The organism is Martelella sp. K41-7 (genome assembly GCF_055808365.1).
The window spans coordinates 287,034-343,437 of the sequence record NZ_JBVVRV010000002.1; the positions used below are offsets into that span (position 1 = coordinate 287,034).

General features: G+C 58.8%; 52 protein-coding genes and 3 pseudogenes (1 of these 55 running past the window's edge). 27 read left to right on the top strand and 28 right to left on the bottom strand.

Annotated elements, in window-relative coordinates; translation table 11 throughout:
• The 8 genes and pseudogenes from trpB to AC0L7L_RS21835 form a co-directional block, all read right to left on the bottom strand.
• A protein-coding gene (gene trpB / locus AC0L7L_RS21800; RefSeq protein WP_272214637.1) for a tryptophan synthase subunit beta crosses the window boundary here: on the bottom strand, positions 1-71 show its 5' end (the start). 1,117 nt of this gene lie to the left of the window's left edge; 71 of the gene's 1,188 nt are visible here — the first part of the coding sequence; the start codon lies at positions 69-71; the stop codon falls past the left edge of the window.
• 2 nt (positions 72-73) lie between these two features.
• Positions 74-1,000, bottom strand: a complete 927-nt coding sequence (locus AC0L7L_RS21805) for an ABC transporter permease (protein ID WP_272214636.1) — start codon at positions 998-1,000, stop codon at positions 74-76.
• On the bottom strand, positions 997-2,511 hold the full coding sequence (locus AC0L7L_RS21810) for a sugar ABC transporter ATP-binding protein (RefSeq protein ID WP_473514230.1): 1,515 nt from the start codon (positions 2,509-2,511) through the stop codon (positions 997-999). The genes AC0L7L_RS21805 and AC0L7L_RS21810 overlap by 4 nt, the downstream gene beginning before the upstream one ends.
• Before the next feature lie 75 nt (positions 2,512-2,586).
• The gene (locus AC0L7L_RS21815) at positions 2,587-3,504 is read right to left on the bottom strand and encodes a sugar ABC transporter substrate-binding protein (RefSeq protein WP_473514231.1); all 918 of its coding nucleotides are present in this window, start codon (positions 3,502-3,504) and stop codon (positions 2,587-2,589) included.
• 46 nt (positions 3,505-3,550) lie between these two features.
• Positions 3,551-5,026 carry a xylulokinase gene (locus AC0L7L_RS21820; RefSeq protein WP_473514232.1) on the bottom strand — a complete coding sequence of 492 codons (1,476 nt, stop codon included), beginning with the start codon at positions 5,024-5,026 and terminating at the stop codon, positions 3,551-3,553.
• Complete coding sequence (locus tag AC0L7L_RS21825; protein WP_272214630.1) at positions 5,019-5,792, bottom strand: tryptophan synthase subunit alpha; 774 nt, start codon at positions 5,790-5,792, stop codon at positions 5,019-5,021. The genes AC0L7L_RS21820 and AC0L7L_RS21825 overlap by 8 nt, the downstream gene beginning before the upstream one ends.
• A 157-nt stretch (positions 5,793-5,949) precedes the next feature.
• On the bottom strand, positions 5,950-6,906 hold the full coding sequence (locus AC0L7L_RS21830; RefSeq protein ID WP_272214629.1) for an AraC family transcriptional regulator: 957 nt from the start codon (positions 6,904-6,906) through the stop codon (positions 5,950-5,952).
• Positions 6,907-7,228: 322 nt separating this feature from the next.
• Positions 7,229-7,390 (bottom strand): annotated as a pseudogene (locus AC0L7L_RS21835) (DDE-type integrase/transposase/recombinase); the annotation flags it as partial.
• Between the two features lie 102 nt (positions 7,391-7,492).
• Here AC0L7L_RS21835 and AC0L7L_RS21840 point away from each other — a divergent pair.
• Complete coding sequence (locus AC0L7L_RS21840) at positions 7,493-7,735, top strand: type II toxin-antitoxin system Phd/YefM family antitoxin (RefSeq protein WP_473514271.1); 243 nt, start codon at positions 7,493-7,495, stop codon at positions 7,733-7,735.
• Complete coding sequence (locus AC0L7L_RS21845; protein WP_272214627.1) at positions 7,735-8,172, top strand: type II toxin-antitoxin system VapC family toxin; 438 nt, start codon at positions 7,735-7,737, stop codon at positions 8,170-8,172. The genes AC0L7L_RS21840 and AC0L7L_RS21845 overlap by 1 nt, the downstream gene beginning before the upstream one ends.
• Positions 8,173-8,201: 29 nt before the next feature.
• Here the strand turns inward: AC0L7L_RS21845 and AC0L7L_RS21850 are convergent, their stop codons facing one another.
• The 3 genes from AC0L7L_RS21850 to AC0L7L_RS21860 form a co-directional block, all read right to left on the bottom strand.
• Positions 8,202-8,381, bottom strand: coding sequence for a hypothetical protein (locus tag AC0L7L_RS21850; RefSeq protein ID WP_272214626.1), 180 nt, complete (start codon positions 8,379-8,381; stop codon positions 8,202-8,204).
• Positions 8,382-8,931: 550 nt separating this feature from the next.
• Positions 8,932-10,344, bottom strand: coding sequence for an FGGY-family carbohydrate kinase (locus AC0L7L_RS21855; RefSeq protein ID WP_473514233.1), 1,413 nt, complete (start codon positions 10,342-10,344; stop codon positions 8,932-8,934).
• Positions 10,341-11,168 (bottom strand): DeoR/GlpR family DNA-binding transcription regulator, encoded by an 828-nt coding sequence (locus tag AC0L7L_RS21860; protein WP_473514234.1) that lies wholly within the window; start codon positions 11,166-11,168, stop codon positions 10,341-10,343. The genes AC0L7L_RS21855 and AC0L7L_RS21860 overlap by 4 nt, the downstream gene beginning before the upstream one ends.
• 167 nt (positions 11,169-11,335) lie before the next feature.
• Between AC0L7L_RS21860 and AC0L7L_RS21865 the strand changes: the two genes are divergently transcribed.
• The 8 genes from AC0L7L_RS21865 (at position 11,336) to AC0L7L_RS21900 (ending at position 19,325) form a co-directional block, all read left to right on the top strand.
• Positions 11,336-12,862: a sugar ABC transporter ATP-binding protein gene (locus AC0L7L_RS21865; protein ID WP_473514235.1), complete on the top strand. Its 1,527-nt coding sequence runs from the start codon at positions 11,336-11,338 to the stop codon at positions 12,860-12,862.
• Positions 12,859-13,860: an ABC transporter permease gene (locus AC0L7L_RS21870; protein WP_272214619.1), complete on the top strand. Its 1,002-nt coding sequence runs from the start codon at positions 12,859-12,861 to the stop codon at positions 13,858-13,860. The genes AC0L7L_RS21865 and AC0L7L_RS21870 overlap by 4 nt, the downstream gene beginning before the upstream one ends.
• A gap of 10 nt (positions 13,861-13,870) precedes the next feature.
• Positions 13,871-14,815: an ABC transporter permease gene (locus tag AC0L7L_RS21875; RefSeq protein ID WP_473514236.1), complete on the top strand. Its 945-nt coding sequence runs from the start codon at positions 13,871-13,873 to the stop codon at positions 14,813-14,815.
• Positions 14,816-14,910: 95 nt separating this feature from the next.
• The gene (locus tag AC0L7L_RS21880; protein ID WP_473514272.1) at positions 14,911-15,987 is read left to right on the top strand and encodes an autoinducer 2 ABC transporter substrate-binding protein; all 1,077 of its coding nucleotides are present in this window, start codon (positions 14,911-14,913) and stop codon (positions 15,985-15,987) included.
• An 88-nt stretch (positions 15,988-16,075) separates the two neighbouring features.
• Entirely contained in the window at positions 16,076-16,969 is an 894-nt protein-coding gene (locus AC0L7L_RS21885; protein WP_473514237.1) for a class II aldolase/adducin family protein, read from the top strand.
• A gap of 88 nt (positions 16,970-17,057) precedes the next feature.
• The gene (locus tag AC0L7L_RS21890; RefSeq protein ID WP_473514238.1) at positions 17,058-17,207 is read left to right on the top strand and encodes a hypothetical protein; all 150 of its coding nucleotides are present in this window, start codon (positions 17,058-17,060) and stop codon (positions 17,205-17,207) included.
• 17 nt (positions 17,208-17,224) lie between these two features.
• On the top strand, positions 17,225-18,487 hold the full coding sequence (locus tag AC0L7L_RS21895) for an FGGY-family carbohydrate kinase (RefSeq protein ID WP_473514273.1): 1,263 nt from the start codon (positions 17,225-17,227) through the stop codon (positions 18,485-18,487).
• Complete coding sequence (locus AC0L7L_RS21900) at positions 18,480-19,325, top strand: TIGR01459 family HAD-type hydrolase (RefSeq protein ID WP_272214613.1); 846 nt, start codon at positions 18,480-18,482, stop codon at positions 19,323-19,325. Before AC0L7L_RS21895 ends, AC0L7L_RS21900 begins: the two co-directional genes overlap by 8 nt.
• A gap of 19 nt (positions 19,326-19,344) precedes the next feature.
• Here the strand turns inward: AC0L7L_RS21900 and AC0L7L_RS21905 are convergent, their stop codons facing one another.
• Together AC0L7L_RS21905 and AC0L7L_RS21910 are read right to left on the bottom strand one after the other, a co-directional pair.
• Positions 19,345-20,223 carry a D-psicose 3-epimerase gene (locus tag AC0L7L_RS21905; RefSeq protein ID WP_473514239.1) on the bottom strand — a complete coding sequence of 293 codons (879 nt, stop codon included), beginning with the start codon at positions 20,221-20,223 and terminating at the stop codon, positions 19,345-19,347.
• Between the two features lie 74 nt (positions 20,224-20,297).
• On the bottom strand, positions 20,298-21,329 hold the full coding sequence (locus tag AC0L7L_RS21910) for a hydroxyacid dehydrogenase (RefSeq protein WP_272214611.1): 1,032 nt from the start codon (positions 21,327-21,329) through the stop codon (positions 20,298-20,300).
• Between the two features lie 105 nt (positions 21,330-21,434).
• Here AC0L7L_RS21910 and AC0L7L_RS21915 point away from each other — a divergent pair, with 105 nt between their 5' ends.
• The 4 genes from AC0L7L_RS21915 (at position 21,435) to AC0L7L_RS21930 (ending at position 25,403) form a co-directional block, all read left to right on the top strand.
• Positions 21,435-22,472 carry a LacI family DNA-binding transcriptional regulator gene (locus AC0L7L_RS21915; RefSeq protein ID WP_473514240.1) on the top strand — a complete coding sequence of 346 codons (1,038 nt, stop codon included), beginning with the start codon at positions 21,435-21,437 and terminating at the stop codon, positions 22,470-22,472.
• Between the two features lie 52 nt (positions 22,473-22,524).
• A complete protein-coding gene (locus AC0L7L_RS21920) occupies positions 22,525-23,502 on the top strand; it encodes a sugar ABC transporter substrate-binding protein (RefSeq protein WP_272214609.1) in 978 nt (325 codons plus the stop codon).
• A gap of 117 nt (positions 23,503-23,619) precedes the next feature.
• On the top strand, positions 23,620-24,627 hold the full coding sequence (locus AC0L7L_RS21925; protein ID WP_272214608.1) for an ABC transporter permease: 1,008 nt from the start codon (positions 23,620-23,622) through the stop codon (positions 24,625-24,627).
• Positions 24,624-25,403 (top strand): ATP-binding cassette domain-containing protein, encoded by a 780-nt coding sequence (locus AC0L7L_RS21930; RefSeq protein ID WP_272214607.1) that lies wholly within the window; start codon positions 24,624-24,626, stop codon positions 25,401-25,403. The genes AC0L7L_RS21925 and AC0L7L_RS21930 overlap by 4 nt, the downstream gene beginning before the upstream one ends.
• 266 nt (positions 25,404-25,669) lie before the next feature.
• On the opposite strand, the gene AC0L7L_RS21935 is transcribed toward AC0L7L_RS21930, so the two are convergent.
• Positions 25,670-26,158 carry an RrF2 family transcriptional regulator gene (locus AC0L7L_RS21935; RefSeq protein WP_272214606.1) on the bottom strand — a complete coding sequence of 163 codons (489 nt, stop codon included), beginning with the start codon at positions 26,156-26,158 and terminating at the stop codon, positions 25,670-25,672.
• Positions 26,159-26,292: 134 nt separating this feature from the next.
• On the opposite strand from AC0L7L_RS21935, the gene AC0L7L_RS21940 reads away from it, so the two are divergent.
• Entirely contained in the window at positions 26,293-27,225 is a 933-nt protein-coding gene (locus AC0L7L_RS21940) for an NAD(P)/FAD-dependent oxidoreductase (protein ID WP_272214605.1), read from the top strand.
• A gap of 129 nt (positions 27,226-27,354) precedes the next feature.
• Here the strand turns inward: AC0L7L_RS21940 and AC0L7L_RS21945 are convergent.
• From AC0L7L_RS21945 to AC0L7L_RS21955, 3 genes and pseudogenes are all read right to left on the bottom strand, one after another.
• Positions 27,355-27,609: pseudogene (locus AC0L7L_RS21945) on the bottom strand (ATP-binding protein); the annotation flags it as partial.
• A gap of 357 nt (positions 27,610-27,966) precedes the next feature.
• Positions 27,967-30,315, bottom strand: coding sequence for a GH36-type glycosyl hydrolase domain-containing protein (locus AC0L7L_RS21950; RefSeq protein ID WP_473514241.1), 2,349 nt, complete (start codon positions 30,313-30,315; stop codon positions 27,967-27,969).
• Positions 30,316-30,353: 38 nt separating this feature from the next.
• Entirely contained in the window at positions 30,354-31,358 is a 1,005-nt protein-coding gene (locus AC0L7L_RS21955) for a LacI family DNA-binding transcriptional regulator (RefSeq protein WP_272214601.1), read from the bottom strand.
• A 232-nt stretch (positions 31,359-31,590) separates the two neighbouring features.
• On the opposite strand from AC0L7L_RS21955, the gene AC0L7L_RS21960 reads away from it, so the two are divergent.
• From AC0L7L_RS21960 to AC0L7L_RS21975, 4 genes are all read left to right on the top strand, one after another.
• Positions 31,591-32,835, top strand: a complete 1,245-nt coding sequence (locus AC0L7L_RS21960; RefSeq protein ID WP_272214600.1) for an ABC transporter substrate-binding protein — start codon at positions 31,591-31,593, stop codon at positions 32,833-32,835.
• A 135-nt stretch (positions 32,836-32,970) separates the two neighbouring features.
• Entirely contained in the window at positions 32,971-33,804 is an 834-nt protein-coding gene (locus AC0L7L_RS21965; protein ID WP_473514274.1) for a carbohydrate ABC transporter permease, read from the top strand.
• Positions 33,801-34,688 carry a carbohydrate ABC transporter permease gene (locus AC0L7L_RS21970; protein WP_473514242.1) on the top strand — a complete coding sequence of 296 codons (888 nt, stop codon included), beginning with the start codon at positions 33,801-33,803 and terminating at the stop codon, positions 34,686-34,688. Before AC0L7L_RS21965 ends, AC0L7L_RS21970 begins: the two co-directional genes overlap by 4 nt.
• Before the next feature lie 4 nt (positions 34,689-34,692).
• A complete protein-coding gene (locus AC0L7L_RS21975) occupies positions 34,693-35,772 on the top strand; it encodes an ABC transporter ATP-binding protein (protein WP_473514243.1) in 1,080 nt (359 codons plus the stop codon).
• Positions 35,773-35,897: 125 nt separating this feature from the next.
• Here the strand turns inward: AC0L7L_RS21975 and AC0L7L_RS21980 are convergent, their stop codons facing one another.
• Positions 35,898-36,905, bottom strand: a complete 1,008-nt coding sequence (locus AC0L7L_RS21980) for a LacI family DNA-binding transcriptional regulator (RefSeq protein WP_272214596.1) — start codon at positions 36,903-36,905, stop codon at positions 35,898-35,900.
• Positions 36,906-37,082: 177 nt separating this feature from the next.
• Between AC0L7L_RS21980 and AC0L7L_RS21985 the strand changes: the two genes are divergently transcribed.
• From AC0L7L_RS21985 to AC0L7L_RS22000, 4 genes are read left to right on the top strand one after another with little or no spacing between them, the layout of a single operon-like run.
• Entirely contained in the window at positions 37,083-38,027 is a 945-nt protein-coding gene (locus AC0L7L_RS21985) for a sugar ABC transporter substrate-binding protein (RefSeq protein ID WP_473514244.1), read from the top strand.
• Positions 38,028-38,077: 50 nt separating this feature from the next.
• Positions 38,078-39,604 carry a sugar ABC transporter ATP-binding protein gene (locus AC0L7L_RS21990; protein ID WP_473514245.1) on the top strand — a complete coding sequence of 509 codons (1,527 nt, stop codon included), beginning with the start codon at positions 38,078-38,080 and terminating at the stop codon, positions 39,602-39,604.
• Positions 39,605-39,621: 17 nt separating this feature from the next.
• Positions 39,622-40,617: an ABC transporter permease gene (locus tag AC0L7L_RS21995; RefSeq protein WP_473514246.1), complete on the top strand. Its 996-nt coding sequence runs from the start codon at positions 39,622-39,624 to the stop codon at positions 40,615-40,617.
• A gap of 19 nt (positions 40,618-40,636) precedes the next feature.
• Positions 40,637-41,467: an N-acyl homoserine lactonase family protein gene (locus AC0L7L_RS22000; protein ID WP_272214592.1), complete on the top strand. Its 831-nt coding sequence runs from the start codon at positions 40,637-40,639 to the stop codon at positions 41,465-41,467.
• A 107-nt stretch (positions 41,468-41,574) separates the two neighbouring features.
• On the opposite strand, the gene AC0L7L_RS22005 is transcribed toward AC0L7L_RS22000, so the two are convergent.
• The 6 genes from AC0L7L_RS22005 to AC0L7L_RS22030 form a co-directional block, all read right to left on the bottom strand.
• Complete coding sequence (locus AC0L7L_RS22005) at positions 41,575-42,582, bottom strand: LacI family DNA-binding transcriptional regulator (RefSeq protein WP_473514247.1); 1,008 nt, start codon at positions 42,580-42,582, stop codon at positions 41,575-41,577.
• An 8-nt stretch (positions 42,583-42,590) separates the two neighbouring features.
• Entirely contained in the window at positions 42,591-43,193 is a 603-nt protein-coding gene (locus tag AC0L7L_RS22010) for a protein-tyrosine phosphatase family protein (protein ID WP_473514248.1), read from the bottom strand.
• Entirely contained in the window at positions 43,194-44,219 is a 1,026-nt protein-coding gene (locus AC0L7L_RS22015; RefSeq protein ID WP_272214588.1) for an MBL fold metallo-hydrolase, read from the bottom strand.
• Complete coding sequence (locus tag AC0L7L_RS22020; RefSeq protein ID WP_473514275.1) at positions 44,207-45,862, bottom strand: ABC transporter permease; 1,656 nt, start codon at positions 45,860-45,862, stop codon at positions 44,207-44,209. Before AC0L7L_RS22020 ends, AC0L7L_RS22015 begins: the two co-directional genes overlap by 13 nt.
• Positions 45,863-45,953: 91 nt before the next feature.
• Complete coding sequence (locus tag AC0L7L_RS22025; RefSeq protein WP_272214585.1) at positions 45,954-46,928, bottom strand: ABC transporter substrate-binding protein; 975 nt, start codon at positions 46,926-46,928, stop codon at positions 45,954-45,956.
• 25 nt (positions 46,929-46,953) lie between these two features.
• Entirely contained in the window at positions 46,954-48,036 is a 1,083-nt protein-coding gene (locus AC0L7L_RS22030; RefSeq protein ID WP_272214584.1) for an ABC transporter ATP-binding protein, read from the bottom strand.
• 327 nt (positions 48,037-48,363) lie between these two features.
• Here AC0L7L_RS22030 and AC0L7L_RS22035 point away from each other — a divergent pair, with 327 nt between their 5' ends.
• From AC0L7L_RS22035 to AC0L7L_RS22045, 3 genes are all read left to right on the top strand, one after another.
• Positions 48,364-49,086, top strand: a complete 723-nt coding sequence (locus tag AC0L7L_RS22035) for a GntR family transcriptional regulator (protein ID WP_473514249.1) — start codon at positions 48,364-48,366, stop codon at positions 49,084-49,086.
• Positions 49,087-49,247: 161 nt separating this feature from the next.
• On the top strand, positions 49,248-50,180 hold the full coding sequence (locus AC0L7L_RS22040; protein ID WP_272214583.1) for a dihydrodipicolinate synthase family protein: 933 nt from the start codon (positions 49,248-49,250) through the stop codon (positions 50,178-50,180).
• 30 nt (positions 50,181-50,210) lie between these two features.
• The gene (locus AC0L7L_RS22045; protein WP_473514250.1) at positions 50,211-51,143 is read left to right on the top strand and encodes a 4-hydroxyproline epimerase; all 933 of its coding nucleotides are present in this window, start codon (positions 50,211-50,213) and stop codon (positions 51,141-51,143) included.
• A 216-nt stretch (positions 51,144-51,359) separates the two neighbouring features.
• Here AC0L7L_RS22045 and AC0L7L_RS22050 read toward each other — a convergent pair whose 3' ends face one another.
• The 4 genes from AC0L7L_RS22050 to AC0L7L_RS22065 form a co-directional block, all read right to left on the bottom strand.
• On the bottom strand, positions 51,360-52,400 hold the full coding sequence (locus tag AC0L7L_RS22050; RefSeq protein ID WP_473514251.1) for an Ldh family oxidoreductase: 1,041 nt from the start codon (positions 52,398-52,400) through the stop codon (positions 51,360-51,362).
• A 75-nt stretch (positions 52,401-52,475) separates the two neighbouring features.
• Positions 52,476-53,615 carry a M24 family metallopeptidase gene (locus AC0L7L_RS22055; RefSeq protein ID WP_473514252.1) on the bottom strand — a complete coding sequence of 380 codons (1,140 nt, stop codon included), beginning with the start codon at positions 53,613-53,615 and terminating at the stop codon, positions 52,476-52,478.
• 61 nt (positions 53,616-53,676) lie between these two features.
• Positions 53,677-54,930, bottom strand: a complete 1,254-nt coding sequence (locus tag AC0L7L_RS22060) for an NAD(P)/FAD-dependent oxidoreductase (protein WP_473514253.1) — start codon at positions 54,928-54,930, stop codon at positions 53,677-53,679.
• A gap of 76 nt (positions 54,931-55,006) precedes the next feature.
• The gene (locus AC0L7L_RS22065) at positions 55,007-55,714 is read right to left on the bottom strand and encodes a GntR family transcriptional regulator (RefSeq protein WP_473514254.1); all 708 of its coding nucleotides are present in this window, start codon (positions 55,712-55,714) and stop codon (positions 55,007-55,009) included.
• A 357-nt stretch (positions 55,715-56,071) separates the two neighbouring features.
• On the opposite strand from AC0L7L_RS22065, the pseudogene AC0L7L_RS22070 reads away from it, so the two are divergent.
• Positions 56,072-56,257, top strand: a pseudogene (locus AC0L7L_RS22070) (DDE-type integrase/transposase/recombinase); the annotation flags it as partial.
• Positions 56,258-56,404: the final 147 nt, after the last annotated feature.

Consider the following 56,404-nt stretch of genomic DNA (forward strand, 5'->3'; position numbering starts at 1 on the left):
GGGGCGACGAACTGACCGCCGAAGGAGCCATAGCGGCCCGCGCGAGATTGGGTTGCGTGAATGCGCGTCATCTTCAGGCCCTTCCTACACGGCGCACCAGAACGGCTGCAAGAATGATGGTGCCGGTTATGATATCCTGAAGGAATGTCGAAACCCCGAGGATGGTCAGCCCGTTGCCGATCACGGCGATGATGGCCGCACCGACCAGCGTCCCGGGCACATTGGCTTCACCCTCGCGAAACGCGGTCATGCCGAGAAACACCGCCGCATAGGCCGAAAGCAGATAGCCGCCACCGCCGGTCGGGCCCGCCGAGCCGATGCGCGCCGTCAAAAGAATGCCGACAAGAGCCGAAAACACCGCCGAAATGATGAAGGCGAACATGGTGTTGGAGACGATCTTGACGCCGGCAAGACGGGCGGCTTCACGGTTGCCGCCGATCGCATAAAGCCTGCGTCCGACCTCGAACTTGTCGAGGATCAGCCAGGCGACAATGGCGATGCCGACCAGCCACCAGGTCAGCGTCGGCAGGCCGAGCGTACGACCGCGCCCGATATCGCGGAAGCCGCCGGGAATGTCACCGAAGAGCGTCGCGCCCTCGCTGAGCCAGAAGGTGATGCCGCCGATGATTGTGCCGACGGCAAGCGTTGCGATGAAGGACAGCACCTCGAACCGTGCCACGACAAAGCCGGAGATCGCCCCGAAAACCGAGGCCGCTGCCAGCACGACAAGACAGGCGAGCGGGGCCGGAACACCAAGCTTGAACAGCACGACGACGAGGATCCCGCCGAAGGAAACGATCGAGGCTGTCGACAGATCGAATTCGCCGACAGCCATAACCACGGTCGCGCCGATCGCAACAATGGCGAGTAGGGTCATCTGCTGGGTGATGTTGATCAGGTTATTGGCCGAGCCGAAGGCGTCCGGTGACGCGATCGAGAAGGCAATGATGATAATGACAAGTGCGGCAAGCGTGCCGTAACGTCTGACGAGACCGGTCATGCTGCAGGGTCTTTCCGTGACTGATGTTGAAATGCGGCATCGATGATGGCCGGCGGGGTGAGCGCCTGGCCCGAAAGTTCTGCGGTCACCTCCCCGCCGGCGAGCACGAGAACGCGCGAGGACAGCTGAAGAAGCTCATCCATGTCGGATGTGGTCATCAGCACCGCCGCACCCTCATCGGCAAAGCGGCGCGCAACCGCATGGATTTCCGACTTGGCGCCGACATCCACGCCGCGCGTCGGCTCATCGAGAATGAGAAGGCGGATCGGGCGACCGAGCCAGCGTCCGAATAGAAGCTTCTGCTGATTGCCGCCCGAAAGCGTCAGCGGCCTGTCAAAGGGAGATCCCATTTTGACCGAAAGCGCCTTCCTCACCTCTTCCGCGCGTCGCTTCAGCGCGGAAACGCTTGTCCAGGGAAGGCTGGCCGCCAGACGTACGGCTGCGAGATTGGCGATGGCGAGATTTTCCGCGATCGTTCGGCTGGTGATCAGCCCTTCATGGCGACGATCCTCCGGTACATAAGCGCCGCCTGAAACAATCCGGTCGCCGATCCGGCCGGGGCGGAGCGTCTTGCCATTGAGGAATATCCCACCTTTATCATGGGAGGTCGCGCCCCAGACGATCTTCATCAGTGAAGAACGACCCGCGCCGACGAGGCCGTAGAGCCCCAGAATTTCGCCGGCCCGGATATCGAAGGAAACCTCCGAGCCATGGTTGCCGAAGGGTAGATCGCGGACCTTCAGCACGACGGGATTTCCGGTTTCGGCCGGCCTTTGGGCAAGCCGCACCTCATCGCGCCCCGACATCAGCCGAACCAGCCCGGCGCGGTCGATCTCTGAGATTTCGCCGGAACCGGCGGTTGCGCCGTTTCTGAGAACGGTGAAGCGGTCGCAGATTTCCACAACCTCGTCCAGTCGGTGGGAAATGAAGATCACGGCGACGCCACGCTCTGAAAGCCGTTCTACTGCCCTGTAGAGCCGCCGCGCCTCGCCGTCCGAAAGCGAAGCCGTCGGCTCGTCCATCACGACAAGCCGAGCCGGCTCGCCGATCAGCGCCCGGATGATCTCGACAAGCTGTTTCTGGCCGGTCGTCAGCCGCGCCGCCGGCACATCAAGCGGCAGGTCCGGAGCAATATCACGCGCGGTCTCGGCAATCTTCTCGGCCATGGCGCGCCGATCAATGAATGGTCCGCGCTTGGGGTAGTGTCTGCCGACAAAGGCATTCTCGACAGCGTTAAAATGCGGCACCAGGCTCAGCTCCTGATGGATGAAGCGGAAGCCTAGTGTCTCGGCATGGTGAACATTCTCGATCGTCACCGGTTTGCCGTCGATCAGAATTTCGCCGGCGTCGGGCTTCAAAAGCCCGGACAGTGTCTTGATCAGCGTCGATTTTCCCGCGCCGTTCTCGCCAAGAAGGCCGTGTACGGAACCCGCCCCGACATCGAGGTAGGCGCCGTCAAGCGCGCGCGCTCCGCTGAAGCGCTTTTCAAGCGCCTTGATGCTCAGCAACATGGTCATAGTCCTGCAGAAGTTAAAGCGGAGCCGATCGACCGCCCCGTGGGCGGAACGGGCGACCGGAATGATGCCTCAGGGGCAGGTCACGCCAAGCGATTCCGGCGTGATCAGAACGGCCGGCACATAAATTTCATCGCTATCTGCCGCGCCGCCTTCGAGGATCTTTTCAAGCTGTTCGGCTCCAGCGGCCGCCATGCCCGGGAAGTCCTGACGGAATGTACCCTTGAAATGTGTGCAGGACTTGATCATGTCGATTGCCTGCGCATTGCCGTCAATGCCCATGATGATGAGCTTCGAGTCCGGCAGTTCGGATTCGGTCGCCAGTTCCGCGCCGATGCCCGGATCGTCGAATGCTGCCCAGACGCCGTCGATTTGGTCGCCGTACTGACGCAGGATGTTTTCCATGGCGATGCGGCCGTCATCGACAGGACCGGGCACCTTGACGAAGTGTTCAGCGATCACATTGATATCCGAGTATTTTTCCAGCGTCGCGTCAAGGCCGAGTTCGCGCTGGTGCACGCCGGGATGGGCGGAGTGGTAGAACTTGACGATATTGCCCTTGCCGCCGAGCGCATCGAACAGCGCTTCGGAAAGCTGGGTGCCAAGCTCGAAATTGTTTGAGGTGACGTTGACGGCGACATTTTCGTGCTTGGAGCCGTCGAGCGAGATCATCGGAATGCCGGCTTCGGCGGCCATGTCGACCTGATCGCCGACCTGTCCCGGATCGGTCGAGATCAGCACGATCGCATCTGCCTTGGCGTTGACCGTGTCTTCCAGGCGCGATGCGAGCTGGCCGAAGTCGTTGCGGGTGTCGATGACGGTGATGTCCCAGCCGCGCTTCTCGCCCTCCGTCTTGAAGCTCTGAGCCATCTCGTTGGTCGGGATTGAGCTGATATAGGGGGTGAGAATGGTGACATCTGTCGCAAGCGCGGCGGACGAACCGGCAAGTGTCAGCGCGAAGGCTGCAAGTGTGGTCTTGATTGTTTTCATTATACTGTTCCTCTTCCTCTTCCTTGTTTGATTTATCCGGGACCCGTTAACGGATCGGGTCGTCCGTCTCTATGATTCCGATCGGCTTCAGCGCGTCGATGGCCTTGACGTAGGCCTCGAACATGCGGTCATAGCGCCGCGCACGCTTGGGGTCCGGTTCAAATATCGTCTGAACTGACGTCATCGCCGGTACGGCCTCGGCAATGGTTGAAAATGCGCCGACGCCGACGGCCGCCATGATGCCGGCGCCAAGACAGCCGACATCATTATAGGAAAACCTGTGAAGGGCGACCCCGAGGCAATCCGCACGAATCTGGCTCCACAGATCCGAACGCGCGCCGCCACCGCCATAAAGCAGCCAGTCAGGGCGAAAACCGGCGGCATCGGTGAGGGAGCTGAAAAGCTGACGAGCCGAAAGGGCAACGCCTTCCAGCACGGAAAGCGCGAATTCAGGCCCCCCGGTGCGGCTGTCGAGGCCGACGAACGATCCCCGGATATCCGCATCCCAGAGCGGTGCGCGCTCGCCTTCCAGATGCGGCAGGAACAGGACAGGACGGCCATCGCGATCCGCTTTTTCGGCAAGGGCTGCAACATCCCCCGGCTCGACGCCGACCGTCCGGCTCCACCAGCGCAGCGAATCCGCGCCGCTTTGCGTCGGTCCGGCATTGACGACCAGCCCATCGACGGTCGCGAAGGTGACGACGCCGGGGGCGCCGATGCGCTTCTGTCCGGCAAGCGCCAGGATCTCGCTGGTGCCGGAGACATACATGCCCTGTCCGGGCCTAAATACGCCGCAGCCGAAGAGATTGCCCCAGGCATCCATGGTGCCGACGACCACGGGAACACACCGGGCGTGGCTGCCAAGCTTCATCTCGCCGGCGATGTCCGTGAAGAAACCGAGTGGCGGCAGGCGATCGGCGGCACCCTCGACGCGGGCGATCAGTGGATCGATATAGCCAAGGTCGAGCCCGACATGACCGAAGGATGCGATCGGGTCGGCGACCGCTTTTCCCGTCAGCCGCAGCAGGCAATAGTCCTTGGGCGACAGAACGTAGCGGGTCTTTTCATAAAGGTCCGGACGGTGTTTCCTGAACCACATCATCTTGGCAAGCAAATGGCTCGCACCGATCGGCATTTCGGCGCCCCACCAGGCTTTTTTGTCGGCCGGCGAGATCGTGCGGTCGAGCGCCTCGGCCTCGCGCGCGGCGCGCACATCCTGCCAGACGATCGCCGGTGCCAGCGGTTGGCCGGCAGCATCCACGAAAACATCGGTATTGACCTGGCTGCAAAGCCCGACGGCTGCAACGCGATCGGGATCGCGCCCGTCAAGCAGGCCGTTAATGGCGTCGCGTATGCCATCGATCCAGTGTTGCGGGTTTTGTTCGACGATGCCCGGGCCTGGCCTTTCCGTCGGATAGTTGCGGCTCCAGTGATCGATCACATCGCCGCCAAGGGTGAAAAGCCCGGCCTTGACGGCGGTGGAGCCGATATCGAACCCGATCACATAGGCATCGTCACGCATCAAGCCCGCTCCTCAGATCGGCGAGAAGCGTCGCAAGCGGTGCGCGTCCTTCAAGCGACGTTCGCAGCACCTTCGAACCGACGATGACGCCATCGGCGCCAAGCGTCATGGCCTGGCGGGCCTGAGTGCCTTCGGAAATTCCGAAGCCGAGCAGGATAGGTGCCCGTGCGCCTGCCGCGTGCAGCCGTGCGATACGGTCTTCATTGGCAGGGTCGAGCACGGCGCGCGGCCCGGTCGGACCGTCATGCGCCTGAAGCATTATATAAAATTCTGCTTCGCGTGCCCTTGCGAGATCGCGCTCATCGAGCGGCAGCGCCAGGAATGGCGATATGAGGACGCCGTGATCGGAGGCCTGTCGTTCCAGCCGTACGGCCAGCGGATCGTCGGATCTTGCGACTACGAGCAGACTGTCGAGCCCGCGCCACAGGTCTGGCGTGTCGAGGCCCGGATGGACGGCATCGGCATAGGTCATCAGCAGGGCGCGCGGTGGCTTCCGATATGAGGCAAGCCGAGCGAGGACGGCGTCGAGATCTGCCCGCCAGTTGCGGCGATCAGCGCGCTCCATGGAAGCGCGAACATCATTGCCATCGAGATAGGGATCGAGCGACGCCATACCAATCTCGATGATATCGACGCCCTCGCCTGCATAGACATCCAGCAATTCCGTCGAGACGCGTTCATCGCCGAGCGGAAAATAGCAGCTCAATAGTGGTGTTTTCGGCAGAGCGCGCCGCTCGTTCGCCTCCGCCTTCACGCCTATGTTCATTTCAATCCTGCCTCAGTATCGTCCTGCATGTGCTGCGGAGGTGATAGCCCCGCAGATCAGGCAACGATGCCGCAATGTCACCGGATTGTCATCCCGCCAAGGGGCTCCGATCACGGCCTGATGCCGGATTTATGCAGGATGTGGATAAGGCTAGGTGTCAGTGGCGGCTTTTGCCATCATCCGACGGCAGCACGCCGAAGATTTCATAATAGCTCGCAGAGAAACGGCCAAGGTGCTGGATGCCGGCGCGCCGCGCTGCAGCGCCGACCGGCTGGCCGTCATCGACAATCAGTCTGCGGGCCTCTTCCATCCTCACCCGCTTCAGCATTTCATAAGGCGTTTTCTGATAGTGTCGCTGGAAACCCTCGTAGAGCGCGCGTTCGGAAACGCCGATCTCCGAGGCAAGCGCCGTCATCGATAGCTTCTCCCCGAAACGGGTGTGAAATGCATCCATCACCCGCTTTACATGGCGCGGCGTTGCGGCGAGGCGGTCGGGGACGACTGTCTTTCCGTTCAGAAACGGGATATTGGCGAGGATCAGATTGATGATCCTGTCGGTGATGCCCTCCCGCAGGAGATCACCGTCGCCGCCCTCCTTGGCAAGATCGGCGGACAGGAGCTGAAATTCTTCCAGAAGCCGCTTTCCATGACCGGTTTTCAGATCGATGACCGGGTCGAAGATCGGCGTCTGTGTATTCGCGCCATGGGTCAGCCGGGCAACGCGCTGCTCGAGCCTGCAGCGGTCGATCTGCAGCATCCATTGCCGCGTTTCAGCGTGCCAGCGCGAGCGGAACCGGGGGCCGGGCGACAATAGCAGCGCCTTGCCGGGCGCGGAGCTGATCTCGGACTTTCCGAAATCAATCCGTACACCGCCGGCAAGCGGCATCTCCAGCATGTAGAATTCTTCAAACCCCGGCGCGCTGACCTCGATCTCGGTGCCATATTCGAGGCAGTTGAAAGCACCATGGGCGGATTTGACAGCGTTGTGACGGAAGCTGACTTCGCGCCCGGCATAGACCTCCAGACGATGATCGCAGAAAGAGCGTTTCATATAGTGTTCGGCATCGAGCGGATCGCTCGATCTGTAGCTGACAAGATGTTCAAGGCCCGTCATTCTTTCCTCCGACAAACTGTCAACCGCGTCTCAAAAGCAGGATTTGGGCAGTTTTGAGAGCTATTGACGCTTCATTTGAAGCATTTCTCATCAAAAGGCTCAACGTCGTTTCTTTCACATTCAGCTTTACGCGAAAAAACTGTCGCGCGTTCATTAGGCTCGCTGGAAGGTGGATAGAATAACATGCGCGCTCTTGCGGCCCGTATCTATGAGAGTCTGACGTTGGCCGAATGGCGGCTGGCCGACGCAGTTATCAGATGGGCCTGCCGAGCTACACTGAAGTGGTCCTGCGTTTCCGGACCGGTTTGCGGCCTAGGGTCAGATCACGCAGAGACGCCATGCGGCACCAACTTAGCACTTTCCGCGTCGCCCAATCCATGATCGCCACGAGATGCAGGAACCCGCGCCGTACCGGAATGTAAGTCATGTCGCCACACCAGACCTGGTTCGGGCTTGTGATTGGCAGCATGCCCAGTTTTGCCGGACCACTTCAGTTCATCCCATTCGGTCAAAGCGCCCAGCCCTTGTGAAACGCGGGGAGATGAATTATGTGTGACTACAGTGGTTACAAACGGTGATGACAATGATGAAGGAAATCCAGCTCAGGGATGCCAAGGCGACCTTTTCGGCGGTTGTCGACCAGGCGGTGCGCGGCACGCCTTCCGTGATTACGCGTCATGGTCGGAAAGAAGCCGTTGTTTTGTCCTACGAAGAGTATGAAAAGCTTTCCCACGTGCCCAGTTTCGGTCAGCTTCTGGCCGCTTATCCGGGAGATGAAGACACAATTGCCGAACGCAATGACAAGCCCGGCCGGCCCGTCGATTTTTGATGTATCTCGTTGATACCAATGTTATTTCCGCGCTTGCGCCCTCCAGACGAAAGGAGGAGACGGGGTTGATCGACTGGCTTGATCACGCAAGCGACCATCTGTTCCTGTCGGTGATCACGGCCTCGGAGGTCAGATCGGGGATTGCAAAGGCGGAGCGAGAACTGGCGACGGCCAAGGCTGAACGGTTGCGGGCATGGTGGCAAAGCATTGAATATCTCTATGCCGAAAAGCTGCTGGCCTTCGATCTTCGATGTGCGTATGCCGCCGGTGAAATACTTGATGCTGCCCGCGCCCATCAGCCGGGATTTGCCGATATTGCCATCGCCGCGACTGCAAAGGCCCATGGATTGACGGTGCTGACCCGCAATGTCCGTCATTTCGAACCCCTCGGGGTTCTGGTGATTGACCCGTTTCAGTCGCTGCCGCCGCTTGGGTGAAATCGGTTTTCCTTCGAGAATGGACACTGTCAGCCGAAGGGATGGGCCTTTCCCGATGTTGCGTCGAAATAGTTGGTGGCGGCGTGATCGAGCCACACCTGTATCGTGATGCCATATTCTATGTCCATCCGTTCACGAAATACGGCGGAAACGGACTGCTCCTGGACCGTGAGCTGGGTACAAATTTCCGAAGCGTTCGGTTCCACCACGCCGATTTCCTCCTCTACGCCGCCCGCGGCTGGACTATCCCGCCGCGTTCGTGTCCGACTTCTGCTCCGCCGTTTATAGGAGAACACCGCGAAACTGCTAAACCACGTCATGGGACATGATCGGAAACCTTCGGGCGGTCCTGTTCGCTTGTCACCAGCGCCTTTTTGAAGGTCTTGTCGTTGCTGCGCAGGCCCCCCAAGACAGTGTCGTGAGAAACTTTGATCCTCGCAGCCTACAGGTCCGCCGAAAATGCGCTCCGCAGCAGGGCGACCCGTCAAGTCATCATGCAGCGCTGCGGCAATGCGTGTTCGCTAAATCGACGAAAGGGAACCTCGCAATGATTTCGTTTATGACTTACAGGCTCTAGCAACCATATCTCTCATGACGTTTGAGGGGCCCGCTTCTGGCGCGCTTTGGACAGGGCGTTTGCGGTTATCATGAGCTTGCGGCTTACCGCCACGATGACACCCGCGTGGGCGATCAAGAGCGACTTGGGTCATTCTGAAAGATCGCACAGGTCGATCACCGACAGGTCAACTTTACGGTGCCCTATTGTTCTTCCAGGCAGATCATCCGCCAGCGTTCATAATAATGCTCAAGCCCCTCCAGCTGAACCGTCTCGCAGACCTTGCACGGATCCTTAAATGGCGAGTTGGTGAATGAGCCGAAGGCCAACGCTGCAGCACCTGCGGCCGTGCCCTCTGCCTGTTCATTGTTCAAGACGGTCTGGGACGGTCTTAATGCGTTGATCAGCGGGCCGTACATCGCGTTGTTTGAAAGCCCGCCATCAATGACCACCGTATTATTCGATTGAAGAAGATCGAGGGTCAGATTGGTCATGCAGGCAAGATAAAGGGTGGCAATAGCGGCCCGTTCGCGGGCCGAGTTGGCTTCAGGCCCGATCAGCTTGCCGTGCCTGCCCGGAAACGGACCGCCATCTGCAAAGCTTGGAAGCGCCATTTGCTGCTTGTCGATGACCGCTTGAATATCACTGGCGGTTATCGCGACCCGCGCTTTTTCCGAAATAAGGTCAAACTCGCGTCCGCCCATGAAACGGGCGGTGGCAATCGGCTGCTTGTCGACAGTAACATTGGTCAGCATGTCGCGGTTTTCATCCATGACCGAATAGGGGGCATCCGTGTTCATGGTGACCACCCAGGTGCCGGTCGAGACCAGTGTGAAGTTGCTATAGCCGAGATTGGTGTAGAAGGAAAAAGCCGCATTGCTGTCGTGAACGCCGTTGTGCACGGTCATTGCATGACGCGTACCGTCTTCCATCGAAAGCTCATACGATCCGACTGGCAGCCCTGCACGGATCAGCGGTGGCATTTTTTGGCGCCAGTTCATGGTGTCAACGAGGCTGGAAAAATCCTGACTGTAGGGTGCCCAGAGGTGCGAATGGCAGCCAAGATAACTTACCTCAGACACCGCTTTTCCCGTCAGCCGCCAAATCCAGAATTGCGCATAGGGCAGAATCGCCGTTGCTGCCCCAAAGGCCTCGGGCTCGGCCAGCGCCATCCAGTAGACTTGAATGCCGTAGCTAAATCCGTTTGGAAGATCCGGCGCCCCGGTTTCGGCAAAGTCCGGTTTGACCTTCAGGAATGCTTGTCGGATATCTGCCGGGATCGGCGCTTCATAATCGAGAATTGGTAAAGCCAGATGATCACCTTCAACTGCGGCAAATGTGCAGCCATGGGCGGAAACCATCACACGATCAGTGTTGTATGAAACCGCAGCGCCACGCAACGCGGCCTGCATCCATGTCCACAAATAGTGATCATCCATCACCCGCCGGCCATTAACTTCAATCCAGCGTGGCGCCGTGCGGCACCCGGCGACCGTCGCACCATTTTCGTTGAAAACCAGCATTTTGGCGTTTGTTTTTCCAAAATCGAAAACTGCCATGGTCGGGCCTGACAGATAGTCCTCAATGGGGGTAAGTTGCACGGTTTCCATCGTCATTCCTGTACGCCTGTCTTCGCATTTGTCTGGGCACCGGTCAGGTGTTTGGTGAATGCGATGACGACCTCAACGCCTTCGTTGCGAAGCATGGTTTCGTTGGCTTCCGATATGCGATCATCGGTAATCAAAGTGTCGATGCGCGTGATTGGGAGCGCGCAATGGCGTGCGCGGATGTCAAATTTCGAGCTGTCGGCCAGAACGATGACCTCATCTGCCTGGTTTAAAAGGCTTTTGACAACACGGACAATCAAGGGGTTGGATTCCAGCACGCCATTCGGCCCGAAGCCTTGGGCGCCAATGAAAAATTTCGAGGCATAAAGATCCGGTTCGGGTGCAGATGGGGAAAATATGATACCCGGTTCGCGGTAGAGATCGCCGCCTGCAACATTCAAATGACAGGTGCCACTCTCCCAAAGGGCGGAGGCAACCGGCATCGAGTTGGTGTAGATCTTGACGCTCCTCTTGGCCAGAAGCTGTGCGAAGAGGAAGCAGGTCGTGCCGCCATTGACGATCAAGGTGTCGCCATCGCGACACAAGTCTTGTGCGCATTGGGCTATGGCGCGTTTGGTATCGACATTCAAAACCCTGTTTTCGGCAAATGGCCGCGCATGAAAACGGGGTGCTGTCGCGTTCTCCGGCAGTGCCACACCGCCAAACACTTTTCGGATAAGACCGGCCTTGTGAAGCTTGGCGATATCGCGCCGGACGGTGGCTGGCGAGACGTCCACGACCGCGAGCAGGTCTTTCACTGTCGCAAAAGGTTGATCGGCCAAGGTGTTTTGGATCAGCCTGTGGCGTTCTTGTTCGCCTCCATCTGCTTTCATGATTGAGATTCCTCTTTTCCTCGCCTTTTTGATGACCAATTTGCGTCAAAAGCGCAAGAGAGATTATTTACAATCAAATATTGACGATTTGCAATCTTCGTGCGTAGTTATCGCAAGAACGAACGGGCGCGGAGGAGAAACCGCCCGGACCGTCGGAGGAGGATCAAGTGTCTCAGCAACACGAACCATTCGTGCGCCTGATCGGCGTCGGGAAGTCTTTTGGTGCCGTACAGGTGCTAAAGGATATCGATTTTGATGTCCGTCCAGGCGAGGTTCATGCCCTTTTGGGGGAAAACGGCGCTGGCAAATCCACCATGATCAAAATCCTATCGGGGCTCCATGCACCCGATAGCGGCGGTGTGATCGAAATCGAAGGCCAGCCCGTCTCGTTTTCAACCACACGGGATGCCAGCCGGGCCGGCATCGCCACGGTTTATCAGGAATTGTTGCTTTTCCCGGAATTGACCATCACGGAGAATATTTTTCTCGGTCATTCGCCGCGGAGACGCTGGGGTGGCATTGACTGGGCAGAGGCCCGGTCGCGTGCGCGTCGCCTGCTCGACAGTCTTGATTGCTATGCATTGGACACCGACACCAAGGTCTCGACCTTGTCCGTTGCCCAGCGCCAACGGGTCGAGATCGCAAAAGCGCTCAGCCATGATGCGCGCGTCCTGATCATGGACGAGCCGACAGCGTCTCTTCCCCAGGCCGATGTCGACCAATTGATGGATGTGGTGAAAAAGCTGCGCGCGCAGGGCGTTGCGATCATCTATGTCAGCCATCGCATGTCGGAAATCTTCGAACTGGCGGATCGCGTGACTGTGTTGCGCGACGGCGCGCTGATCGGCACGCACGCGATTGACGAGGTTGATGAGGCCAAGCTGGTATCGATGATGGTCGGGCGTGCCATCGAGCAGCTTTTCCCAAAAGTCGAGCCGAATATTGGCGAGGTTGTTTTCGAAGCCGAGGGGCTGAATTGCGGCCCGCTGGTCAAAAATGTCTCGTTTTCGTTACGGCGCGGTGAGATCCTCGGGGTTGCGGGATTGATCGGGTCCGGTCGCACAGAACTGGCTCTGGCACTGTTCGGAATTACGCCTGCCACATCTGGCACGATCCGGGTCAAAGGCAAGCAGGAAGTCATCCGATCGCCCCGCAGCGCCCGCGATCTGGGAATAGCCTACGTCCCTGAAGATCGCGGATTGCAGGGGCTCGTCAAGCCGTTACCCATCAGTCAGAACATCTCGATGGCATCGCTGGACCGGATGACGACCTTCAGCATCATACCGTTTGCCGAAGAGGCGCGGCGCGCGCTTGCGGCCGTGAAACGCCTGGGGGTGCGCTCACGCGGTGATGTGCACCAAGCCGTGGGTGAGCTTTCAGGCGGAAATCAGCAAAAAGTCGTTGTCGCCAAGTGGCTGGAGACACAGCCAGAAATCCTGATTCTCGATGAGCCGACCCGCGGCGTCGATGTCGGCGCCAAGGCCGAAATTCATGCGGTAATGGGGGAGCTTGCGCAGAAAGGTCTCGCGATCATCATGATCTCCAGCGAGCTGCCTGAGGTTCTGGGAATGAGTGACCGTATCATGGTCATCAACAACGGTTCCGTTGTCGAGACAATAGATCGCGCGGATGCCACACCGGAAAGCGTGGGAATGGCGATGACCGCAGAGCAAAAGAAAATGGATGCGGCATGATGGTAGCAGAAGACAACGGCTCTTTCGGGCGGCGAAGCGCCACAAGCCGGGCTGGGTTTTTCAAAAAGCTCTACACGGAATACGGCCAGGAAATCGTCATTCTCGGCGCCATCATTGTGCTTTTGATCGTTGTAGGCAGTTACAATCCACGCTTTTTGAGTGTGCGGAACCTGAACACGATCTTTGCAGGAAACGCTTATATCGCCGTGGCGGCTATTGGCATGTCGATGGTGATCATTACCGGCCATATCGACGTCTCCGTCGGCGCGCTGATCGGTGTTCTCGCGACGATTTCCGGCACCATTGCCGTTTCCGGCTATCCGGTCTGGCTTGCCTGGCTTGCGCCGGTCGTCATTGGCGCAGCGATCAACATGGTGGTTGGCATCCTGGTTGCCTATGCCCGCATACCATCCATTGTGGTCACGCTCGGCATGATGTCGATCCTGCGCGGCGGGTTGATCTCTGTGACCGGCGGCGACTGGATATCGGGACTGCCAAAGTCGTTTATGATCTCTCAGCTTAAACCGTTCGGCGTTCCGGCTCCGATCTATTTCATGGTGGCGCTGACGCTGCTGGCCGCCTTCTGGATGCGCTACTCGGCCTTTGGGCGTTCGCTCTATGCAATGGGCGGCAACGCTGAAGCGGCCCGCGCGACAGGTATTCCGATCGAAAGACGCACAATGATCGTGTTCATGATCCATGGGGCGTTTGCAGGGCTTGCCACCATTCTGTTTGCAACCCAATTGCAGATCATCCAGTCGACGGTCCCGCCGAACCTCGAACTTACCGTGATCACGGCCGCCGTTATTGGCGGTGTTTCGATCCTTGGTGGAACCGGGACGGTCATCGGATCGACATTTGCCGCCATCCTCTTCGCCACCATCGGCTCCGCACTGATCTTCACCAATGTATCGGCTTATTGGCTGCGTGCGGTTATCGGCACGCTGATCTTGGTAACCGTATTGGTTGATGTCATGCGCCGCAGAAACAAACGCTGAGGGAGCGCCGATGCATATTCGCAAAATCCTGCGTCACGAAACGATACTGGCCGTTCTCACGGTCATCGTTTTGATTGTCCTTTCCTTTCAGTCGGATCGCTTCTTCACGGTCGACAATCTGCTCAATCAGGGGCGCCTCATGACTGAGGTCGGGCTGATTGCGATCATGATGACCTTTGTGATCGCCACTGGCGGCATCGACCTCTCGGTCGGCTCGATCGTTGGTCTCACCGCTATTTTGATGGGAGTGTTCTGGAAAAATCTGGGAATGCCGCTTCCTGCTGCGATGATCCTTGCGATCATCTCGGGAACACTTGCCGGTTTTGGCAATGGGGTGATCATAACCCGGTTTTCAGTGCCGCCCCTGATTGCAACGCTTGCAACGCTGGCGCTTTATCGCGGGATCGCCGAAGGCATCAGCCAGGCACGCTCCGTGCGTGGGTATCCGGACTGGTTTTACGTGCTTGGCCAAGGCGAATTTGCCGGTGTGCCAACGCAATTGTGGATCCTGCTCGTGGTTGCGGTGGTCAGTGCGCTGGTTCTCGGCGTAACCCGCATCGGACGTACGGTCTACGCCATCGGGTTCAATGAGGTCGCCGCGCGCTTTTCAGGGCTTCCGGTCGATCGCACGAAACTGGCGATATACACTGCATCCGGTTTTGCCGCAGCACTTGCCGGCGTCATCTTTGTATCGCGCGTTTCCACAACACGCTCCGACATGGGCACCGGCCTCGAACTTGATGCCATCACAGCTGTCGTGTTGGGAGGCACGAGCATTTATGGCGGGCGCGGTACCATCGCCGGCACTTTCATCGCGCTTGTTCTGATTCAGGGACTGAAAAACGGGCTCTCCCTGGCCGGCGTTAAGGGAGAAGGAACCGTCGTGCTGATCGGCGCCGTGCTGATCGGGACAATTCTTTTAACAAATCTGTTTCACCGGAACGGCAGCCGGTAGGGAACCTGTAACTGCGGTCATGCCGTATGATTTACCGTGGTTGTATATTTGGAGGAGAGACTATGCATAAGATCATGATTACGACGGTGCTGTCCATGTCGCTGGCAGCAGGTGTCGCACACGCGCAGCAATCATCATGGACAGGTGGTGACGATCTGCCGACCAATCCACTGGCTTGCGACGGAACGCCCGCAGAAGTGGCAGCGATGCCATATGATGGCGGCACCCCGACAGATGCGCCTGATCGCATGGGCAAAACGCTGACTGTTGTCGATATCCCGAAGCTGGTCGGGATCGGCTATTTTAGCGCTACATCCAAGGGGATCGCCGACGCAGCCGCCGAAATGGGTACGATGGACGTCAAGACCGATGGTCCGACAAGGGCAAATATCGACGACCAGATTACGCTGATTGATAACTACATCACCAGCGGCGTCGACGGCATTCTCTATGCTGCAAACGACCCGGTGGCCATTGCCCCGGTGTTGAAAAAGGCTCTGGCTGCCGGCATCAACGTTGTCGGTTATGATGCCAATTCAGAGCCCGATTCACGGCAGTGGTTCGTCAATCAGGCTCAGTTCAATGGTATCGCGAAGTCGGTAATCGACAATCTGTCCGATGAGATCGGCGAAGACGGTGCCTTTGCTATCGTCACGTCGACATTCACGACGCCGAACCAGGCACGCTGGATTGCCGAGATGGCTGCCTATCAGCAAAAATGCCATCCCGACATGGAGTGGCTTGAAACCGTCGAAGCGCAGGAAGACAATATCCTTTCCTTCAACCAGGCAAACACGCTGATCAACAAATATGGCCCGGACCTCAAGGGCATTGTCGGCATGACCAGTGTTGCCACGCCGGCTGCTGCCGATGCGGTAACCCAGGCAGGCCTTTGCGGTTCCGTTGCGGTTGTCGGCCTGGCAACGCCCAACGCAATGAAGCCCTATGTTGAGGCCGATTGCGTTAAATCTGTGGTGTTGTGGAACCCGGTCGATCTTGGCTATGCAGCGGCTTATGTTCTGCGCGCCACGGCAGACGGTACGCTCAAGCCCGGGGATACCTCGGTTGAAGCCGGAAAGCTCGGTGAGCTGTCGGTTATCAATGGCAGTGAAGTCCTGCTCGGCGCGCCGTTCGTCTACAACAAGAGCAACATCAACAACTTTGACTTCTAGAGCCATAAAACGTTCCAGTCGTCGATGACACCGTTTCAAAAATGAGGGGCGGGCAGTGCGTGCCCGTCCCCGACCATCAAACTCTTTCATGCGCGAGCTGCATCGCGTACTCAAAGGTACTGTCATGCCGCAATCGACACCCCCTCCCGTTGCGAAAGATCCGCAATTTCAACAGTTCCTGACGCTGTCCGCACATCTTGGGCAGGATATAGAGCGCACTCAGGGGGCGGGCGGTAACACTTCGATAAAGCAAGACGGCATCATGTGGGTCAAGGCATCTGGCACCTGGCTTGCGCATGCGCTCGAACGCGACATCATGGTGCCCGTGCAGGTCGCGCCTTTGATCAAGGCCTTGCGCGAACGGGACCCCAGAGCGGAAAAGGCCACGGATTTTGTCGTCAAGGACTTGAATACCAACGGACTGCGGCCTTCCATAGAAACCAGTTTTCATGCGGTCTTGCCGCAAGCCGTTGTTGCCCATTTTCATTGTGTTCACACGCTGGCGCTGGTCGTTGTCGAGCGGCGCGAAGAACTCATCCGCGAGCGGATGAAAGCGCATGCGCCCGAGCTCACCTTTTGCTTCGTGCCCTATCGACGGCCGGGAACGCCGCTGGCCGAAGCCATCGATGCTGTTGCATCGCAAGCGCCTGATGTCTTGTTTCTGTTCAACCACGGCATCATTGTCACGGGCAAGACCGTGGAGGAAACGCGGCAACGTGTGGAGCTGGTGACCAAGGCCGTTGCCACACCGAAGGGCGATGTCGAAATGGTGCCCGACATTGATGGCTTGACGCAGCTTTCAAAAAACACCGCGTACCGCCTGCCAACGGATCCGGCCATTCACGACACAGCGCTGAACGCACATGCCAGTGATATCGCCAGCAAGGGGAGCCTTTATCCAGACCATGTGATTTTTCTTGGTACCCGTATCGGCGTTGTCGCCCCCGGTCAGAGCATCGCAGCAGTTTTGGATCTCGCTTGAGACGGCGCAAGGGCAGGCCCCGAAACTCCTGCTTATCCTGGGCAAGGGTGTTCTTTTGCGCAAGGACGCTTCCCAGGGATGTGATGTTATGGCGCGATGCCTGGCGGAAGTGACGACCCGAATTCCGGTTGGCGAAACGCTCTGCTATCTGGACGAAGCTGCCGAATACGAACTCACCCATTGGGAGGCTGAAAGCTATCGCCAGGCCCTCGACCGCGCAAACGGAGCGGCTTCGTGATCGACACTGAAGACAGGATGCCGATTGCCGTCGGCATTGATATCGGGACGTCTGGAACACGGGCCGTTGCCCTCAACAGCCAGGGCGATGTAACCGCGACGGCGGCATGCGCATTTGCCACCGCCGATGAAAACCGCAACCCTCTGGCCTGGTGGGCCGGGGCCCGGACATGCCTCGAACAACTGGGCGGGCTTTGCGATCTTCGAGCTGTTGAAGGGATTGCCGTTGACGGAACGTCGGGCACATTGCTTGCCGTGGACCGGCAATACCGGCCCATCGGTCATGCAAGCCTTTATAATGATACCTGTGGCGATACATCCATATTGCAAGCCGTCGAAGACCTCGCTCCGGCGGAAAGCCCGTCGCGCGGCGCAATATCGCCCGCAGCGCGTGCCATCATGCTGGCGCGTACTCAAGGCACGTATAAAATCCTGCATCAGGCAGACTGGGTTGCATTTCAGCTGGCGCATCGCAGTGCGGCCGTCAGCGATGAGAACAACGCTTTGAAAACGGGCTATGACCTGCAAAACGAGTGCTGGCCGGAATGGCTGGAAAAGGCCGGTCTTGACCTTGAACTGCTTCCGGAGGTGTTGCGCGCCGGTGTGGCCCATGCATTTGTCGGCGCGCGCGCTGTGGGGTTGGGGTTTTCAGATCAGTGCCGGGTTCATGCCGGTACGACGGATGGATGTGCTTCGTTTCTGGCGACCGGTGCGGGCGAAGTGGGTGATGGCGTCACCGCGCTTGGGTCCACGCTGGTTTTGAAGCTTGCCTCCGATTGTGCCATTTCAGCGCCCCAATATGGCATATACAGCCACCGGATCGGCGATATCTGGCTGGTTGGCGGCGCTTCCAATACTGGCGGCGGTGTCATTCGCGCACTTTTTGGCGATGAGCGGCTGGCCGCCCTTTCCAGGCAACTTGACCCATCCCGACCAACGGGGCTTGACTATTATCCGCTGCTCAAGCCAGGGGAGCGCTTTCCCGTAAGCGATCCGGCCTATCCGCCACGGCTTGAGCCAAGACCGGATCGGGACGCGCTGTTTTTCCAGGGCGTTCTGGAGGGCATAGCTGCAATTGAAGCGCTCGGTTATCAGCGATTGGCCGAGCTTGGCGCGCCGAAGCCGAAAACGGTGCGAACCGTTGGTGGAGGCGCGCAAAATCAGGGCTGGACCGAAATCCGTCAGCGCATACTCAACGTGCCTTTTGCCGCATCGTCATCGACGGAAGCGGCTGCCGGTACTGCCCGGCTGGTTTTGCAAGGACGGCAAGCCAATGACTGAAATACCGCCAACAACCACTTTGAGCGGATTGCGTGCGCACTACGATGTCTTTTTCATCGATCAGTTTGGCGTATTGCGCGATGGTGAAAAGGCCTATGCGGATGCCCCCGAAGCATTGTCGCAACTGAAGCAAAGCGGTGCCCGTATCATTATCCTGTCAAACTCCGGTCGCAGCGGTGAATATAACGCAGAGCGGCTCACAAAAATCGGATTTGCCAGAAGCGCCTATGACGCGTTCGTGACCTCGGGCGATGTTGCCGTGTCATTGATCGAAAATGGTGATGTCGCGCTCAGCCGCAGGGCAGGAACCCGATGTTTCACACTGTCCAGCGGCCGCGATCGCAATCTTTCGGATCGGATGGGGTGGGAGCCCGTCAAACAGGCTGACCAGGCCGATATCATCGTCATTTCGGGCAGTGAAACAGAACGCATATCCATGGTGCGCTATGGCGAGATGCTTGCGCCTGCTGCGCAGCGCGGTATTCCGTGCATTTGCACCAATCCGGATCGTGAAAAGCTCTCCGGAGGAACTGTGCTTCCATCAGCGGGTGCGCTTGCCGATCTTTATGAACATCTCGGCGGCGAGGTTACGCGGGTCGGAAAGCCCTATGGGCCGATCTATCACCATGCCCATGGGCTTGTCGGATACCCTGACCGCAAGCACATTGTCTGCATTGGCGATAGCCCCGACCACGATATCGCCGGTGCGAACGGATACGGACTGGCAAGCGTCTTGTCCCTGACAGGCGTCTCAGCGCAGCGACCAGACCAACCCGATACCTTGCTCACACTAAACGGGCCGACCAGGCCGAATTATATCATGACCCGTTTCAGCTGACCGGGATGTGCGGCCTGGTTCAGCTGTTGTCGCCGCCCAGCACGAACCGGGAAAAGGCCAATGCCTGACGGGCGTCTTCATCCATCTTTGCTTCATCCGCGTCGTCGCTCAGATCGCGCCAGACGCGGATATCGCTTCCGATGCCGCCCCCTGTCTTGACGAATGGCTCCATCACCACCGCACCGGCATAGTCGATTTCGCGCAATGCTGTTCCGATTTCGTGCCAGGGCATGCGGCCTTTTCCGGGAACGCGGCGGTTGTTCTCGCCTGTGTGGAAGTGTCCCAGAAGGGGGCCTGCGGTGCGGATTGCGGCACTGAAGCTGTCTTCCTCGATATTCATGTGGAAGGTGTCCAGCATCACTTTCACATTTGATTTGCCAACATCACGGACGAAGGTGACGCCCTCTTCGGCGGTGTTGATCACATGGTTTTCGAAGCGATTCAGAACTTCGATACACAGCGTGATATCCAGATCTGCGGCAAAATCGGCAAGGCTTGCAATGCCTTCAACACCACGGGCGCGGTCGCCCTCCTTGTCGACAGGCTTGGAATAGTCCACCGGCCAATAGGAATGCAGCGCGCCACCAATGATATGGACATCGAGCTTGGCGATATTGGTGAGCGTCTCCTCGAAGAAGGCGCGGCCGGCTTTGCGAATTTCGGCATCCGGAGACGACAGGTTTCGCGTGGCCGACGGCCCGAGACCGGACGTGAGCGCGATATTGTTTTCGCGGGCGCAACGGGCGATTTCATCCAGATGAGACGGGCTGTAGTTGTTGACATGATGGGCGGCGATTTCGATGATATCGAAACCAAGATTTGCGACTTTCTCGACATAACGGAGGCAGTCCGCACTCCATTCCTTTTCCCAATAGGAATAATAGATACCGAATTTCATGTCGTTCTCCTCAATGTCATGCTGACATCGCCTGTTCGTACTTGCGAAGTGTGTCCGGGAAATGCGGAAGCGCCCTAGTTCACATCGACCGGTTTTGAACGCATGCGGCGCGCTGTTTCACGCTCTGCCCGTTTGCAACGCAGGGGTGGAAGATCCTGGTCCATCAATGCCATGTCTTCCAGGACCATATCGCCCATATGCTTGAATGCGACATCGATCGCGCCTGCGCGATGAGCAGACCGCAAGAGGCCCCGGGCAGATCGGGCCGGGTGGTCCATCTGCAGCGGTTCATCCGGAAATACGTCGCTTGCCGCAACGATATGGCCGGAACCGACCGCATCGAGAAGGGCATCGAAGTCAACCACATCTGCGCGCGACAGGAGAATGAAGGCGGCGCCCTTGCGCATCCGCGAAAACTCCTCTGCACCCAGAAAACCACGATTTTCAGTGGTGACGGCGGCCATCACGAATATGAAATCGGACTGCGTGAGCACGTCTTCCAGTGACGCAGGCATAACGCCGTGATCATCGAGAATGGACGGCGGCAGCCACGGGTCGAAAACCTTGATATTGCAGCGGAAACCGGACAGGAGGCGGTTGAGCGCCCGTCCCAGATCGCCAAATCCGATAATGCCTACATCAGAACCGGTGAGGAGCCTGGCGGAAGCATTGCCTTCACCGCCCCATTTTTCCGTTCCCTCTCTGAAGGCAAGATCGGAATCGGTAATGCCACGGGCGAGATCAATGGCAAAGCCAAGGCCAATTTCGGCCACCGGCACTGCAAACACCGCGCCTGTCGTGATCACATGAATCCCGCGCGCAAAAACCTCTTCATAAGGCATGTTGTCGATCAGGTTGGATTCGACATTTATCACTGCGCGCAGCGATTTCAGAGACGATAGCGTTTCAGCTGAAATCGGCGGCTGGCCGAGGATATAACGCGCATTCGCAAGCACGTTTTCATCCAGCGCTGCGACCTGATCATCTGTCGTCTCGACAAGTGTATAGCGGTCTTCAAGGAGGCGGCGTTTTTCAGGGGTAAAGATGAGATCCAGGCTGCGCGGCTGAGGTGCGCAAATAACGAGCGGTTTGTCAGTGACGGGCATTAAGTGTCCTCCTGATGAAAAAATAAACCGATTTACTTTTAAAGTAAACTGATTTATTTTTTGTCAAATTGAGATTTCCAATGCTCCTCAACCAAGCAAGAGCGAATGTCAAAGAAGACCGCAAACCGCCGACCTACAATCCACGATGTTGCCCGAAGAGCTTCGGTCTCGGCGGCGACAGCGTCGAAGGTTGTGCGTGGTATGGCGGGCGTGAAAAAGCCGAATGTGGAGCGTGTCCGCGCTGCCATGGACGAGCTTAACTATCGGATGGATCCGATCGCTTCGGGCCTGCGCAATGAACGCCGACGGATTATCGGGACAATTGTTCCTGATCTTGAAAGCACGTTCTTCGGAGCTCTTGTCACCGAGCTTGAAAAGGAGGCCGAGGAGGCCGGATACCACCTGATCGTCGCCTCTGCCCGTGGAAGCGAGATGCGCGAGGCTGATCTTGTTGCACGCATGAATGACTGGCGCGTGATGGGCACGATCCTTGTGCCGGTGCGTTCGGAAAAAGGCCTTGGCGCGGAGAAGCTGCGCGAACTTGATATGCGCGCCGTGCTTGTCGACCGCGTCAATATCGATGACCGCTACGACACCGTCACGGCCGACAACAGTGCTGCGTCCGCGTCGGTTGCCGATTTGCTGGTCGCGCAAAACCACCGCCGAATTCTGCTTCACGGGGCGACGCGTGTATCCAAGTCGATCCGCTTGCGCACAGAGGGTTTCAGCGCACGCATCAAGGAGTGCGATCCTGATGTGAGGATTGATACGCTTCTTTCCGATGAAACGCTGGATACCCAGCGGCAGGCCATTCGCAGCTATTTCGATACTGCTGGCGATGGCTATCCAACGGCCGTGTTTTCCCTGTCGCAGCATTCGACATTGCTGGTGCTTTCGGAATTGCGCCGGCGAAGCCTGCGTATACCCGATGATGTGTGCCTTGTCGGGTTTGATGACGCGATCTGGATGCAGACAACCTGGCCCAGCATTACGGCTGTAGCACAGCCGGTGGAGGCGATGGCGCAAAGGGCGCTGAAAATATTGTTGGCACGCGCCAGCGATGAGGAGCAGGGCCCGCCAGAGCAACATCTGGAAACCTGTCAACTGTTCGGTCGTCAATCGACTGAGAGAGAGGTGGACTGAACGAGGAGGTCAAAGTTCAGTCTGCAACATTGTTCAATTGGAGGAGAACGCAATGTTTAGAGTTAACATGACAAGCAAGATGAGCATCGCTGCGCTGATGCTGATGGCATCGAGCGCACCGGCGATGGCTGATGGCGAATACGGCGTGTTGATGAAGACGCTGGCCAACCCGTTCTGGGGTGCGATGGCGGAAGGCGTGAAAGCCGGCGCAAAGAATGCGGGCGTTGAGTATTATATGCAGGCGGTGGAGAACGATCAGGCAGCAGAAAGCCAGTTGAATGTCTGCAATACCATGCTTGAGCGCAATCCGGTGGCAATGATCACTGCGGCAATCAACTCGACGAATCTTCTGCCTTGCCTGAAGACTGCGCAGGGACGTGGCATTGAAATTGTGGATCTTGATGGCAACCTCGATCCGGCCATTCTCAAGGCGGAAGGCATCGACATCACATTCTCCATTGGTTCCGACAATGTAAAGGCCGGAGCGCAGGGCGCCGAATACATGGCGAAACAACTCGGTAGCGATGCCAAGGGGCCGGTTCTGGTCATTGAGGGATTGTCGGGCAACATCACTGGCGAGAAGCGGACTACCGGGTTTGCCGACCGCCTTGCCGAGCTGGCGCCAGGTCTTGACATCGTCGCGTCGCTGCCCGGTGATTGGGATCGCGGCAAAGCCGCTAACATCACCAACGATATCTTGACCCGCAACCCGGATCTGAAGGGCATTTTCGCCGCCAATGACGGTATGGCGCTTGGTGCTGTTGAAAGTGTCTTTGCAGCCGGCAAGGGTGGTGATGTTGTGATCATCGGCGTTGACGGCAACTCGGATGCCGTCAAATCGATCAAGGATGGCCGTCTGACCGCTTCGGTTGCGCAACTGCCTTACCTTGTCGGGATGGAAGCGATCGAGAACGCGAAAAAGGTCGCCGATGGCGGCATGGTCGAAAAGCAGATCAGCGTGCAGACGCTGGTCTTGACCAAGAGCCTTCTGGATGAAGGCACCGACCCGATACTCGAATACGTCAAGTAGCAATTGGGACCGGGGCCGGCGGATTTCCTGTCGTCGGCCCTGCCTATCGCTTTGACTTGCGCAACTTCGGAATTTGCGGCCCTCAACCGGCTGTGAGTTGCTTCCCGAGAGATCTCCATGACCAATACGAAAACAGTATCCGCCCACCCCAGACAGGGCATATGGGGCAGGCTTCAATCCGCATCAATCGAGCGATTGCATATTCGCCTTGAAAGCCTGATCGTGTTGCTGATCCTTTGTGTAGCGATGACAGCATTGTCGCCATACTTTCTGTCGGTCAGCAATATGCTGAATATCCTGCTTGCAACATCGACCATCGGGGTCCTGGCAATCGCGGCAACCTACGTGCTCAGCTCCGGCGGTCTGGATCTTTCGCTGGGCTCTGTGATGGGCCTTTCAGGCGTTGTCGGGGCTGCCTTTGCTGTCAACTTGGGTGCGCCCACGCCCATTGCCGTGATCGCGACTGTGGGAGCCGGTGCCCTGGCTGGCGCCGTCAATGGCCTGATCATCACGCGCGCCTTTGTGCCTGCCTTCATTGTCACGCTTGGCATGCTCGGCATTGCACGTGGCCTGGCGCTGGTGATCTCCGACGGGCGCGTGATTTACGGTTTGCCGAAAGCGATGGTCTATCTAGGCCAGGGGCGACCGCTCGGTATTCCCATGCCGGTCCTGATCTTCCTGGCCACGGCCTTCATCATGCATATCGTTTTGGCCTTTACAAAATTCGGACGGCACACGCTTTCCATCGGCGACAGTGAGAACGCCGCCCGCACCGCCGGCATCAATGTGAGCCGTCATCGTTTTCTGCTCTATACGCTGTCTGGCGGCCTTGCCGGACTGGCAGGTCTGTTGTTTTCCAGCCGCATCAATTCGGGTGATCCGACGGCCGGGTTGACCTATGAGCTGACCGCGATCACCGCGGCGATCATCGGTGGAACCAATTTGTTTGGCGGGCGCGGTTCAATTCTGGGAACCATGGTCGGTGCGTTGATCATGGGCGTCTTGCAAAATGGTCTGAACCTTCTGGCGGTCCAGAGCTATTACCAGCAAATGGCGATCGGAAGTGTCTTGATCATTGCGGTCTTTATCGACCAGTGGCAGCTCAGAAAGGAGAGTCGGGTATGAGTCTCTTGAAAATAGAAGGTATCACCAAGAGCTTTGGCGCCGTTTCCGTGCTGCATGGCGTTGATCTGACCGTCGGCGCAGGAGAGGTGGTCGGTCTTGTCGGCGACAATGGCGCGGGCAAATCGTCTTTGATGAAAATCGTTACCGGTATGTACACCGCCGATTCAGGATCGGTCACCATGGATGGCGAGGATATTGTTTCCAATACGCCCGGTGAACGGCGGGCCAAGGGCATCGAGATGATCTATCAGGATCTTGCGCTTGCCAAACAACAGGACGTTGCATCCAATATCTTTCTCGGGCGCGAACCCACACGCAGTATTCTCGGCATGCAGTTCGTTGATGGCAAGAAAATGCGCGACGAGGCTCAGGCGATGATCGACCGGCTGGGTGCAAGGCTGCCCGCAATCAATCGCCCGGTCGGTTCGTTTTCTGGCGGGCAGCAACAGTCTGTTGCGATTGCGCGCGCGCTCACGTTTAATCCGCGGATTGTGATCATGGATGAGCCCACGGCCGCCCTGGCCGTGCGCGAAGTGCAAGGTGTGCTCGATTTGATCAGGCAGCTGAAACGCGAGGGTATCGGCGTTATCCTGATTTCACACCGTCTCAATGACGTCCTGTCAGTGACCGACAGGATCGTGGTGCTGCATCAGGGCCGTGCTGCCGCCAATCTTGTAACCGCCGAATCCGATATGACGGCTGTGGTCTCGGCGATTGTCGGTGGCGGCGATGTCGCGGAGGCCGCCGCCCATGAACTGTCCGCTGGCGGGGACTAACAAGATCTGCAGAAACCTTACGCCAAGGCCGAACGGAATGTGAAAGCGTTGCCTTGGCGACGATCGGCCAAAAGTGTCGTTCCTGCATGAAGTCTGGCGGGCTGATCCCCGGCGAAGCGACAGTCTGCATGTTGTCCCTCCGACAGGCGCAGATCAATCGGTAACCCGTCAACATGAACGAGAGCGTGGGTCTTTGTCGTCAGGCCACTTCTCGATTATGGCGATCAAGCGCGATGCCGGCTGACGATCCGGCATCCAGACGCTGATTATCCATCGGTCCTGAAGTGCTTGAAGGCTGCATTGGCGCTGGCCTCGTCCGCGTCGCCCTGAAGCGCGGCAAACCGCTGCTCGAAATCATGTGCCAGGTCTTCCACCGAGATTTCGGAGAACTGCTTCAACAGCTTGCGTTCAGCCTCCTGCATCGCGAGGTCGAGTCGGGCGTCGACGGCCTTCTCCACCAGACAGTCGGTGGGGTCAGCGCCGGAGCCGATGTTGAACAGTGGCGGGCTGCCTATCGCCTGGTAGACATCCCGCAGCGATATTGCGTTTAGCGGTCTTGCGAGCTGCCAGCCACCGCCGTGGCCCTTTTCCGAGATCAGGATCTCCTTTTTCCGCAGACCCGCCATCATGCGCCGCACCACGACCGGATTCGTGGAAATCATTCCGGCGATCTGATCCGAGGTCGCGCGTTCGACGTGCCGATCGAGATGGATCAGCACATGCAGCATACGGGACAGACGGAGATCGCGCGGCATGACATGGGCTCCTTGCTTTCTGATGGCCTGCATTTAGCAGCGATCACGCAACAATGAAAGTTTCATGTCTTGCTTCAGCATCAAATTTCATGTAACTCATAAAGATACATTAAGTTCAAACACAGGATCGAGTTATGGATCATGATGTCCTCGTTATCGGCGGCAGTTTTGCCGGACTGTCCGCCGCCATGCAGCTCGCGCGGGCGCGAAAACCGGTGCTGGTGTTGGATACCGGCATGCCCCGAAACCGCTTTGCGGTGGCATCGCACGGATTTCCGGGGCAGGACGGGCGGAGCCCGGCCGATATCAGGGTGCGGTTGCGCGCAGAATTGAGCGCCTATCCGAGCGTTCGTTTTCAAGATGGAGCGGCACTGTCAGCCAGTCGTGAGGACACTGGATTCCGTGTGTCTCTGAACAACGGCAATGACGTCACCGCGCGGCGGATCATTCTTGCGTATGGCGTACGCGACAGCCTACCGGATTTGCCCGGCTTGGCCGAGCGCTGGGGCGCAAGCGTGCTTCATTGCCCCTATTGCCATGGCTATGAACTCAACCGGCAGCCGGTTGGCGTGCTGGCGCGAGACGAAATGGCCCAGCATCAGGCGATGTTGCTGCCTGACTGGGGGCCGACGACTCTGTTTACGGGAGCGGCATTCCGCCCGACTGCAGAGCAGGAGCAATCGCTGAAAAAACGTGGTGTGGAGATCGAGGATACGCCGGTGGCGGAACTCATCGGATCCGGCCCGGCGCTTGAAGCCGTGCGGCTTGAAGACGGGCGAACGGTCCCGCTTGCGGGCCTGTTTCTCGCGCCTCAAACCGCGCCTTCCAGCGATATTGCGGCTCAGCTAGGTTGTGAAATGCGGGATGGGCCGACCGGACCCTATATTGCGGTTGACCAGATGCAGACGACGACGGTTGCCGGTGTCTTTGCCGCCGGCGATCTCGCAAGCCCCATGGCGAACGCGACCATTGCGGCGGCCTCCGGCGTGATGGCCGGGGTTGCTGCTCATCGCTCGCTGATCTTCGACCCCGATCTGACCCAGCAACATGAGAGGGCGTCGTCGTGATGCGGGTGGCTGCACAGGACGAGATTCTGCAACGGTGTCTCAACCGCAAGACCTCGCCGTTTCTTTTGCTGAGGGCACTAGCTGCGTCTGACGCTTGCGGGCGACTGGCTTCTGCGCCAGGCAAAGGGGCTAAAAGGCGTGCGGCTCGGCGAGACGATAGCTGTCGCCATTCATCTCCAGGATGTTGAGGTGGTGGGGGACGCCATCCAGCAGAGCGCCGGTCAGTCGCTCCGACCCCAGTATTTCCATCCATTCGTCAAAAAGTAGGTTGCCGGAGATCAGAGTGGTCCCGCGCTCGTAGCGTTGCGAGATCAGTTCGAACAGCAACTCTGCACCAGTCTTTGAGAGTGGCACGAAGCCCAACTCGTCGATGATGAGAAGCGCGGCGGTCAGGTTGTTCAACTTAAAAGCCCGATCCGTCCGCTCGACTACGCGACGAAAGCGCAAATCTACACCGAAGTCTCACCCGGGCATTTTGTCTGGCGTAATTCAGGCGGCGGAAGATATCTGCCATCTCCGGAAATTTGAACCCGCTCGCCATGTGCCCGAGCGGAGCACAGAACATCCGGCCCTTGCCGGACCGGCGCTTCCGGACCACCGGCATGACAACGCCGTCGGTCCAGATCTATGGCATGACTGAATTGACCATGAATCTTGAAGAGATGAGATTCGGGGCGGCTCAGCCTTCGTCTTCAGGATGATGAATAGACAGATACACGACAGAAAGCCTTATAATCTTGCCTATTCAAGTCGGACCACGACGTCGTAGGTCTTGCCGGTTTTGACATGGTCGATCTTGTTGCCTTCAAGGGGCTTGCCGTCGACGGAGACGCCCGCAGATTTGTCCCTTTCGACGCTGACCCTGAAGGTCGCACCCCGGAACATGCGGGTAAACCGGAATGCGCCCCATTCCGCCGGTGGCTGCGGCGCGATGACCACGCCGTCACCATCGCCGCGAAGCCCGCATAACTGTTCAATCACCAGCCGATAGTACCATGAGGCCGTTCCGGTGTTGAAAAGATTGCTGGAGCGTCCGGCCGTGCGGGGATGCTGATAATAGGCACCGCGATAATAATTCGGCAGGTAAAGCGGCAATTGCCCGCGCGTCCTGATGTCCTGTACGTCGGGGCGCGTGAGCATTTTCGAAAGCACGGCAAAGCCGCGTTCCTTCTCGCCGATATGATAAAGCGAAGCTGCGTAAAATGCGGCGGCGTGATTATAGACCGCACCGTTTTCGCCATTGCCTGGCCATTTCTGCGTGACCCGGCCGACATCATCGCGCATCGCTGTATAGGCGGGCGCGAACATGGCCGCGCCATAGGGCGTGTCGAGCTGATCATCGATTGCCTGCAGCATGCTGGCCCTCTTGGCAGTGTCGTCGGCGCCGGCGAGAAATGCCCAGCTCTGTGTATTCAGGTAGATACGGCCTTCACGATCGGCTTGAACGCCGAATGCCACGCCGTCATCGGTGATGCCGCGTGCATACCAGGCTCCGTCCCACAGGTGGCGATTGATGCTGTCAATCAGCTTGTCAGCCTCCCGCTTAAGCCATTCGGCGGTTTCGCTGTCGTTTTCGGCGCAGCAAATGTTGGCCCACGTCGTCATCGCAAAGCTTGAGGCTTCGGCCAGCCAGCCTGAAACTCCCTTGCCCTTGTAGCCAACCATGTTCATCGGGTCGCACCAGTCGCCCTGGGCGATATAGGGCAGGCCGCGCTCATCAACTTCACCGGCCAGAAACCGCAAGGCCCGGGTGACATGTTCGTAGAGCGTTGCTTCTTCGCTGCTGTCAGTCCACGCAACCTGTTCATGAAGGATTGCGCGGTCGCCGGTCTCGTCGATATAGGCTTTTGTAGCGATAACCAGCCAGACGGCGTGATCGGTATGCGGTATCTGGTTGATAAACTTCAGTTCCGTGTCGGGCCTGAGAAGAATCCCGTCCGGCACCTTACCCGAGATGAATTGCTGGCTGGCGGTTTTCAGGATGGCGCTGCGTGTTTTTTCCGGCGCGATGAAGATCATGCCGAGCCCGTCCTGCAAATAGTTGCGGGTCTGCGGATCGGTGGTCAGCCGGTTTGTGTCGCCATGATAATAGACCTGGCGCGGCAGCCAGTAATTGACGAAGTGATTGAGATCTTCGTCGGGAGAGTGCAGTTCCAGATTGCCGAGGCCGGAACGGATATAGCTGTCATAGTCGCGCCGGGTCGTTTCGAGCGTGCCCTTGAGATACTTCTCCGTCAGTGTTGCGATTTCAGCCTCGTCGAAGGCAGGGCCGAACACGAAGCGGAATTCCTCCGACGCGCCCGCCGCAAGGGCAAGGTCCCACTGCATGATCCCGGCCGGATTTTCATAGCTTGCGTCGCCACCCCGAAGATGTCCGCCATCCTGAAGGGCGGTGGGGTTGTGCAACCCACCTTCACCTTCAAAGGCGACCTGTGCAACCTCGAACCAGTCGGGTTTCCGGTCGGCAGCAAAGAAGGTGATGTCCTTCAGGTGCTTGTTTTTGAAATATTGATCGACCTTTTGATACGGCGTCACGCTGGTGCAGACGATGGCGTTCAGGCCGGCATCGAAATGACCACCACGGTTCATCCATGAGGAATAGCCCACCGGGAAAAACGGCACGAAGGAGAGCGATTTTTGCCAGTCCGTGAGATTGGTAACCCGCACAGTCCAGATTTCGGTCACGTCCTCGACCGGCAGGTCAAGCCGCAGTTCGACGCGCACGCCACCCTTTTCGATAACCCAGCGAATATCCGAAACACCGGGTTCGAAGCTGAAGTAATCGAGCCTGGCGCGCACCGGTTCGTAAGGCGCTGAAAACAGGTCACCGGTCTCGTTGTCGCGGATATAGAAGAACCGGCCTGGATGATGAGGAAAATAATCCTGCTCCGGCTGCATGAATGTCTGTGCGGCGATCGTCGGAACATGAGCATATTTTCGTGGCTCGGGATCCATATACTGGCTGACGGCGTAACCGCGCGCGCTCATCTGGATCATCATCTTCCGGTTCCAGAGGTAGCTTGCAGCGTTGGGTGCCAGTGTCGGGTCGTTCAGGCGGAAACGCTGTCCGCTCTCGATGAAGGAAGTCATCCGGTTCTCGTTATGCGTTGGTGTTAGTGTTTGGCCTTTCAGCTCAGCGCGGCCGTCGAGCGCCTGACGCAAAGCGAGGGCTCGAACCGCTCCTGAAACGGGAGGTCCATGTCATAGGTAAGATTGAGCAATTGCCGGCAGGCCGAGCGGGCCATCTCGTCAATCGGTGCGTGGATCGTGGTCAGCGGCGGGGCGGTGTAAGCGGCGAAATCGACATCGTCATAACCGAGAACCGAAACATCGCGCGGAACCGAAATCCCACGGTTGTTAAGCTCCGAGATCAGCAGCATGGCGACCTTGTCATTTCCGCAGAACACAGCGGTAAAGTCGATATCCATGTCGAGGAAGGCGCCGACCAGCCGTTCGGCGGCGGCATAACTGAACGCGCCCTCGACGACGCAACTTTCGGGAATGGCGTTTCCGAGCTTGCTGATCTCATCCAGAAAACCGTCATGGCGTTGGCGGGCGTCTTGCGCGGAAAGGCGCCCGGTGATCACCGCGATCTTCTCATGGCCGAGGTTGGTGAGGTGACGAGCGGCGAGACGGCCGCCGAGTTCGTGATCGATGTAAAAGCACCGGCCCGCCAGCGCATCGGCCTGGTGGTTGAGCAGGACGAGATTGGAGAAATGTTCGGATGTGCGGGCCAGTTCGAATGTGCCTTGCAGTGAGCATGACATCAAAATGCCGTCGCAATCGCGATTGACCAGATAATCGAAATGGTCGCGGCGATCGGCGTCGGACTGGGCGTCCTCGGCATTGGCGAGGATCATGTGCTTGTTGTGAAGACGTAGCTCCTGCTCAACCGCGCGGATGATCATGTGATAATACGGCCCTTCCAGCGACGGCACCCACACACCGATCAAATCTGACCGGCGCGACGACAGCGACCGGGCCATGCTGTTGGGACGGTAGTTGAGCTGCTTGATCGCCCGCTCGATTTTCTCTGCGGCCTTGCTGGAAACGGAACCGTTTCCAGAAATGTATCTTGAGACTGTTCCGGAGCCGACGCCCGCCAATTTTGCGACATCCTTAACCGTAGCCATGGTCGAACTCCCCTCCACCGTACTTCAAGGCTATTCCGCCTTATCGCATTATTATTCAACGGGTTTCGTTCAAAAACAACATCTCTTCTGAAATGCATCCATCTTTTTTTGCAGGAACCATTGACAAAATCAAGTGCCTGCCGTTGTAATTGGAACCGATCCCACTTTTGAGATCAATATCACTTTTGACTGGACCACATGGTCCCTCAGATGACCCTTTCGGGGAGGAAATATGTTTATTTTGAAGAATGCGGTTGCCGCATCCGCTCTGGCGCTGGCCGTGGCAATGCCCGGCGCAGCAAACGCGCAGGAACCACTTGACGCCGAGGTTATTCACTGGTGGACGTCCGGCGGTGAATCGGCTGCAATCGGCGTTTTTGCCGATGCTTACAATGCTCAGGGCGGCAACTGGCAGGACAGCGCCGTGGCCGGCGGTTCGGCCGCGCGCAGCGCCGCCATCAACCGCATCATCGGCGGCGATCCGTCAACTGCAGCGCTTTTCAATACCTCGCAGCAATATCACGAGATCGTTGAGGAAGGGCTGCTGAACGATATCGATGCCGTCGCGATGGCGAACAACTGGGACGAAATTCTTCCCGCACCGATCGTTGATGCCGTCAAGATCGACGGCAAATACTACGCCGCTCCGGTCAACATCCATATGCCGCTTTGGATCTGGTACTCGGTCGATGCGCTGAATCAGGCCGGTATCGAAAATCCGCCGGAAACGGTGGACGCGTTTTTCGCTGCACTCGACAAGTTGAAGGAAGCCGGCATCACGCCGCTGGCGCTTGGTGGCCAGCGCTGGCAGGAAAACTCGCTTTTCTCCGCAGTGCTGACCAATGTCGGCGGCGGCGCGCTCTGGGAGGCCGTTTATGCCGACAAGGATGAAGATGCGATCCATTCGCCGGAATTCCGGGAGGTCATCGAGACCTTCATCGCGCTGAAGCCTTATGTCGACTCCGCTTCGCCCGGGCGTAACTGGAATGACACCACTGCCATGCTGATCAATGACCGGGCCGGTTTCCAGGTCATGGGTGACTGGGCCAAGGGTGAGTTCAAGCAGGCAGGCGAGGAAATCGGAGTGGATTATGGTTGCATTCCGGGTCTGCGCCCCGATTCTCCCTATGTTCTGGGTGGTGACGTTTTCGTCTTCCCGAAGACCGATGATGCCGAGCAGATCGATGCACAGCGCCTGCTGGTCGAGGTCATGACCGATCCTGAAACCCAGGTCGCGTTCAACAACCTCAAGGGCTCGATCCCGATCCGCTCGGACGTTGATGTCTCGAAGCTCGACGCCTGCGCCCAGCTCGGCCTTGAGATCATGTCCGATCCGAGCCGCCAGTCCCCCGATGCTTCGCAGATGATGGCCGAATACATCTATGGTTCCGTCCAGGATGTCGTCACCGAACTGTGGAACACCGACATGTCGGTGGACGAAGCTGTGAAGCGCTTCGATCAGGCACTCAACGGCTAAGCCAGCCATCACGAACAAAAGTGCGGGGAGGGGGCGTGACGTCTCCTTCCCGTTTCAAGGGAGGTTCCGTTGAACGCCGCTGCCTTTACCCGGCATATCAGGCGAAATCTGCTCGCCTATATTGCCTTGCTGCCGATGGCCATTGTGGTTGTCTTTGCCTATCTGGGCACGATGCTGTGGTCCGTCCGGCTGTCGTTTTCCAGCTCAAGGTTGCTGCCGAAAGACGACTTCGTCGGCTTTGCCCAGTACACAAGGCTGTTCGAAACGTCGCGCTGGGTGACTTCGCTCGAGAACCTGGCAATCATTGCCTTTTTCTTCCTGCTCATCTGTTTTGTACTCGGTACGCTTCTGGCAATCTTCATCGACCAGAATGTGCGCGCCGAAAGTCTTTTCAGGACGGTCTTCCTCTACCCGTATGCGATGTCGTTCGTGGTGGCAGGTCTGATCTGGCAGTGGATCCTGAATCCCGATCTCGGCATTCAGGCCACCATGCGCGATCTCGGTTTCCCGGATTTCGTACTCGACTGGACGGTCAATCCGGACAAGGTGCTTTACGCCATCATCCTGGCAACCGTCTGGCACGGGTCCGGGCTGGTGATGGCGCTCATTCTGGCGGGCCTGCGCGGGATCGACAGCCAGATCTGGTCGGCGACCCGCATTGATGGCATCCCGTCGTGGCGTGTCTATCTCTCGATCGTCCTGCCCATGCTGCGGCCGATGATCATCACCTCGCTGGTGCTGTTGTCGATTTCGATCGTCAAGATGTATGATGTGGTCGTGGCCATGACCAATGGCGGTCCCGGAACGGCGAGTGAAGTCCCCGCCAAGTTCATCATGGACAATCTGTTCGAGCGCGCCAATATCGGGCTTGCGACAGCGGCGTCGACCGTTCTCCTGATCACGGTGCTCCTGATCATGGTTCCGGTTCTTTATTCCCAGTACTTCGGCAAGAACGGGAGGGCGTCATGACGCAGTCATCCGTTTCAAAACGACCTGTGAGCAGCCAGGATATTTGGGGTCGCTTCGGCGTCTACGGTTTCCTGTTTTTCGTCGCGCTGTTTTTCCTCCTGCCGCTTTACGTGATGCTTGTCACCTCGTTCAAAAGCATGGACGAAATCCGCCTCGGGCTGATCTTCGCGTTGCCGCAGCATTTTTCGCTCGACGCCTGGGTCAAGGCCTGGACGAGCGCCTGTACCGGGCTTGACTGCAACGGCCTTAAAGTCGGCTTTTTCAACTCGGTGAAGATCCTGATCCCGAGCGTGATTCTTTCGATCCTGCTCGGCGCGATCAATGGCTATGCCTTGTCTTTCTGGAAGGTGAAGGGCGCGAATGTTCTGTTTGCCTGCCTGCTGATGGGCTCATTCATTCCCTATCAGGTGTTCATCTATCCGCTGGTCCGTTTTTATGCCCAGGCCGGTATCTACGGGTCGCTTCCCGGTATCGTGCTCACTCACATCATCTTCGGCATGCCGGTCATGACCCTGCTTTTCCGCAATTATTACATAGGTCTGCCGGTCGAGCTGTTCAAAGCCGCCCGCATCGACGGCGCCGGCTTCTGGCGGATTTTCTTCTCGATCATTCTGCCAATGTCGGTTCCGATCACGATTGTGGCGGTCATCATGCAGGTCACGGCGATCTGGAACGACTTCCTGCTCGGCCTGGTTTTCGCTGGCCGCGACAACCTGCCGATGACGGTCCAGCTCAACAATATCGTCAACACGACCACGGGCGAACGCGCCTACAACGTCAACATGGCGGCGACCATTCTGACCTCGATGGTTCCGCTTGTCGTCTATCTGGTCTCCGGCCGCTGGTTCGTGCGCGGCATCGCCTCCGGCGCCGTGAAAGGATAAGTCCATGAGTTCTGTAGCAATTGAAAATCTCGACATCCGCTACGGCAATGTCCACGTCGTCAAAAGTCTCGACCTTCAGATCAAGGATGGCGAGTTTCTGGTTCTTCTCGGTCCGTCCGGCTGCGGCAAGTCCACGCTGCTGAACGCGATCGGCGGGCTCACCGATGTCAGCGGCGGCACGCTTCACTTCAATGACCGGGACGTGACCTGGACCGATCCCAAGGATCGCGGTATCGGAATGGTGTTCCAGTCCTACGCGCTTTATCCGACGATGACCGTCGAGCGGAACATGTCTTTCGGCCTCAGGATCGCCGGCGTTCCCCGCCCGGAAATCGAGAAGAAAGTGAAATGGGCCTCCGAGCTTCTTCAGATCACCCAGCTGCTCGACCGCAAGCCCTCGGCACTTTCCGGCGGCCAGCGCCAGCGCGTCGCGATCGGTCGGGCACTGGTGCGCGACGCCGACATCTTCCTGTTCGATGAGCCCCTTTCGAACCTCGATGCCAAACTGCGCGCAGAATTGCGGCTTGAAATCAAGAAGCTGCACAAGGCGTTGGGATCGACGATGATCTACGTCACCCACGACCAGATCGAGGCGCTGACGCTTGCCGACCGGATCGCGGTGATGAAGGACGGCATTATCCAGCAGCTCGACACGCCGCTGAATGTCTACAACAAACCGGCCAATGAATTTGTCGGCACCTTCCTCGGCTCACCGGCGATGAATAAGATCGCTGGCGCGTTTTTTGCCGAAAATGACGGCCTTGTCTTCAGGTCCGGTTCGTTCAGCCTTGATGTCAACGGGTATCCGTTCGCCGGAAAGGTCGAAGACGGCCAGAAGGCAACGCTTGGTCTGCGTCCGGAGCATCTGCACCTTGCCAACGCCGGAGATGCCGCATGGACGGGGACGGTCTCTCTCCTCGAGCCGATGGGAAGCGATATTCTGGCCTGGTCGGATTTCGAGGGCATTACCCTCTCGCACCGGCTGAGCCAGGAAGAGCATTGTGAGACGGGAGAGCCGGTGTCCGTCACCGCCGATGTGGCGAAAGCGTCGTTCTTTGAAGACGGGACAGGTGCCCGCCTTTAGGAACGCTTCCGGTTAACCTTGACGGTGCGGCCAGTGCTGGACCCTGATGGTCCGATGGTCGCGCCGTTTGCCCGGGATCAGGGCGGGGCCGAGCCTTTTGGCGAATAAATGGCCCGGGTAGAATGTTACTGCGCGGCGCAGCTGTCGCCAAGAAGCAGTTCGGGTGGGAATGTCACCCGGCGGCCCTGTGTCTGCGCATCTTCGTTGCTGATCCTGTCCATCAGGAACCGCACCGCCTGATCGATCATTTCCCCCAGCGGATGCTCCGTCCGGGTCAAGCGGGGCCTGAGGCCGCCGACGCCGGGCAATGTGTCGGTGGAGGCAATTGAGATATCCTCCGGGCAACGCAAACCGAGATCATTGACGGCCCGCATTGTTCCAAGCGCCATCAGGCCATTGGCCACATAGATTGCCGTCGGGCGATCGGGGCGCTGCAGCATTTCCATGGCAACCGAGTAGGCTATTTCCTCCCGAAAGTCTCCCGAGCGGATATGTTCGGGGTCTGGCTTCAGTCCGCGTTCCTCCATTGCCTGCAGCAGGCCCTGCAGGCGTCCCGCGCCAGTGCTCAGAAATGTGGGGCCGGTGATCGAACCGATTTTCCGATGGCCAAGATCGAGCAGGTACCGCGTCGTTCGACGGCCAGCCAGGACATTGTCGAGTGTCACGGCGTCAAAGCGGTTGTCGCCGATCTCACGACCGAAGAGCACAAGCGGCGGGGCCGCCGGGTCACGCCAGAACTGCTGATAGCGCTCGGGGCTGCCGATCGGCACGAGCACCATGCCATCGCAGGAAAGCGAGCGGATGCGTGCGAGAATTGTGCGTTCGTTTTCAGGCTTTTCGTCACTGTTGAACACGACCAGACTGTAACCCCAGGCGCTCACGGCGGCTTCTGCTGCGCAGACCAGGCGTGAGAAGAATGGGTTATGCAGGTCGGCGACCGCAAGCGCGATCAACTGGCTGCGGCCACGCTTCAGGTTGCGCGCCGCCGACATCGGCGAATAGTTGAGGCTCTCGACAGCTTCGAGAACACGGGCGCGCAGGGCTGGGCTCACATAGGCAGTGTCATTGACAACCGCCGACACCGTGGCAGGCGACACGCCTGCTGCCTTTGCGACGTCCTTAATGTTTGCCAATCTACCCTCCGCTAAACGGTTCGCTGATATGTTCAAATCGCAAAATAGAACAATAACAGTAAGATCGAAAGACATTTTTTAAAATAGTCTTGCTAGAAAGTCGTTTTTGGGGTTATCTAGCGAAACGTTTTTCTGGTGTTCGCCAGAGTGATGGGTGAGGACCCAAGGGAGGAAATAATGAAAACCGCTATTTTTTCGGCGCTTGCCGTGAGTGCAATTGTCGCGTCAGCATCCACCAGCTTGGCGCAGGAGCCCCAATTGCTGGGCATCGTGTCGATCGCCGCCAATGAGGCGAACAATGTTCGCTACATCAACGGCGCCAAGGCGGCCGCCGCTGAACTGGGATGGGATGTCGATGTCGTCGATGCGGCCGGCAGCGCCGATCAGGCCAACTCCGCGATCCAGAATTTTGCCGGCCGGGGGGCTGTCGGAATTATCGATATGGTGTTTCCGTATTCGTCGATCGGCGCGGGCCTGGCCGCGGCTGAGAGCGCGGATATTCCCGTTGTCACCTGGGGCGGCGGCCTTGGCCGTTCGGTGGCCTCCACCAATGGATCGGGTGCACCGATCGCCGAACCGGTGATTGAAAAGATGATCGCCGATCTCAACGGCAAGGGCGATATTCTGGCGCTGACGTATCGCACGGGCGAGGTTTGCCGCAACCGTGAGGTTCTTCTTGACGAAAAACTCAAGGATTATCCCGATATCAAGGTCACCAAGAATGAGGTTCGTATTCCCGGCTATCTGGAAGACGGTGCGCAATATGCCAATGCCTGGCTTGCCTCGCGCCCGCCGGGCGACGGAAATCTGGCGATCTGGGGATGCTGGGACGATCCGGCGATCGGGGCGATTGGACCGCTGCGCCAGCAGGGACGCACCGACGTCGAGGTTTATGGCGTCAACGGAAATGCCCAGGCGCTGGAAAATATCCGTCGCGGGCACATGACCGCCACCGCCTGGGAAGACAGCTATACCGAAGGCTACGATATGGTGATGCTGCTCGATACGATTATCACCGAAACTGACTGGCAGCCGCGGGCTGTTGAGGTTCCGGCCATTCTCGTTACCCAGGACAATATCGAGGCCTTCCTCGAAGAGCATCCCGACGCCTACGGCAACTGAGCAAGGGACCGGCAAAGGCCGTTCGGATGACTGACATGCAGGCTGAAACAATGAAAAGAAGCCCAGAAGAACAGACGGTCTTTCTGGAGGCTGAGAATATCGTCAAGTCGTATGGCGGTGTTCATGCGCTGAAGGGCGTCTCGCTCAACCTGCGCGCCGGCGAGGTCCACGGTCTTGTCGGCGCCAACGGCGCCGGCAAATCGACCGTCATCAAGGTTCTGGCGGGGTTGACCCGTGCCGATCAGGGCCGGATCAGGATCGACGGTCGCGATGTTGTCGTGACGACGCCACACCAGGCAACGGATCTCGGCATGAGTTTCATTCATCAGGAGCTCGCCTTTATTCCATCCATGACCGTGATGGAAAACATCATGCTGGGCCTGCCCAAGAAAACCCGCTTCGGGTGGGTCGACTGGGCCGCGATCGAAAAGGACGTCGCGCCGATTGCCAGGAGAGTCGGTCTCAAAGCCTCGCTTTCGGCCAATGTGAAGACCCTGTCGACAGCGGAAAACTGGCTGGTGAATATCTGCCGGGCTCTGGTGCGAAAGGCACGGCTGATCGTGATGGATGAGCCGACCGCATCGCTCTCGGCGAATGAAGCAGAACGATTGTTCGAAATCATCGAAGATCTTTCGCGCTCCGGTGTCGCTGTGCTTTACGTATCGCACCGGCTGGATGAGATCATGCGCCTTTGCAACCGGGTTACGGCGTTTCGTGATGGCACGTCGGTCGCCTGCCTTGAAGGCGATACGCTGAGCAGGGAGAAACTGGTGGAGGCGATTGTCGGCGGCGCGGTTCAGCCGCTTGCACGGGAGGAAAACCGGTCTTTGATCGAGGGGCCTGTGGTGCTTTCGGTTACAGGGCTCAAACGTCTTCCCATGGTCAAGGGTGTCGATCTGGCGCTTCACAAGGGCGAAGTTCTGGGCATCGGCGGTCTCGTCGGAGCCGGGCGCAGCGAACTGGCGCGTCTGATCTACGGCGTCGACCGTGTCGATGGCGGGCAGATGGAACTTGACGGCAAGCCGTTCGCGCCGCGTTCGCCGAGCGAGGCTGTCCGCAAGGGGCTCGGCCTTGTGCCCGAAGAGCGCCGTTCGGAGGGTCTACTGCTGACCAAGAGCCTTGCGTTTAACATGCAGATTGCCAATCTCTCCAATATCATACGATCTCCGGCCCTGCCTCTGATCGACTATCGCAAGCGCCGCTCGAAAACCGAGGAGGTCATTCGCGATCTCGCCATCAAGACAGACAGCGTTGACACGCCGGTCGGCAGGCTTTCCGGGGGCAATCAGCAAAAGGTGGTCATTGGCCGCTGGCTTCTGCGCCGGCCGGATGTGCTCATTCTCGATGAGCCGACACGCGGCGTCGATATCGGCGCACGCGGCGAAATTCATCGCCTAATCCGAAATCTCGCCGGGCAAGGCATGGCCGTGCTTGTGATCTCTTCCGAGCCTGATGAGCTGCCAGATCTTTGCGACCGTGTTCTTGTTATGGTCGAAGGCCTTATCACGCGGGAACTGACCGGCCAGGACATGAACCGAAACGCCATCATTGAAGCAAGTTACGCTCAGGCGTCTTAATTCCGGGAACTCAACAGATGACTGATACCAGTGTGGGCAACCGCAGACTTTCCGCTCAGACCAAGGCGCGGCTGGGCTTTTTTGCCCGCTACGCCACCATTATCGGCCTGTTCGCGATGATCGTGCTGTTTTCGCTTCTCTCGCCAAATGCCTTTCCGACGGTCTACAATTTCACCAACGTGCTCAATCAGGCCTCGTTGACCATGATCATCGCCAGCGGGCTGACCATGGCTGTCATCGTTGGTGAACTTGATTTGTCGGTCGGTTTTGCAGCAAGCCTGCACGGCATTCTGGTGACGGGGCTGATCGTCAGCACCGGCCTTCCGATTCCCGTCGCTATCGTCGTTGTTATTGCGGCGGGCGCGCTGGTCGGTCTGGTCAATGGTCTGGTGGTCACAAAGCTCAAGGTCAATTCGGTGATCGCGACACTCGGCGTCGGCACCATTCTGACGGGGCTGGCCTTTGCCTACTCCGCCGGCGTGCCGATCGTCTCCGGCGTTCCGGACGCTTTTCTCGATATTTCGCTCGGACGCTGGCTTTTCGGCATCCCGAACAACATCGTTTTCATGGTGCTCGTCGTCATCGCCCTTTGGGTGCTGGTCGAACACACGCCCATCGGTCAGGAAATTCAGGCGGTCGGCGGCAATCCGGCGGCAGCGCGCCTGGCGGGCATCTCGGTTGATCGCATCAAGATTCTTGGCTTTGTGATTTCCGGCATGTGTGCGTCGTTGACTGGAATTTTGCTGGCCTCGCGTCTCGGTTCGGGCACGGCCAGTGCTGCCGACAGCTATCTGCTGACGGCGTTTGCGGCAGTCTTTCTCGGGTCCGCGACGCTGCGTGACGGTGAATTCCACATTTTGGGAACGGTGATCGGCGCGCTCATTATTGCCTTTGGCTTTAATGGGCTGAACATCTTCGGCGCGCCGACCTTCTCGCAATATGTTCTGCAAGGTGCCATTCTGATCGTGGCCGTCGGTCTGTCGAGCCTCGGCCGGTCTTTGGCCGAAAGCTGAGAAATCAGGGAGGATAGAAATGACCGACATGCTCTGGGATGTCCACGTTATCGAATATGCGCGCTCAAAGGATCAGCTTGTGGCTGGCATCATCCATGGCGCGCACGACGCCGGCGTTGTTGATCTGCCGTTTTCGTTCGTGCTGGCTCGCAGCGCTGACAGGATCGTGCTGATCGATACGGGTTTTCTGAAAGAAGGAAGCGGCGCCGCCTTTGCGGAGAAATTCGGGATTCCCTTCTGGATATCCCCGCTGATCATGCTTGCCGAACTTGGCGTGGCGGCCGATGACGTAACCGACGTCATTCTCTCACACGCGCATTTCGACCATATGGGCGGGCTCAGCGCCTATCCGAAGGCAAGGGTCCACCTGCAGAAACGGGAATACCTGAGCTGGATGGAAATTCTGGCTCTGCCGCCGCAATTCTCGGCACTGAGCGAGATCATCAACCCGGACGATATTCGCGTTGCCTATGACGCCTCGCTCGAGCACCGGCTCAATCTGGTCGACGGCGATCATGACAACTACTTTGCCGGCCTGCATTTGCGTCTCGGTGAGGGCCATACGCTCGGCCAGCAGTTCGTCATTCTGCAAACCGGGCGCGGTCGGGTCGTCGTCGCCGGCGACTGCATTTACGGCAAACGCAATATCTGCGGCCACAACAATGACGGCGTCTATGCGCCGCTTGCCAATGCCGCCGGCAGCACCTGGGATCAGCTCAAGGCCATCGACAATATCAACAAGGCGATAGAAGGCGATCTCACCCGGTTGATCATCCTCCACGACAGTGACCGTTGGCCACATCTGAAGCCGGTCGCGGAAATCGAGGGTTTCGGAATTTTTCAGGTCTGAAAAAAACTGCGGCACGGTTCAATGCGCAAGATCATCCGGTGACTGTGTGAGGTCATGTGGCAGCCAGAATGATTTTCGTTTTGAAGATATGCAGATGGAAACCGAAACTACAGCTTTTCGCGCCTGACCGAGCCACGCTCGACAAGGCTCACTGGAATGAAATGGTGCGACGACGGGGCATCTGCCGGACCGATGATGGCAGAAAGCGTCGCCTCGGTCAGGGATGAAAGCGATTGCCTGATGGTTGTCAGTTGATGTGACGACCATTGTGAAATCGGGGCATCGTCAAACCCGATCACCGCAACATCGTCAGGCACCGAAAGGCCGAGTTCATGACGGGCCGTGTTCATGACTCCAAGCGCGATTTCGTCGGTCACGCCGAAAACACCGTCTATTCCCGGCGTGGCGAGCAGGCCATGGGCGGCTTCGACGCCGGTTTCATAGGTGTTGCGCCCCTGGCTCCATTGCGTGACCTGTATCCGGTTTTCCTCCATGACCCGGATAAATGCCTGCGCGCGAGCAAGCTTTGCAGACGTGCGTGAGGATGAGAGTACGACGGCCACATTCCGGCAGCCCGCGGCAATCAACCGTGTCGCGGCCATTGCACCCCCGGCGGCCGAATCGGCCTCGATCTGATCGACATGTCCGATATTGTCCGGCAGCGGACGGTTGATGAGAACAAGGCGCGTACCATTGGCGCCCGCCAGCCGTATCAGTGTATCGGGCACCGCGCCGGACAGGAGCACGACCGTACGAACCCGGTATTCCAGCAGTTTCGAAAGCGCATTCTCAACATCATTCCGGGCGCTGGCCAGATTGAGGAGCATGCATTGCAGCGCGTTGCGGTAAAGTGCGGCGGTCAAGGCATCGACCTGCGCGGAGATATAGGGGTTCGAAAGGTTCGCCCCGACAAGGCCGACGAGGTCAGACCGTTCCTTGTGCAGCGTGCGGGCGAGAAGATTGACGCGGTATCCAAGCTCTTCTGCCGCTTTCATCACCCGTGCCCGTGTTTTCGGCGCAACGCTGGCACCTTGCGTAAAGGTGCGCGAGACGGCCGACCGGGAAACGCCCGCCAGACGGGCAACATCGGATGCGGAAACAAACTTGTCGGCCATGCCCTGCCTCAGGTCGTTGGTTGCTGCCCGAGAAGGTTGCGCGTTCGCACGTCTTCGGCAAGGGCCAGCATGGGGGGCAGCGGATAGTTTTCGTCCAGTCCGCGCAGCGCACGCAGATGCGCAAGTGCGGCACGGAAGCTTCCGAAGCGCTCACCGGCGAAGGCCGAAAGCCAGAGCGCAATCACGGTGACTGAGCGCGAACGTCCGCCGCGGCAATGGACCAGCACATGGCCGTTGCGATGTTTGGGATAATGCGGTTTGGCGGGCACATATCCGCTCATCAGGCCTTGAACGGTGTTGACGGCAGCAGCCATCAGGTACGGACTGTTTCCGGCGCCGTCGATCATGCCGATCTGGTAGCGGCGGACGTGAACGCCGTCAGGCAGGATGAGCGGACCTGGAAATATGTTGATTGACACGTTCAGCGTTTCCGTGATCGCGGCATCCATCAGGCATTCGCTATCCTCGGCGGCGGCGAGATTGCCCAGGTAGAGCGTCTTGCGGTGCGGGCCGAAGCCCTCGATCACCGGATAAAGGAGCGGGCGGACATCTTCGCGTGCTTCAGCTTCGGGTACATGGTCTGGAATGCCGAGGCGTTTTCCGTTTGCCATTCAAATCTCCATCTCGGTATCCAGTGTTAACCGCTGACCAAGTGCGCGGGCAAGTTCAGGGGCTGTCGTCATGTCGACAAAGGCCGGCAGAACCCGCTCCGCGCCGCAATTATCAGCAAGGGCGACGACATCGCGTTTTCGCGGATGGACATTCCAGGGCATCCATAAAGCCCGCTTTCGGGCGATCAGTTCCGCTGCCGGGGTGCCGTTGGGGACATGGCTTGAGAAAATGAAACGAAAGCCATCACGCACCAGAAGGTCTGCCGAAAGGCCGGCTTCACCGTTGGATTCGGTGGCGATGATGACCTGATCCGGTCTGGCGGACTGCGCATCGACGACGGGGAATGTCTTGCCGGCCGTCATTCTCGTCTCGCGGAAAATCACGTCACTGACATGGACGTCCAGGCCGTGAGCAGCCATGGCCAGCGCCATATCCGTGCCACGGCCGGCTGCGGGACAACACAGCACCGCGCCATTTTTCGCCTCTTCGGCAATGGCCTGGATCTGCGCCTCCAACGGCAGGTCGCGGTCGCCATAGGACGCATCGATCAGCAGGGTTCGCGCGCGTGGAAACGGATCTAGCGGCATGCCGCGCGATTCCAGACTGATATCGCCGGTGTAGATGAAACCGCCAATTTCGGTGGCGAGATGAAACCAGATCCCGCCCGGCGCGTGACCGCAGCGCCCGGTCGAAAGCGTCAGCCCCTCGAAACTGAAGGTTCCCCGCTCCGGAATCGCGTGTGACAGTTCGGGTCTCAGGCTGCCGTTCAGAAAGCCAAGCGTGCGTGCGCTCGCAAAGACGGGCGGCGTGCCGATTTCTTCAAGTCTGCTTAGCAGGCCAGCATGATCTGAATGGGCATGGCTGAGGAACACGGCTTCTGCTGCGCCGAGGCCGGAGATGTCGGGGTGTTCGCCGGGCTCCAGCCCGTCGCCGAAGTCGAAGAGAATGCGTTTGCCGCCTGCCTCAACCAGAAAGATAGCGGCGCTCTTGCTGTTCAGTCCGCTGATGACTGTCAGTCGTGCCACGGCAATACACCTTGCGGAAGCTGTCGAGCGAAGGTCAGGCTGACAAGCATCAGCGTGAGGATCACCAGAACCATGAGGCAGCCGACGGCGGCGGCAAGCGTCGATGAACCGGCCTCCTCAAGGAAGATGATCATCGGGCCGATGGTCTGCGCGCGTGATGAGACCAAAAGCACAGAGGTCTGGATTTCATTTATGGCGGTCATGAACACCAGAATGGCGGCTGCCGCCGCCGCCGGAGCCAGAACGGGCAGGATAATGTCTTTCAGCCTGCGGAAGATGCCTGCTCCGACCACCTGTGCAGCCTCATCCAGCGCGCGCTCGATCTGCGCGAAGCCACCCAGAACGGGCTGCAGTGCCAGCGCCAGAAAATTGGACAGATAGGCCGCGAGGATCACCCATATCGTGCCGTAGAGGCTCGTACCCATGATCGGCAGGGGCTTCAGGAAAAACAGGATCATGGCAACGCCGATGATGATGCCGGGAAGCGCATAGGCGAGCTGGGAGGAAAGATAGAGAAGCCGCGGGGCCACGCCATGGCGCCAACTGAGGAAATAGCCAAGCGCCACCGAAACCGGGATGAGAATGGCAACCGCGAGACCCGTCAACCAGAGGCTCGTAAAGAAGGCCTCACGGATGCCCTCATGGTGGAAAAGCGCATTGGAAAAGTTTTCGAAGGTCAGCGTTTCGAAAGTGAGCGGCTGGCCGTAGCCGCGCACCAGAGCGGAACCTGCAAGCGCGGAAAGAGGTAGAGCCAACGCGACCACGAGATAGCCCCAGGCCAGCCCGGTCACTGGAAGATGCCAGCGGCCAAGCGGGAATTTGAACGGCTTGGATGCGCCGTCGACGCGCTGGTCGCCCATGCGGCTCAGCCAGCCGGCCAGGCCCATGCCCAGCACCGTCAGCACGGCCAGCAGCAGTGCCAGAAGCGCCATGTCATTGAGGGCGGACGGACCATAGGAATTCAGCCGGCGATAAATGAGCGTGATCAGCGTTGATACGCGGGCGGGAATGCCGAGCATGGCCTGAATGCCGAAATTGCCGATGGAGGAAACGAAAGCCAGCGCAGCCCCGGCGAAGATACCGCCACGGATCAGCGGCAGAATGACGCCGAATGTTGCTCTCAGGGGCGAGGCTCCGACGGCGCGGGCGGCCTCCACCAGATCGGCTGGAACACGGCGCAGGTTGGCGCGTACCGCCAGAAACACAAGCGGTGCATTATAGATGCCGAGCAGAAGAACAATGCCGCTGGACAGATAGAGCGGATGCCGCATGCCGGGCTCAAGCGCAAGGCCGAGAAAGTTCATCACCGGGCTTGCGGGCGAAAAGGCCTGGATCCATGCAAGCGCGATCACCTGCGGCGGGATCATCAGCGGCAGCACAAAGCCGAATACCCAGGCGGTTCTCCCGCGCATGTCGCTGGCGCCGACAAGAAGAGCGGCAAAGGTGCCGGCAACTGTGGCAAGCACGGTGGCGGCAAGCGAAATCCAGATCGTGTTTATGGTCGCCTCCAGCACGCGCCGGCCGCCGAGAACATCGGCTACGCGGTCAAGCTCGAAGCCGGTGCTGGTGACAAAAGCGGCGTAGACCAGCCGCCCGAGCGGCAGGATCGACAGCACGCCGACAAAAAGCGCCAGAGCCAGCATCAGCGTGCGCTCGTGCCGCAAGGCTCCCGACAGGGTGGAGAACGTCCAGAACGGACGCTCCCCGTGGCTGTGGTCGAAAGTGACATTGCGATTACAGGCCGAAGATGTCGGCGAACTGCGCGCGGACCTGATCGTTGTTCTCGACAGCGGCATCGACGTCATAGCCGATCAGCTTCATCGAGGAGAGATCGGGATAGCCTTCCGGCGCAGCGACACCCGGCATCAGCGGGATATTGCCCTGGGCAGAAACCAGTTCCTGACCTTGCTTGGACAGCAGGAAGTCGACGAATTTCTTTGCCGCGTCCTCGTGCTCGGTCGTGCTCATGATCGCGACCGGCTCGCCGATGAAGGAAACGCCTTCCTTCGGGGCAATGTAGTCGACCGGCGAACCGTCGGCCTTGGCGCGTAGCGTGTTGGCGTCAACGATGATGGCGTATTTCGCCATCCCGGAGGCGACAGCCTTGGTGGCCGGACCGTTGCCGCCTTCAGGCACGATGTTGAGATCGTTGAGACCTTCATAAAAACCCCAACCGATGTTCTGATCGTTGATCAGGGCGTGCAGATGGTTGAGCGCAGCGCCGGAATAAAGCGGGCTCGGAACCGCGATCTTGCCGCGATTGTCTTCGATCAGAAGATCGTTCCAGCTTTTGACCGGCTCGGCGATTTCGGTGTTGTAGGCAATGCCGGTGGTGATTGCCTTGGTGCCGAAGAAGGTCATGTCCTTGTCATAGGCAGCCTGGTCGTAGCCATCGACCGGCGCTTGCGGATAGGCCATCAGATGGCCTTCGGCCTTCAGTGTACCGAGATTGATCGGGTCGGCAACCAGCAGAACGTCGGGCTGGATCTGGCCGGCTTCGATTTCGGCGCGCATGACGTTCATCAGCGCCGAGGTGCCGTTGCGTGTCCAGTTGACCTTGATCTCGGGGTTGGCGGCTTCGAACGCATCCACGGTTTCCTGGGCCTGTTCCGGCGGCTGGCTTGTGTAAAGCGTGATGGTTTCTTCAGCGTACGCCGTGGAGAAAGCGAGCGTGCTGACGGTGGCAAGGGCGAGCATGGAGAGTTTCATCGGGGATTTCCTCGATTGTTGAGAGCTAAACAAGGGTTTCTTCGGGTGTGAGGTCCGGAAGGACCCAGCCGTCTGCAAGCGTGACGGCTACGCGCTGTCCGGACTCGATGCAGGCCGGGGCAGGGACGTTCATGAAAAGGGTCTGGTGATGCGGTCCGGCCGAAAGCTCGACCCGCAGGATATCACCGCGATAGGTGATCCGGCGGATCGTGGCGGCAATCCCGCCGGTCTCGGTCAGTCTCAGGTCGCCGGGGTGAAAGGTGACGCGGGCAGAAGACCGGGCGATGGCGGAGGGATGACAGCGCAGACGCACCGGCTCACCGAAAAAGCGCGCAAAGCCAAAACCGCTGCGGTCGGGCTGAAAGTCTTCGATCGCGCCAAGCTGGCCTTCGCCGATGAATGTGGCGACCATCTCATTGGCAGGTCGGCTGTAGAGTTCAGCGGGGCTGGCAAACTGGCTGATCATGCCGCGATCCATGACCGCGACGCGGTCGGCCAGTGCCAGCGCCTCCGACTGGTCATGGGTGATATAGAACATCGTCGCGCGGGATTCTCTGTGAAAACGCGAAAATTCCTCCTCCATCTCACCGCGCAGATGGACATCCAGATTGGCAAGAGGCTCGTCAAGCAGCACCACACCGGCATCCATGGCAAGGCAGCGGGCAAGCGCGACGCGCTGGCGCTGGCCTCCGGAAAGGGCGGCAGGGCGGCGCTCGGCAAATTCACTGAGGCCAACGAGTTCGAGAACCTTTGCCGTGCGCGCCTCGCGCTCCTTTCGCGCAATGCCCTTGACCCTGAGGCCATAGGATACGTTGCCGGCAACGCTCATATGCGGCCAGAGCGCATAGCTTTGAAACACAACCCCAATGCCGCGTTCCTCCGGCGGAATATGATTGCCCTCACCAGACAGCAGCGCATTGCCAATGTGGATCGTTCCCCGGTCAACCGGCTCGAAACCTGCAAGCGCGCGCAAAAGCGTGGTCTTGCCGCAACCCGACGGTCCAAGCACGGCAACAAATTCACCCGAATGAATGGACAGCGAGATACCGCGCAACACCTCGGTCTTGCCGAAAGACTTGCCCACAGCTTTGATTTCGATCGCGCTCATGAAAGTGTCCTGGCAACTGGCCTGAAAGCCCGGATAGCGGCTGCGTTCAGGTCTGGATAGGTTTTGCACAGCTGTGCAACTCACGGCGCAATCAATGCACCGATACTGTGACAGTTCTGTTTCAGCAGGTTTTCGGTTTTATGAAACTTGTGTGGCCGCTTCGCCGACGATGGTTGCGGCACTGCTTGTCTTGGAAGGCTGGGGCGGCTGAGACCTGGGCGGTGTTCTCTGAAGTCGAGTGTGTCGACAATTAAAATCTGAAGCCTGTGATAGATTGTGTCCTGAGGGTGGGGCATAGTGGCGGAAAGTGAGGAAAACCGGAACACAATGGCCAAAACGTCTTCAGAGCAGAGTGCGCTCCAGAGCCTTCATGTCAAACGCGGGGGCGGCGTCGCCCACGTCTATGAAACCCTGCGCAATGAAATCATCGAACTCAGGATCGAGCCGGGGAGTCCCATTGACGAGACAGAATTGTCGGAGCGGTTCGCGATGTCGCGCACCCCGATCCGGGAGGCTCTTGTACGGCTTGCGGCCGAGGGGCTGATCACAGCGCTGACCAACCGCACGACAATCGTGTCCAACATTGACTTCGTGCAGTTGGGAGCATTTTTCGATGCCCTCACATTGATGTATCGCGTGACGGGGAGACTTGCGGCGATCCACTACACCGAGTCCGACCTTGCCGGAATCCGTGCGCATCAGGACCTTTTTGCCGAGGCTGTCGAAGCGAAGGATGTGTTTAGCATGATCGCGACCAACCGCGATTTTCACGTCGCAATCGCCGAGGCGGGCCGCAACAAATATTATACCGGCCTGTTCCGGCGCCTTCTGGACGACGGGCGGCGCATTCTGCGTCTCTATTACCGCTCCTATAATGACGACCTGCCGCACCGGTATGTCGCTGAGCATGAACACATTGTCAGCGCAATGATCGCGCGGGACGAGGAGGAATCCGACCGGTTGGCGGTTGCCCACGCCGATCAGATCGTGCGCCAGATCCGCGCCTACATCTCCGCAGATTCGCGCAGTGTCTCATCGATCCCGCTCTGAGCCTGCCGCTTTAGCCGGTTTTCATTGTATTTTATTTGTCGACAAGCATCAGGAGCGGTGCTAGTGAGGGGCAGAATAACGGCCTCAGACCTCGACCGCGAGCGGGTGCTCGCTCATTGCCCCGCCGGCCCGATTTCCTTGTAAATGCGAAAGGATTCCAGATGAGCGATACGATCTTTACCGGCTGTATTCCGGCCTTGATGACCCCTTGCAAGGCTGACCGCACGCCAGACTTCGAAGCGCTCGCCCGCAAGGGCCGGGAGCTTGTCGATGCTGGCATGTCGGCCGTCGTCTATTGCGGGTCGATGGGCGACTGGCCGCTTCTGACCGACCAACAGCGGATGCAGGGTGTCGAGGCACTTGTCGAGGCTGGCGTTCCGGTGATCGTGGGAACCGGCGCTATAAACACGAAATCGGCTGTGGCGATCACGGCGCACGCCGCCCGCGTCGGCGCTGCGGGTCTGATGGTCATTCCGCGCGTTTTGTCGCGCGGCACCTCGGTCTCGGCTCAGAGGGCGCATTTCTCGGCCATTCTCGCGGCGGCCAACGGTCTGTCCGCAGTGATCTACAACAGCCCTCATTACGGTTTTGAAACCCGGGCCGACCTGTTCTTCAGCCTGCGCGACGAGCATCCCAACCTGATCGGCTTCAAGGAGTTCGGCGGTGCGGCCTCACTCTCCTATGCTGCCGAACACATCACCTCCGGCGATGACGATCTGACCCTGATGGTTGGTGTTGATACCCAGGTGTTTCACGGTTTCGTAAAATGCGGCGCCACCGGGGCGATCACCGGCATCGGCAACGCGCTTCCCGCAGAGGTGCTACATCTGGTTTCGCTGTGCAAGGCCTCTGCTGCTGGCGACACCGAGGCACGGGCGAAGGCAAAAGAGCTTGAAGAAGCGCTGATGGTGCTGTCGAAATTCGATGAGGGCGTCGACCTCGTGCTGTTCTACAAATACCTGATGGTGCTGAACGGTGACGCGGAATATACCCTGCACTTCAACGAGACAGACGCCCTGACAGCATCGCAGCAGGCGTTTGTCGAAGAGCAGTACAGTCAGTTCAGGATCTGGTACACCAACTGGGCCGCCTGACAATATCCGGGCCGCGCGAGGGAGCACCGTATGCATGTGATTGACAGCCACACCGCAGGCGAGCCGACGCGAGTCATCCTTGAAGGCTTTCCCGACCTCGGTTCCGGCCCGCTCTCCGAGCGTGCGGCGCGTCTTGCGACCCGCTATTACGATGAATATCGCGCCGTGGTGCTCGAACCGCGCGGTCAGGTCGCCATGGTCGGCGCGCTGCTGGTGCCGCCGACCGATCCCTCCTGCGTCACCGGCGTGATCTATTTCGATGTCGGGGCCGTTCTGGGCATGTGCGGCCATGGCACCATCGGCCTGGCTGTCACGCTTTTTCACATGGGCCGGATCGGCACAGGTCTTCACCGTATCGAAACGCCGGTCGGTATCGTCACGGTTATGGTGCATGATGCCAGCACGGTCACGGTCACCAATATCGAAAGCCGCCGGGTCGCGGCGGGCGTCACGGTCGATGTGCCGGGTTTCGGCGCTGTTGCAGGCGATGTGGCCTATGGCGGCAACTGGTTCTTTCTGGTCGACCCGAGCCCGATCCGGGTGTCACACGACAATATCCGCGCGCTGACCGATCTCGCGATCGCCACCCGGACCGCCCTCAATACTGAGAAGATCGGCGGCGAGGACGGGCAACCGGTCGACCATATCATCTTCTACGGACCTTCCGGAGACGGCGCGGCACACAGCCGTAACTTCGTGCTCTGCCCCGACGATGCCTATGACCGCTCCCCCTGCGGGACCGGCTGTTCGGCGCGACTGGCCTGCCTGGCCGCTGCAAGGCAACTGGATGAAGGCCAGGCTATCGTGCAGGAGAGCATCATCGGTTCCACCTACAGACTGTCCTACAGGGCCGGAGACAATGGCGGCGTGATTCCGTCGATCACGGGCAATGCCTATGTCATGTCTGTGGCCGAACTGGTTTTTCAGCCCGATGACCCTTTCCGCAATGGGATTGTGATCTAATCTTTCCGCTTGCTCGTCGGCAGCCGTTCTACACCATCAAAGGCCTTCGACAGTGACGACGCTGCGCGCCGCGACGGACGGGGCCGAGGTGTCGAACTTGACCGGATGGCTTTCAGTTCCATTCGAGGTTCATAAAAGCAGATATAGGTTCCATAATATGTATTATCGAACCTATATCTCTGGCGTCAGACTTTTGCCTGTTGCCCGGCCTTGCGCTCAAATCGGTTTTGTTTGCAGTCCGGCCGACCGTGCCCGCAGTTCATCGAGCACATTATGCTTAACCGGCATGGTGCCGGTCTTTTGGTTGCGGGCACGTGCCCGATAGCGCCTTGCGGATGGCAGGCGGGCCCCCTGGCTTTCTATTGCGGTAAACAGCGCTTCGCCGCGCTTCAGATTGTCGGTTGCCGCCTGCCCCAGAAACGATGCCGGATCGAACGCGATGATCAGCTCGCCGTGCCGCGGCACCACTTTGTCGCCGTCATCAAAGGCGATGGATTCAGCACTGGTCAAATCGCCGATCAACGGCCCGGCGAGCAGTTCGATCATGGCTGACAGTGCCGACCCCTTGTGGCCGCCGAAGGTCAGCATGGCGCCTTCAACCGCAACCTCCGGGTCGGTTGTGGGCTTGCCGTCGGCATCGATCGCCGTTCCTTCCGGCAAGGGTACCCCCGTGCGGCGGTGCAGTTCGATATCCCCGCGCGCAATCGCCGAGGTGGCGAAATCGAACACAAAGGGGTGTTTGCCCGGACGGGGCCAGCCGAACGAAAACGGGTTGGTGCCGAACACCGGTTTGTTGCCGCCGGCAGGCGCGACCCAGGCATGGCTGACGGTGGTGGCAATCGCGACCAGCCCCTTTTCGGCAATCGTCTCGGCCTCCGGCCAGAGCGCTGAAAAATGGAAGCAATTGTTGATCGCGAGGGCGGCGATCCCGCAATGCCTTGCCTTTTCAGTGAGGACGGGAAGTCCTGCCTCAAAGGCGGAAAGCGAAACGCCATGGCGCGCATCGACACGCACGATTGCCGGCGCACGGTCTTCGACAACCGGCGTGGCGGCGGGATCGACCTTGCCGCGCTCGATCAGCTCACAGCAGCTGATCAGCCGGTAAAGACCATGCGAATGGCACTCGTCCATCTGCGCGCGCACGACCCAATCGGTAATGGTGCGGGCATGGTCGCCGGAATAACCGGCGGCCAGCAACAGGCCCTCGCCCAGCGCCCTCGCCTCATCGCTTGAAATGGTTTCGAAGTCTTCGCTCATGTCGTCTCCGTTCAGGCGTGGTGTCGCACAAGTGCGAGGCCGCACGCTGCCTCATGGATAAGGATGGGCCGTGCGTCAGGCAAACGGCTCTGTCGGGCCTTTGCCGGGCGTGGTGAACCATACCGGTCCGTTTCCGCCCATGTAAATGATGTCTTCCAGCCGGACGCCGAATCGGTCGGGAACCACGATCATCGGCTCGTTGGAAAAACACATGCCGGGGGAAAGCGGCGTGGTGTTGCCGCGCACGATAAACGGCGCTTCGTGGATATCCATGCCGAGCCCGTGGCCAGCCCTGTGCGGCAGACCGGGCAGGCGGTAATCCGGACCGAGGCCATGGGCGGCAATCACGCGGCGCGCCGCATCATCAAGGGTTTCAGCCGAAACGCCCGGTTTCGCCGCGTCGAAAACAGCCTGCTGCGCCTCCCGTTCGATCGCCCAGATCCGGGCGAATTCAGCCGACGGCTCGGCTTTCACATAGGTCCGCGTCATGTCTGACTGATAGCCGCCGACAATGGTGCCGGTGTCGACCAGAATGATATCGCCTTCGCCATAGGTCTGGTCGTCATCGACGCCATGCGGCAGTGACGTCGCCGCTCCGAAAGAGCAGATCGCGAAGGTGCTGTCCGAACCGCAAAGCGCGCGGTGGGTCTCGTCGATGAAACGCACGACCTCCGAGGCACGGATACCCGGCTCGATCAATGCATGAACGCGCTTGTGCACCGTAAGCGTGGCATCCATCGCATACTGCATCAACGCGATTTCCGCCGGTGATTTCACCGTCCTGAGCGCCGAGATCATCGGCCCGCCGTCGATCAGCCGTTCCGGCGTGATCTGCCGGCCGAGCGCCGAATAGACGAAAAACGGCAATGCGTCATCAAGCGCCAGCACCCTGCCCTGTCCGAGAAGCTTTACCACAAGCGTTGCCGGGCTTTCATGCTCTTGCCATGCCGCGATATCGCCATCGAGCCGCTCCAGCGTTTCGATCTTTGAAACCTCGAAGGCCGGCGCGATATAGGTCAGGCTGTCGGCGGTAATCAGCGCACCAACCAGACGCTCGCTTTGATGCCAGACAAGGCCAGTGAAATAGGTGAGGCTGGTTGTGGAACCCAGCAGCACGGCATCGGCGCGCGAAGCCTGCATGGCCGCGCGCAGACGCGCAATCCGGCCCTTGCGCTCCTCGTCGCTGATCGGTGCGGGGCGGTTTTCGGACATCATTTTGCTTGCCTCTCCTGTTTTCATTTTGGCGCGGATCGAAGCTTTGATCCGTCCGCCACTGTCAGCCGAACCGGTCGAAACGCAGGTTCTCGATGTCGATAGCTGGCTTTTGATGTGCGGTAAGTTCGGCGACCAGCCGCCCTGTCGCCGCTGACTGGGTCAATCCCAGATGGCCGTGGCCGAAGGCATAGATCACGTTCGGCGCGGCCTTTGAGCGGTCGATCACCGGCAGGCAGTCCGGCATGGAGGGCCGGAAACCCATCCATTGTTCGCCGCCGCTGGTCTCAAGTCCCGGCAAAAAGCGTTTGGCGAGCTTCAGCAGCATTTCAGAGCGTTTGAAATTGGCAGGCAGGTCGAGGCCGCCGAACTCCACCGCGCCGCCGACCCGGATGCCATCCTTCAGCGGTGTAACCACAAAGGAATGATCGTTGAAATAGAGCTGCCGTTTCAGCGGGAAAGAAGCTGCCGGCAGAGTGGTGTTGTAGCCGCGCTCGGTGTCGAGCGGTATCGCCTCGCCAAGGCTTTTCGCCAGCGTTTTCGACCATGCGCCACAGGCAACCACCACGGTGCGGGCCTCAATCGAGCCGCCACCGGCAAGGCGGATCCGCGCGCCGTTCTCCGTCGGCTCCAGGGCCACCGCCTCTGAAATTCTGATTGTGCCCCCTGCTCTTTGCAAGTCTTTGGCGACTGTGCGGGTAAAACCGGCCGGATCGGAAATCTGCAAACCGTCATCGGCGTAAATCGCATTCTCGAACTGCGGTGCAAGGCCGGGCTGAAGCGTTTCGATCTCGTGACGGCCGACGCGGTGAAAGTCAAATCCCGCCTTGCGCTTTCCTGCCCACTCCGGAGTCGCAGCGCGGAAACTCTTCTCGCTGTCATAGAGGTCGAGCGTGCCGGTGTTGACGACAAATTCCGAGAGGTGATCGTCCCTGCGGATACGCTCGTATTCGGTAGCCGCCAGCTGCATCAGGCTGGACTGAACCTTCATGCCGCGTTCGAAGTTTTCCCTGAAGCTGGCCCGCCAGAAATGCCAGAACCAGGGTATTAGCCTTGCCGCATAGGCGGGCCGGATCGTCAACGGCCCCAGTGGATCGAGCAGCCATACGGGCGCTTTCCAGGTGATCCCCGGCGATGGGATCGGCACGATTTCGGGGAAAGCGAGAATCCCGGCATTGCCCGCACTGCTACCCGCGGCAATTGCGCTGCGGTCCAGTATCGTCACCCTCCGTCCGGCCTGGAGCAGATAGCGCGCGGCCATGCATCCGATGATCCCACCGCCGATAACAACGGCGTCAGCGTCAGGTCCGTTTTCCATCAAGTTCCTCGTGTAAAAACCAAGATGTTGTTTTTGTTGTTATTCAGGGATTTAATGCGCCCGCCAATCCGAATTTTTACTCAAGCGATAGCGCGCTTGCCTGTTCCGTTTCTCGCGCGAGATACTCCTGTATCTGGCGCACGATCTGATCGGCATGGGCGATTGCGAGCCGGTCGGCCCTGCCGGTGTCCCCGGCTTCGATCGCAGCGATGATATCCTCGTGTTCGTTGACATATTGACGCGGCAGCCGGTCCTCGAAGGTGGAATAGTATAAGCGGAGGATACGCCGACCCTCGTCAAGAAGCCGCGAGAAGAAACGGATATAGTAGGCATTGCCGGCAAGCTGGGCTATGGCGACGTGAAACTCGCGATTGGCCTCGATCATGGCAAAGGCGTCATGGGCCTCCACAGCCGCGACGAATTCGTCCTGACGGTTCCTGACGTGCATCATCGCCTGTCTCTGCGGTGCCCGCGATGCGGCCCCCTTCGTCGTGGCCCGGTACATCAGCGTCAATGCTTCGAAATAGTGTGGCATCTCAGCAAAGTTGATAGCGGAAACGATCGTGTTGCGGTTAGGCAGCGTGGTCACCAGCGCATCGCCTGAAAGCCGCAGCAGAGCCTCACGCACGGGGGTGCGCGACATGCCGAAACGGTCCGATAACCTGACCTCGTCCAGTGGACTGCCCGGCTTCAGCTCCATAGCCAGAATTTCCCTGCGCAGCGTCTCGTAAACCTGCTGGGTTCCGGATCCGCGGGCCTTCGGTTTTGGCGTCTCTGCGGCCATAGCTGCCTCTTCCCCTGTCTTCAGGTGCCGACACATTCATTCGCGCGTTGCAGAATATCGGGTGATCCTGCGGAACAGGAGCGGCCAGCGCCGCCCGCGCTTTATGAATACGCTGTTGGATCCGGTATGTCGACAAAATGTATTCAAAAAATCTCATCGTCCTTTCGATGATAGTGCTTGCAGGGCGGGGACGCTTGTCGCTGAGGCGGCAGCGGGAAGCGTCGTGTTGTGTGTTCGAGCGCAGGCTTGATGAAAGCACGGGCCAGTCCATGCCACGGGCCTCGATCGGTGCGGGCCTGCTCCAATGGCCGGCTCTGGGTTTTGTCGCAAAATTTCGGGATGATTTGAAACCTTGATGATCACGCGACGCTGAATAGATGGGTCATGAATTATTTGGCCGGATTGCTCTGCGAACGAAAAGCAGGAAATCAAACCCCATCGGCCTCTGGCGAATGGACGAGAACCTACATCAAGGTCAAAGGCCAGTGGATGTATTTTTGTCGCGCCGTTGACAAGTATGGCAAAACTCTTGATTTCATGCTGCCCTCGGCGTCGGCGCTGCATGGCCTTGATAATCTGGGTGATGGCGACTTTGGTGCTATTCATGTCGGTCTCCTTTGGTGATGACCGAACCAGAAGCGATGCTGAAAGGTCGTGGCCTTGTTTGAGGGGACTGTCCTGATTTTTGTG

What these genes read in the sequence shown, in the direction of transcription:
- AC0L7L_RS21805 (WP_272214636.1), bottom strand. Translation starts at nt 1,000, where the DNA reads ATGACCGGTCTCGTCAGACGTTACGGCACGCTTGCCGCACTTGTCATT.
- AC0L7L_RS21810 (WP_473514230.1), bottom strand. Translation starts at nt 2,511, where the DNA reads ATGTTGCTGAGCATCAAGGCGCTTGAAAAGCGCTTCAGCGGAGCGCGC.
- AC0L7L_RS21815 (WP_473514231.1), bottom strand. Translation starts at nt 3,504, where the DNA reads ATGAAAACAATCAAGACCACACTTGCAGCCTTCGCGCTGACACTTGCC.
- AC0L7L_RS21820 (WP_473514232.1), bottom strand. Translation starts at nt 5,026, where the DNA reads ATGCGTGACGATGCCTATGTGATCGGGTTCGATATCGGCTCCACCGCC.
- AC0L7L_RS21825 (WP_272214630.1), bottom strand. Translation starts at nt 5,792, where the DNA reads ATGAACATAGGCGTGAAGGCGGAGGCGAACGAGCGGCGCGCTCTGCCG.
- AC0L7L_RS21830 (WP_272214629.1), bottom strand. Translation starts at nt 6,906, where the DNA reads ATGACGGGCCTTGAACATCTTGTCAGCTACAGATCGAGCGATCCGCTC.
- AC0L7L_RS21840 (WP_473514271.1), top strand. Translation starts at nt 7,493, where the DNA reads ATGAAGGAAATCCAGCTCAGGGATGCCAAGGCGACCTTTTCGGCGGTT.
- AC0L7L_RS21845 (WP_272214627.1), top strand. Translation starts at nt 7,735, where the DNA reads ATGTATCTCGTTGATACCAATGTTATTTCCGCGCTTGCGCCCTCCAGA.
- AC0L7L_RS21855 (WP_473514233.1), bottom strand. Translation starts at nt 10,344, where the DNA reads ATGACGATGGAAACCGTGCAACTTACCCCCATTGAGGACTATCTGTCA.
- AC0L7L_RS21860 (WP_473514234.1), bottom strand. Translation starts at nt 11,168, where the DNA reads ATGAAAGCAGATGGAGGCGAACAAGAACGCCACAGGCTGATCCAAAAC.
- AC0L7L_RS21870 (WP_272214619.1), top strand. Translation starts at nt 12,859, where the DNA reads ATGATGGTAGCAGAAGACAACGGCTCTTTCGGGCGGCGAAGCGCCACA.
- AC0L7L_RS21875 (WP_473514236.1), top strand. Translation starts at nt 13,871, where the DNA reads ATGCATATTCGCAAAATCCTGCGTCACGAAACGATACTGGCCGTTCTC.
- AC0L7L_RS21880 (WP_473514272.1), top strand. Translation starts at nt 14,911, where the DNA reads ATGTCGCTGGCAGCAGGTGTCGCACACGCGCAGCAATCATCATGGACA.
- AC0L7L_RS21885 (WP_473514237.1), top strand. Translation starts at nt 16,076, where the DNA reads ATGCGCGAGCTGCATCGCGTACTCAAAGGTACTGTCATGCCGCAATCG.
- AC0L7L_RS21890 (WP_473514238.1), top strand. Translation starts at nt 17,058, where the DNA reads ATGGCGCGATGCCTGGCGGAAGTGACGACCCGAATTCCGGTTGGCGAA.
- AC0L7L_RS21895 (WP_473514273.1), top strand. Translation starts at nt 17,225, where the DNA reads ATGCCGATTGCCGTCGGCATTGATATCGGGACGTCTGGAACACGGGCC.
- AC0L7L_RS21900 (WP_272214613.1), top strand. Translation starts at nt 18,480, where the DNA reads ATGACTGAAATACCGCCAACAACCACTTTGAGCGGATTGCGTGCGCAC.
- AC0L7L_RS21905 (WP_473514239.1), bottom strand. Translation starts at nt 20,223, where the DNA reads ATGAAATTCGGTATCTATTATTCCTATTGGGAAAAGGAATGGAGTGCG.
- AC0L7L_RS21910 (WP_272214611.1), bottom strand. Translation starts at nt 21,329, where the DNA reads ATGCCCGTCACTGACAAACCGCTCGTTATTTGCGCACCTCAGCCGCGC.
- AC0L7L_RS21915 (WP_473514240.1), top strand. Translation starts at nt 21,435, where the DNA reads ATGTCAAAGAAGACCGCAAACCGCCGACCTACAATCCACGATGTTGCC.
- AC0L7L_RS21920 (WP_272214609.1), top strand. Translation starts at nt 22,525, where the DNA reads ATGTTTAGAGTTAACATGACAAGCAAGATGAGCATCGCTGCGCTGATG.
- AC0L7L_RS21925 (WP_272214608.1), top strand. Translation starts at nt 23,620, where the DNA reads ATGACCAATACGAAAACAGTATCCGCCCACCCCAGACAGGGCATATGG.
- AC0L7L_RS21930 (WP_272214607.1), top strand. Translation starts at nt 24,624, where the DNA reads ATGAGTCTCTTGAAAATAGAAGGTATCACCAAGAGCTTTGGCGCCGTT.
- AC0L7L_RS21935 (WP_272214606.1), bottom strand. Translation starts at nt 26,158, where the DNA reads ATGCCGCGCGATCTCCGTCTGTCCCGTATGCTGCATGTGCTGATCCAT.
- AC0L7L_RS21940 (WP_272214605.1), top strand. Translation starts at nt 26,293, where the DNA reads ATGGATCATGATGTCCTCGTTATCGGCGGCAGTTTTGCCGGACTGTCC.
- AC0L7L_RS21950 (WP_473514241.1), bottom strand. Translation starts at nt 30,315, where the DNA reads ATGACTTCCTTCATCGAGAGCGGACAGCGTTTCCGCCTGAACGACCCG.
- AC0L7L_RS21955 (WP_272214601.1), bottom strand. Translation starts at nt 31,358, where the DNA reads ATGGCTACGGTTAAGGATGTCGCAAAATTGGCGGGCGTCGGCTCCGGA.
- AC0L7L_RS21960 (WP_272214600.1), top strand. Translation starts at nt 31,591, where the DNA reads ATGTTTATTTTGAAGAATGCGGTTGCCGCATCCGCTCTGGCGCTGGCC.
- AC0L7L_RS21965 (WP_473514274.1), top strand. Translation starts at nt 32,971, where the DNA reads ATGGCCATTGTGGTTGTCTTTGCCTATCTGGGCACGATGCTGTGGTCC.
- AC0L7L_RS21970 (WP_473514242.1), top strand. Translation starts at nt 33,801, where the DNA reads ATGACGCAGTCATCCGTTTCAAAACGACCTGTGAGCAGCCAGGATATT.
- AC0L7L_RS21975 (WP_473514243.1), top strand. Translation starts at nt 34,693, where the DNA reads ATGAGTTCTGTAGCAATTGAAAATCTCGACATCCGCTACGGCAATGTC.
- AC0L7L_RS21985 (WP_473514244.1), top strand. Translation starts at nt 37,083, where the DNA reads ATGAAAACCGCTATTTTTTCGGCGCTTGCCGTGAGTGCAATTGTCGCG.
- AC0L7L_RS21990 (WP_473514245.1), top strand. Translation starts at nt 38,078, where the DNA reads ATGAAAAGAAGCCCAGAAGAACAGACGGTCTTTCTGGAGGCTGAGAAT.
- AC0L7L_RS21995 (WP_473514246.1), top strand. Translation starts at nt 39,622, where the DNA reads ATGACTGATACCAGTGTGGGCAACCGCAGACTTTCCGCTCAGACCAAG.
- AC0L7L_RS22000 (WP_272214592.1), top strand. Translation starts at nt 40,637, where the DNA reads ATGACCGACATGCTCTGGGATGTCCACGTTATCGAATATGCGCGCTCA.
- AC0L7L_RS22005 (WP_473514247.1), bottom strand. Translation starts at nt 42,582, where the DNA reads ATGGCCGACAAGTTTGTTTCCGCATCCGATGTTGCCCGTCTGGCGGGC.
- AC0L7L_RS22010 (WP_473514248.1), bottom strand. Translation starts at nt 43,193, where the DNA reads ATGGCAAACGGAAAACGCCTCGGCATTCCAGACCATGTACCCGAAGCT.
- AC0L7L_RS22020 (WP_473514275.1), bottom strand. Translation starts at nt 45,862, where the DNA reads ATGCTGGCTCTGGCGCTTTTTGTCGGCGTGCTGTCGATCCTGCCGCTC.
- AC0L7L_RS22025 (WP_272214585.1), bottom strand. Translation starts at nt 46,928, where the DNA reads ATGAAACTCTCCATGCTCGCCCTTGCCACCGTCAGCACGCTCGCTTTC.
- AC0L7L_RS22030 (WP_272214584.1), bottom strand. Translation starts at nt 48,036, where the DNA reads ATGAGCGCGATCGAAATCAAAGCTGTGGGCAAGTCTTTCGGCAAGACC.
- AC0L7L_RS22035 (WP_473514249.1), top strand. Translation starts at nt 48,364, where the DNA reads ATGGCCAAAACGTCTTCAGAGCAGAGTGCGCTCCAGAGCCTTCATGTC.
- AC0L7L_RS22040 (WP_272214583.1), top strand. Translation starts at nt 49,248, where the DNA reads ATGAGCGATACGATCTTTACCGGCTGTATTCCGGCCTTGATGACCCCT.
- AC0L7L_RS22045 (WP_473514250.1), top strand. Translation starts at nt 50,211, where the DNA reads ATGCATGTGATTGACAGCCACACCGCAGGCGAGCCGACGCGAGTCATC.
- AC0L7L_RS22050 (WP_473514251.1), bottom strand. Translation starts at nt 52,400, where the DNA reads ATGAGCGAAGACTTCGAAACCATTTCAAGCGATGAGGCGAGGGCGCTG.
- AC0L7L_RS22055 (WP_473514252.1), bottom strand. Translation starts at nt 53,615, where the DNA reads ATGATGTCCGAAAACCGCCCCGCACCGATCAGCGACGAGGAGCGCAAG.
- AC0L7L_RS22060 (WP_473514253.1), bottom strand. Translation starts at nt 54,930, where the DNA reads ATGGAAAACGGACCTGACGCTGACGCCGTTGTTATCGGCGGTGGGATC.
- AC0L7L_RS22065 (WP_473514254.1), bottom strand. Translation starts at nt 55,714, where the DNA reads ATGGCCGCAGAGACGCCAAAACCGAAGGCCCGCGGATCCGGAACCCAG.